This window comes from Rhizobium sp. 01N447_2 (assembly GCF_056399245.1).
The window spans coordinates 1-51,120 of sequence record NZ_JBFTQY010000045.1; the positions used below are offsets into that span (position 1 = coordinate 1).

The 51,120-nt window shown below is 60.5% G+C and carries 50 protein-coding genes and 2 pseudogenes; 28 read left to right on the forward strand and 24 right to left on the reverse strand.

All coding sequences use genetic code 11. The annotated features are described in order from the left end of the window. The 10 genes from AC1ECN_RS25305 to AC1ECN_RS25350 form a co-directional block, all read left to right on the forward strand. Positions 1-888 (forward strand): intradiol ring-cleavage dioxygenase (locus tag AC1ECN_RS25305; protein WP_477954434.1); only part of this gene is annotated, 888 nt, incomplete at its 5' end. A 2-nt stretch (positions 889-890) separates the two neighbouring features. Next, a complete protein-coding gene (locus tag AC1ECN_RS25310; RefSeq protein WP_165406688.1) occupies positions 891-1,682 on the forward strand; it encodes an SDR family NAD(P)-dependent oxidoreductase in 792 nt (263 codons plus the stop codon). A 40-nt stretch (positions 1,683-1,722) separates the two neighbouring features. Beyond that, a complete protein-coding gene (locus AC1ECN_RS25315; protein WP_130674044.1) occupies positions 1,723-2,520 on the forward strand; it encodes an SDR family NAD(P)-dependent oxidoreductase in 798 nt (265 codons plus the stop codon). A gap of 121 nt (positions 2,521-2,641) precedes the next feature. Next, entirely contained in the window at positions 2,642-3,526 is an 885-nt protein-coding gene (locus AC1ECN_RS25320) for a sugar phosphate isomerase/epimerase family protein (protein WP_130674043.1), read from the forward strand. A 14-nt stretch (positions 3,527-3,540) separates the two neighbouring features. Then, positions 3,541-4,413, forward strand: coding sequence for a sugar phosphate isomerase/epimerase family protein (locus AC1ECN_RS25325; protein ID WP_130674042.1), 873 nt, complete (start codon positions 3,541-3,543; stop codon positions 4,411-4,413). Positions 4,414-4,588: 175 nt separating this feature from the next. Then, positions 4,589-5,071 carry an alcohol dehydrogenase catalytic domain-containing protein gene (locus tag AC1ECN_RS25330; RefSeq protein WP_245489812.1) on the forward strand — a complete coding sequence of 161 codons (483 nt, stop codon included), beginning with the start codon at positions 4,589-4,591 and terminating at the stop codon, positions 5,069-5,071. Positions 5,072-5,112: 41 nt separating this feature from the next. Next, positions 5,113-5,835, forward strand: coding sequence for an SDR family NAD(P)-dependent oxidoreductase (locus tag AC1ECN_RS25335; protein WP_477954437.1), 723 nt, complete (start codon positions 5,113-5,115; stop codon positions 5,833-5,835). Between the two features lie 541 nt (positions 5,836-6,376). Next, entirely contained in the window at positions 6,377-7,303 is a 927-nt protein-coding gene (locus AC1ECN_RS25340) for a sugar ABC transporter substrate-binding protein (protein WP_477954439.1), read from the forward strand. A gap of 28 nt (positions 7,304-7,331) precedes the next feature. Next, the gene (locus tag AC1ECN_RS25345) at positions 7,332-8,861 is read left to right on the forward strand and encodes a sugar ABC transporter ATP-binding protein (RefSeq protein WP_163856790.1); all 1,530 of its coding nucleotides are present in this window, start codon (positions 7,332-7,334) and stop codon (positions 8,859-8,861) included. Then, entirely contained in the window at positions 8,858-9,874 is a 1,017-nt protein-coding gene (locus tag AC1ECN_RS25350) for an ABC transporter permease (protein ID WP_075225870.1), read from the forward strand. The genes AC1ECN_RS25345 and AC1ECN_RS25350 overlap by 4 nt, the downstream gene beginning before the upstream one ends. A gap of 235 nt (positions 9,875-10,109) precedes the next feature. Here AC1ECN_RS25350 and AC1ECN_RS25355 read toward each other — a convergent pair. The 3 genes and pseudogenes from AC1ECN_RS25355 to AC1ECN_RS25365 form a co-directional block, all read right to left on the reverse strand. After that, positions 10,110-10,844 (reverse strand): annotated as a pseudogene (locus AC1ECN_RS25355) (CoA-transferase subunit beta); the annotation flags it as partial. A 139-nt stretch (positions 10,845-10,983) separates the two neighbouring features. Continuing rightward, entirely contained in the window at positions 10,984-12,042 is a 1,059-nt protein-coding gene (locus AC1ECN_RS25360) for a zinc-binding dehydrogenase (protein ID WP_477954459.1), read from the reverse strand. Positions 12,043-12,396: 354 nt separating this feature from the next. Then, on the reverse strand, positions 12,397-13,308 hold the full coding sequence (locus tag AC1ECN_RS25365) for a LysR family transcriptional regulator (protein WP_130674039.1): 912 nt from the start codon (positions 13,306-13,308) through the stop codon (positions 12,397-12,399). Positions 13,309-13,445: 137 nt separating this feature from the next. Between AC1ECN_RS25365 and AC1ECN_RS25370 the strand changes: the two genes are divergently transcribed. Continuing rightward, positions 13,446-14,360, forward strand: coding sequence for a LysR family transcriptional regulator (locus AC1ECN_RS25370; protein WP_130655455.1), 915 nt, complete (start codon positions 13,446-13,448; stop codon positions 14,358-14,360). A 33-nt stretch (positions 14,361-14,393) separates the two neighbouring features. On the opposite strand, the gene AC1ECN_RS25375 is transcribed toward AC1ECN_RS25370, so the two are convergent. After that, entirely contained in the window at positions 14,394-14,627 is a 234-nt protein-coding gene (locus AC1ECN_RS25375; protein WP_130674038.1) for a hypothetical protein, read from the reverse strand. 34 nt (positions 14,628-14,661) lie between these two features. Here AC1ECN_RS25375 and AC1ECN_RS25380 point away from each other — a divergent pair, with 34 nt between their 5' ends. Further along, a complete protein-coding gene (locus AC1ECN_RS25380) occupies positions 14,662-15,417 on the forward strand; it encodes a hypothetical protein (protein ID WP_130674037.1) in 756 nt (251 codons plus the stop codon). Positions 15,418-15,605: 188 nt separating this feature from the next. Then, on the forward strand, positions 15,606-16,181 hold the full coding sequence (locus AC1ECN_RS25385; protein ID WP_130655458.1) for a dual specificity protein phosphatase family protein: 576 nt from the start codon (positions 15,606-15,608) through the stop codon (positions 16,179-16,181). Between the two features lie 348 nt (positions 16,182-16,529). On the opposite strand, the gene AC1ECN_RS25390 is transcribed toward AC1ECN_RS25385, so the two are convergent. Together AC1ECN_RS25390 and AC1ECN_RS25395 are read right to left on the reverse strand one after the other, a co-directional pair. Next, on the reverse strand, positions 16,530-16,955 hold the full coding sequence (locus AC1ECN_RS25390) for an endonuclease/exonuclease/phosphatase family protein (protein WP_130674036.1): 426 nt from the start codon (positions 16,953-16,955) through the stop codon (positions 16,530-16,532). 122 nt (positions 16,956-17,077) lie between these two features. Next, positions 17,078-17,344, reverse strand: coding sequence for a hypothetical protein (locus AC1ECN_RS25395; RefSeq protein WP_130674035.1), 267 nt, complete (start codon positions 17,342-17,344; stop codon positions 17,078-17,080). 128 nt (positions 17,345-17,472) lie between these two features. Here AC1ECN_RS25395 and AC1ECN_RS25400 point away from each other — a divergent pair. Then, positions 17,473-17,577: pseudogene (locus AC1ECN_RS25400) on the forward strand (non-homologous end-joining DNA ligase); the annotation flags it as partial. A gap of 548 nt (positions 17,578-18,125) precedes the next feature. Here the strand turns inward: AC1ECN_RS25400 and AC1ECN_RS25405 are convergent. After that, complete coding sequence (locus AC1ECN_RS25405; RefSeq protein ID WP_024319975.1) at positions 18,126-18,392, reverse strand: DUF982 domain-containing protein; 267 nt, start codon at positions 18,390-18,392, stop codon at positions 18,126-18,128. Between the two features lie 398 nt (positions 18,393-18,790). On the opposite strand from AC1ECN_RS25405, the gene AC1ECN_RS25410 reads away from it, so the two are divergent. The 4 genes from AC1ECN_RS25410 (at position 18,791) to AC1ECN_RS25425 (ending at position 22,750) form a co-directional block, all read left to right on the forward strand. After that, positions 18,791-19,342, forward strand: coding sequence for a GrpB family protein (locus AC1ECN_RS25410; protein WP_075225879.1), 552 nt, complete (start codon positions 18,791-18,793; stop codon positions 19,340-19,342). A gap of 48 nt (positions 19,343-19,390) precedes the next feature. Next, positions 19,391-19,996: a nucleotidyltransferase family protein gene (locus tag AC1ECN_RS25415; RefSeq protein ID WP_130655463.1), complete on the forward strand. Its 606-nt coding sequence runs from the start codon at positions 19,391-19,393 to the stop codon at positions 19,994-19,996. A 1,264-nt stretch (positions 19,997-21,260) separates the two neighbouring features. Then, on the forward strand, positions 21,261-21,455 hold the full coding sequence (locus tag AC1ECN_RS25420; protein ID WP_003577126.1) for a hypothetical protein: 195 nt from the start codon (positions 21,261-21,263) through the stop codon (positions 21,453-21,455). Positions 21,456-22,189: 734 nt separating this feature from the next. Then, positions 22,190-22,750, forward strand: coding sequence for a hypothetical protein (locus AC1ECN_RS25425; protein ID WP_130674032.1), 561 nt, complete (start codon positions 22,190-22,192; stop codon positions 22,748-22,750). 48 nt (positions 22,751-22,798) lie between these two features. Here the strand turns inward: AC1ECN_RS25425 and AC1ECN_RS25430 are convergent, their stop codons facing one another. Continuing rightward, a complete protein-coding gene (locus tag AC1ECN_RS25430) occupies positions 22,799-23,296 on the reverse strand; it encodes a hypothetical protein (protein WP_130674031.1) in 498 nt (165 codons plus the stop codon). A gap of 115 nt (positions 23,297-23,411) precedes the next feature. Here AC1ECN_RS25430 and AC1ECN_RS25435 point away from each other — a divergent pair, with 115 nt between their 5' ends. The 8 genes from AC1ECN_RS25435 to pepT all read left to right on the forward strand — a co-directional run bounded on the left by AC1ECN_RS25435 (position 23,412) and on the right by pepT (position 31,693). Continuing rightward, positions 23,412-24,134, forward strand: a complete 723-nt coding sequence (locus AC1ECN_RS25435) for a FadR/GntR family transcriptional regulator (protein ID WP_130674030.1) — start codon at positions 23,412-23,414, stop codon at positions 24,132-24,134. Next, positions 24,131-25,303 carry a PLP-dependent transferase gene (locus tag AC1ECN_RS25440; protein WP_130674029.1) on the forward strand — a complete coding sequence of 391 codons (1,173 nt, stop codon included), beginning with the start codon at positions 24,131-24,133 and terminating at the stop codon, positions 25,301-25,303. Before AC1ECN_RS25435 ends, AC1ECN_RS25440 begins: the two co-directional genes overlap by 4 nt. Positions 25,304-25,338: 35 nt before the next feature. Next, positions 25,339-26,598 (forward strand): ABC transporter substrate-binding protein, encoded by a 1,260-nt coding sequence (locus AC1ECN_RS25445; RefSeq protein ID WP_477954446.1) that lies wholly within the window; start codon positions 25,339-25,341, stop codon positions 26,596-26,598. A 99-nt stretch (positions 26,599-26,697) separates the two neighbouring features. Further along, complete coding sequence (locus AC1ECN_RS25450; protein WP_024319982.1) at positions 26,698-27,633, forward strand: carbohydrate ABC transporter permease; 936 nt, start codon at positions 26,698-26,700, stop codon at positions 27,631-27,633. A gap of 4 nt (positions 27,634-27,637) precedes the next feature. After that, the gene (locus AC1ECN_RS25455; protein WP_075225505.1) at positions 27,638-28,468 is read left to right on the forward strand and encodes a carbohydrate ABC transporter permease; all 831 of its coding nucleotides are present in this window, start codon (positions 27,638-27,640) and stop codon (positions 28,466-28,468) included. Between the two features lie 4 nt (positions 28,469-28,472). Further along, entirely contained in the window at positions 28,473-29,531 is a 1,059-nt protein-coding gene (locus tag AC1ECN_RS25460) for an ABC transporter ATP-binding protein (protein WP_477954448.1), read from the forward strand. Between the two features lie 72 nt (positions 29,532-29,603). After that, positions 29,604-30,356 carry a metallophosphoesterase gene (locus AC1ECN_RS25465; protein ID WP_130674027.1) on the forward strand — a complete coding sequence of 251 codons (753 nt, stop codon included), beginning with the start codon at positions 29,604-29,606 and terminating at the stop codon, positions 30,354-30,356. A gap of 104 nt (positions 30,357-30,460) precedes the next feature. Beyond that, positions 30,461-31,693: a peptidase T gene (gene pepT / locus AC1ECN_RS25470; RefSeq protein ID WP_130674026.1), complete on the forward strand. Its 1,233-nt coding sequence runs from the start codon at positions 30,461-30,463 to the stop codon at positions 31,691-31,693. Between the two features lie 147 nt (positions 31,694-31,840). Here pepT and AC1ECN_RS25475 read toward each other — a convergent pair whose 3' ends face one another. From AC1ECN_RS25475 to AC1ECN_RS25495, 5 genes are all read right to left on the reverse strand, one after another. Then, a complete protein-coding gene (locus AC1ECN_RS25475) occupies positions 31,841-32,677 on the reverse strand; it encodes a cell wall hydrolase (protein WP_130674025.1) in 837 nt (278 codons plus the stop codon). A 266-nt stretch (positions 32,678-32,943) separates the two neighbouring features. Then, positions 32,944-33,984, reverse strand: coding sequence for a sulfate/molybdate ABC transporter ATP-binding protein (locus AC1ECN_RS25480; protein WP_024319985.1), 1,041 nt, complete (start codon positions 33,982-33,984; stop codon positions 32,944-32,946). A gap of 10 nt (positions 33,985-33,994) precedes the next feature. Beyond that, positions 33,995-34,867, reverse strand: coding sequence for a sulfate ABC transporter permease subunit CysW (cysW, locus tag AC1ECN_RS25485; RefSeq protein WP_024319986.1), 873 nt, complete (start codon positions 34,865-34,867; stop codon positions 33,995-33,997). Then, positions 34,857-35,714, reverse strand: a complete 858-nt coding sequence (gene cysT / locus AC1ECN_RS25490; protein ID WP_018071099.1) for a sulfate ABC transporter permease subunit CysT — start codon at positions 35,712-35,714, stop codon at positions 34,857-34,859. Before cysT ends, cysW begins: the two co-directional genes overlap by 11 nt. Before the next feature lie 8 nt (positions 35,715-35,722). Further along, positions 35,723-36,748, reverse strand: a complete 1,026-nt coding sequence (locus tag AC1ECN_RS25495; protein WP_477954451.1) for a sulfate ABC transporter substrate-binding protein — start codon at positions 36,746-36,748, stop codon at positions 35,723-35,725. A 365-nt stretch (positions 36,749-37,113) separates the two neighbouring features. Here AC1ECN_RS25495 and AC1ECN_RS25500 point away from each other — a divergent pair, with 365 nt between their 5' ends. Next, positions 37,114-38,130 carry a porin gene (locus AC1ECN_RS25500; protein ID WP_018071101.1) on the forward strand — a complete coding sequence of 339 codons (1,017 nt, stop codon included), beginning with the start codon at positions 37,114-37,116 and terminating at the stop codon, positions 38,128-38,130. Between the two features lie 68 nt (positions 38,131-38,198). On the opposite strand, the gene AC1ECN_RS25505 is transcribed toward AC1ECN_RS25500, so the two are convergent. The 8 genes from AC1ECN_RS25505 to kdpF all read right to left on the reverse strand — a co-directional run bounded on the left by AC1ECN_RS25505 (position 38,199) and on the right by kdpF (position 46,968). Then, the gene (locus tag AC1ECN_RS25505) at positions 38,199-38,654 is read right to left on the reverse strand and encodes a PTS sugar transporter subunit IIA (RefSeq protein ID WP_130705567.1); all 456 of its coding nucleotides are present in this window, start codon (positions 38,652-38,654) and stop codon (positions 38,199-38,201) included. Between the two features lie 56 nt (positions 38,655-38,710). Next, on the reverse strand, positions 38,711-39,403 hold the full coding sequence (locus AC1ECN_RS25510; RefSeq protein ID WP_130674023.1) for a response regulator transcription factor: 693 nt from the start codon (positions 39,401-39,403) through the stop codon (positions 38,711-38,713). Then, on the reverse strand, positions 39,400-42,108 hold the full coding sequence (locus AC1ECN_RS25515; protein ID WP_477954454.1) for a DUF4118 domain-containing protein: 2,709 nt from the start codon (positions 42,106-42,108) through the stop codon (positions 39,400-39,402). Before AC1ECN_RS25515 ends, AC1ECN_RS25510 begins: the two co-directional genes overlap by 4 nt. Before the next feature lie 81 nt (positions 42,109-42,189). Then, entirely contained in the window at positions 42,190-42,759 is a 570-nt protein-coding gene (kdpC, locus tag AC1ECN_RS25520) for a potassium-transporting ATPase subunit KdpC (protein ID WP_075225513.1), read from the reverse strand. 75 nt (positions 42,760-42,834) lie between these two features. Further along, positions 42,835-44,895 (reverse strand): potassium-transporting ATPase subunit KdpB, encoded by a 2,061-nt coding sequence (gene kdpB / locus AC1ECN_RS25525; RefSeq protein ID WP_130663472.1) that lies wholly within the window; start codon positions 44,893-44,895, stop codon positions 42,835-42,837. A 44-nt stretch (positions 44,896-44,939) separates the two neighbouring features. Beyond that, entirely contained in the window at positions 44,940-45,095 is a 156-nt protein-coding gene (locus AC1ECN_RS25530) for a hypothetical protein (RefSeq protein ID WP_018071107.1), read from the reverse strand. Between the two features lie 9 nt (positions 45,096-45,104). Further along, the gene (gene kdpA / locus AC1ECN_RS25535; protein ID WP_075225514.1) at positions 45,105-46,808 is read right to left on the reverse strand and encodes a potassium-transporting ATPase subunit KdpA; all 1,704 of its coding nucleotides are present in this window, start codon (positions 46,806-46,808) and stop codon (positions 45,105-45,107) included. 70 nt (positions 46,809-46,878) lie between these two features. Further along, positions 46,879-46,968: a K(+)-transporting ATPase subunit F gene (gene kdpF / locus AC1ECN_RS25540; RefSeq protein ID WP_020923123.1), complete on the reverse strand. Its 90-nt coding sequence runs from the start codon at positions 46,966-46,968 to the stop codon at positions 46,879-46,881. 490 nt (positions 46,969-47,458) lie between these two features. Between kdpF and AC1ECN_RS25545 the strand changes: the two genes are divergently transcribed. Next, the gene (locus AC1ECN_RS25545) at positions 47,459-48,502 is read left to right on the forward strand and encodes an NAD(P)-dependent alcohol dehydrogenase (RefSeq protein ID WP_075225515.1); all 1,044 of its coding nucleotides are present in this window, start codon (positions 47,459-47,461) and stop codon (positions 48,500-48,502) included. A gap of 12 nt (positions 48,503-48,514) precedes the next feature. Here AC1ECN_RS25545 and AC1ECN_RS25550 read toward each other — a convergent pair whose 3' ends face one another. From AC1ECN_RS25550 to AC1ECN_RS25560, 3 genes are read right to left on the reverse strand one after another with little or no spacing between them, the layout of a single operon-like run. After that, on the reverse strand, positions 48,515-49,084 hold the full coding sequence (locus AC1ECN_RS25550; RefSeq protein ID WP_075225516.1) for a DedA family protein: 570 nt from the start codon (positions 49,082-49,084) through the stop codon (positions 48,515-48,517). Between the two features lie 43 nt (positions 49,085-49,127). Beyond that, entirely contained in the window at positions 49,128-50,489 is a 1,362-nt protein-coding gene (locus AC1ECN_RS25555; RefSeq protein ID WP_130657383.1) for an FAD-containing oxidoreductase, read from the reverse strand. Beyond that, on the reverse strand, positions 50,486-50,944 hold the full coding sequence (locus AC1ECN_RS25560) for a DUF4126 domain-containing protein (protein WP_130663473.1): 459 nt from the start codon (positions 50,942-50,944) through the stop codon (positions 50,486-50,488). Before AC1ECN_RS25560 ends, AC1ECN_RS25555 begins: the two co-directional genes overlap by 4 nt. Positions 50,945-51,120 lie beyond the last annotated feature (176 nt).

Here is a 51,120-nt window from a genome sequence, read left to right on the forward strand (position 1 = left end):
AAGTATCCCTATTTCGAGGAAGAGACTTCGGTCGACGTCGTCAACGCGAGAATGGGGCCGGCCGTCGATCCACGCCTGCGCGAGGTCATGTCCGTTCTGGTGAAGCACCTCCACGCGGCGATCAAGGAGATCGAGCCCACGCACGAGGAATGGCTCCAGGGGATCAAATTCCTCACCGAGGTCGGGCAGATCTGCTCGGATTGGCGTCAGGAGTTCATCCTGCTTTCCGACACCCTCGGCGTCTCGATGCTGGTCGACTCCATCAACCATCGCCGCCCCAACGGTGCGACGGAGAACACGATCCTCGGGCCGTTCTATGTTCCAGCGGCTCCGCGCTACGCCAACGGGACCAACATCTGCCTGGACGGCAAGGGCGAGCCGATGGTCGTGTGCGGACATGTCGTCGACACCGATGGCAAGCCGATCGCCGGCGCTCTCGTCGACGTCTGGCAAACCAATGACGACGGCTTCTATGACGTGCAGCAAAAGGACGTGCAACCCGACTGGAACCTCCGCGGCGTGTTCACCACGGAAAGCGACGGCTCTTACTGGTACCGGGCGGTCAAACCCCGCTACTACCCAATCCCCGACGATGGTCCGGTGGGCAAACTGCTGGGTCACCTGGGCAGACATCCCAACCGAGCCGCGCATATCCACTTCATCGTGAGCGCGCCGAGCTATGACCCGGTCATCACCCACATCTTCACGCCGGACTGCCAGTTCCTCGCGGAGGACTCGGTTTTTGGCGTCAAGGACTCTCTCATAGCGGACTTCCAAAAGGTGACCGATCCGGCACGGGCGTACGAACTCGGATTCGAAAGCCCCTTCTGGTCGGTCGACTGGGATTTCGTCCTCGCCGCGAAAAAAGACACCGCGAAAGAGAAATGACGATGCCGCAACTCACCTTCGAACTTCCCGACACGGTCGTAGTGACCGGAGCGTCGTCCGGCCTTGGCCATGAACTTTGCAGTCTTCTCGTTGAGGCGGGAGTGGCCACGGTCGGCGTCGATCTTGCAGCCGCTCAGGACGACCTCGCCGCGCTCGCGGGATACCATCACGTCGCGGGGGATGTCGCCGGAGAGGCGACCTGGGAGAAGGTCGTCGCCCGCCTGAGGTCTTCGGGCGCGAAACGCATCGGCCTCGTGACGTCTGCAGCCATCCTCGACGTCGGTACAATCTTGGAGGCCACACCTGTGATCATGTCCCGGGCGCTCAACGTCAACATCGTGGGCACTGCGCTGGCGATCAAATTTCTGCTGCCCCTGATGATCGAAGCCCATGACGGGACAATCGTGGCGGTGGCGAGCGTGAACGCCACCTTGGCGGAACAGCAACTCGGCATCTACAACGCCACGAAAGCGGCGGTGCGACAGTTAGCCCGGACGGTCGCGCTCGATCACTCGCGCAGCGGCGTCCGCGTCAACGTCCTCAGCCCCGGGCCTATGTTGGCCGGCCTCTTCAAACGCCACCTCGAATCCGCCACCGACAGCGACAAGTTCCTGGCGACCCGGTCGGCGCGCCAGCCGGGCGGCCGCATCCTAGAGGCCCGCGAAGTCGCGCAGGCGGCGATGTTCCTGTTGTCGAGCGGTTCGACGGCGGTTCTAGGCGCGGACCTCGTCGCCGACGGCGGGCTGACCGCGAGCTTTGATTTCCGAACCGGGGAGGAAGGCGCTTCGATCTGACGCGCCCCCGATATTCAAACAATCCCAAGGGACTAGAGAAATGGAAACTGGACTGAAGGGTAAGATCGTGTTCATCACGGGTGCCGCCAACGGCATCGGCCGCGCGACCGCCGTGGCGTTCGCGCGCGAAGGCGCTACGTTGGGCCTCGTGGACATCGACGAGAAAGCCATGGTCGAGGTCAAGACCGAAGTCGCCGCCGCGGGCGGAACGGCCCACACCGCAAAGGCGGACCTGTCCACCGGAACTGGCCTATCGGCGGGCCTGGACGAGTTGCTCAAGGCGACGGGCGGCGCGGTCGACGTGCTCGTGAACAATGTCGGCTCGGGCGCGATCCGCACCTTCGACCAGCTGACCGACGAGGAATGGGAGAAAACCTTCTCCCTCAATTTCATGAGCTATGTCCGGGCTACGCGGAAGCTGCTTCCGATCCTCCGCGAGCGGAAGGGTGTAATCGTCAACAACGGTTCCGATCTCGCCCGTCAGCCCGAGCCCGTGCCGATCGACTACTCGGCGTCGAAGGCCGCCGTGCTCGCCCTGACCAAGGGCCTCGCGCGCGCCGAGGGCAAGGCGGTGCGGGTCAACGCGGTCGCTCCGGGACCCATCTGGACCCCGTTCTGGACCAAGCCGGGTGGCTTCGCCGAGACGATGGGCGCGTTCCACAAGATGGAGCCGCAGGCGGCTGTCGAGCACGAAATGAAGCTGCGGCAGCTTCCCCTCGAACGCCTTGGGACGCCGGAGGAGGTCGCCAACGTGGTGGTCTTCCTCTCGTCCGACCTTGCCAGCTTCGTCACGTCGGCTGTTTGGGGCGTGGACGGCGGCAGCATCCGATCGATCTGACCCCATCATTGTATATCTATAGGATACAATGTTGATCTCCGGCGCGCAATTTATCGCGCCGGAGCTCCAGTATATAAAGGCAATTCAAACGCATGCGGCGCGTGGCCGCGGGAGTATGGCAATGACTGGGAAAAACGGCATCGAGTTGCTGGCAGCGTTCTTCACTCTCGGAGGCGACGTCTATCCGTTCGGTCCGACCGAAATCAGTCCGATCCCCTTCAAGGATCGCGTCGAGGCGGCCGCCAAGGTCGGCTACAAGGGCATGGGCCTGATCCACGCAGACGTTCAGGCGACGGCCGCCCAGATCGGTCTCAAGGAAATGAAGCGGATCATCGACGACAACGACATCAAATACCTCGAGTACGAGTTCCTCTCCGGCTGGTATCTCGACGGCGAGCGCCGGGCGAAGTCGGACGTCATGCGGACGGAGATGCTTGAGGTGGCGCAGCGTCTCGGAGTCCGAAATCTCAAGATTGCTCCCGGCCTCGGAAGCGATCTCTACGCGCCGACCGAAGCGGAAATGACGCCCGACGTCGACCGCATGCGCGAGGCATTCGCCGGAGTGTGCCGCGATGCGGCCGAATACGGCGTCAGGGTGGTCATGGAGATCATGCCGTTCTCCAACGTCAGGACGCTGGAAGTGGCGCGCGCGATCGTGGAAGGGGCGGATCAGCCCAATGGCGGCTTGCTCATCGACATCTGGCACATGGCGCGCGGCGGCATCCCCTACAAGGACATCGAGAAGATCCCGTCCAGGTTCATCGGGTCGATCGAGCTGGACGACGCCGACGCCGACGTGAAGGGCCTCCTTTGGGAAGACACCATCTACCATCGCCGCCTGCCCGGCGAAGGTGTGCTGAAACCCAAGGAGTTCATCCAAGCCGTCAAGAACGCCGGTTACGAAGGCCCGTGGGGCGTCGAGATCATCAGCGAGACCTACCGGAAGCTTCCGCTGGCCGAACAGGCCAAGCGTTCCTTCGAAACCACCATGGCCCAGTTTAAGTAAAGAAGGAAGACAAGATGAAATACCCCACCGAAAAGCGGATGCTATGGTTGTCCCAAGTCCGCAGCGTCCCTTATCGGCAGCGCGTGGAGCTTGCGGCAAAGAATGGCTTCGGTTGGCTTAGCACTTCTCCGATGGATTACAAGAACACGCGCGCGGGCGGGCTGTCGGACAAGGACATCCGTTCGATCGCCGCCGACAACGACGTCCGGCTGAGCTACCTTGACCCGCTCACGAGCTGGGTCCCCGACGGCTTGACCCCTGGCGAAGACCCCGACATCACGCCCTACCTCGACACGACGCCGGACGACTTCTTCCGGATCGCCGAGGCCTTGCAGGTCGACCGCATCCACCTGATCGGCAGCTTTCCGGAGGGTCGTTACACCCTCGACGAGCTCACTGGCTACTACGCGGCGCTGTGCGACCGCGCCGCCGAGAACGGACTCAAGTGCCTTATCGAGGCAATGCCGCTCTGGGGCCTGAAGACCGTGGACGAAGTCTGGACGATCGTCAGGGACGCCGGCCGGAAAAACAGCGGGATCATCTTCGACACCTGGCACTATGTCCGCGGCGGCCGCAACGATGCGCTTCTCAAGGAAATCCCGGTCGGAACGTTTGACACCGTACAGATCGCCGATGGTCCCCTTGTCTGCCCGCCGGGGCGCTCGATGAAGCGGGACTGCCTCTCCTACCGGGTGCCGATCGGTCAGGGAGAAATCCCCAACCTTGAAATTCTCAAAATCCTCAAGGACGCCGGGCATATCGAAAGCGTAGGCCCCGAAATCTTCTCCGACGCGCTCGACAAGCTCGAAGGCGACGAGATCATGTCGCGCCTGATGCCGGGTTTCGAAGCCCTTCTCGAAGAACTCGCCAGGCATGAACCATTGTAGCCGGCGGCAGGATGTCCGGCCGCGTGTTCACGGAGGTCGCCTGCGATTTTTGCAGACTCCGGGAAAGTGTTTTCCGCGCCACCCTCTTCCGATCGTTCGCGTGATTGCTACTGTCCGGGCTGGAGCGGTCTCGGCATCGTCTGCTCGATCGGCCGCCGACGTCGGCGGCCGCGGAATGTCGCTTGTGCATCTGGAGGAACACCGTTTGCGAGCGCTAAGATTCCACAAAGCCAAAGACCTTCGAATTGAAGACTTCGCCGCGCCTGGCGCACCTGGCCCCAAAGACGTAGTATTGAAAGTCACGTATTGCGGCATCTGCGGAACCGACCTTCACGAATACACCTCCGGCCCGATCATTTTGCCCGTTGAGCCGCACCCGTTCACGGGCGCGTCGGTGCCGATCATCCTCGGACACGAATTCTCGTCCGTCGAGAAGGGCGTCCGCCTGATCGGATGCTGGGGCAACGACATCACGATCGGACCGCGGCTGGCGGGCTTGATCGCCAGCGGGAAATTCCCGGTCGAAAAGATCGTGACGGGCCGCGTGACGCTCGACGCCGCGGTAACCGAAGGATTCGAAGAACTCACCAAGAAGGGAAACGACCACCTGAAAATTCTGATCAGGATGGCCGACGTTTCCCCCGCCGACCAGACATAGCAGTCGGGCGCTCAAACTACACATCACCGAGGAGGAAGAATATGGGTAGGCTTCAAGGCAAGGTGGCAATCGTCACCGGTGCGGCTCAAGGCATCGGGCGCGCCGTCGCCGAGCTGTTCGCGGCGGAAGGCGCGCAGGTTATCGCTGGAGACGTCAAGCAGCAGCCAGTGGCTCTCGCAGGCATCGTGAACCAAGACCTGGATGTCTCCGACGAAGCCAATTGGAAGGCCGTCGTCGACTTCACTCTCCAGGCTCATGGCCGGATCGACGTTCTCGTGAACAACGCGGGAATCGTCTTCAACTATGGGCAGATACTCGACACTAGCCTTGCTGATTGGAACAAGGTAATCGGCGTCAACCTGACCGGATCGTTCCTGGGCATGCAGGCCGTGCTGCCCGCGATGCGCAAGGCCCGCTCGGGGTCGATCGTCAATTTCTCCTCGATCTGGGGGAATGTGGGTGTTCCCGGTGCTGCCGCCTACAACGCCGCGAAGGGCGGCGTCCGCAACATGACTAAGAACGCCGCGGTGTCCTATGCGCCAGACAACGTTCGCGTGAATTCCGTCCATCCCGGGCTCATCCGCACTCCGCTGGTCACGGACCAGTCCGAGGAGATGAACAACGGCATCATCAGCAACACGCCGATGGGTCGCATGGGAACGCCAGAAGAAGTGGCTCAATGCTGCCTGTTCCTGGCGAGCGACGACTCCTCGTTCGTCACAGGAAGCGAGCTGGTCGTCGACGGCGGCTATCTCGCTCAGTAGTTTCGCGAACCCGAGGACACGGAAATGGTGAACAGCCAGATCGAACCAACGATCTAGTGCGGTGGCAGCTGCAAGACTTCATGGTCCCCAAGGAGTCGATGCCGGCTCTTGCATTCGCGGCGAGTTTCCATTCCTTCCCCGCGCTTCTATCGGTAGGCGTGGTTCACCAAGAACCACGCTCGATGAATTTGCCGAACGCGCCCAAGTGGGCCGCGATGACATCTCGGGTCCTTGATTTGTAAGCATGAAATACGAGCTGAGACCTGAGCATTTAAGCGCGATCGCCTTCGAATGCTCTTGATTTGTGGCTGCCCACTTAGCCGTTTCGCGTGGCGCACCAGAACGACCGTACGGCGGACGCCTTTTTCCCACGGAACGCAAAACTGTTTCCCCCAAGCGCGTCTTTATCCCACTTCGCGACACTAGCATAACCATGGCCGAGGGAAGAGGAGGAAAATATGTTCAATACCTTAGACTAGCTTTCGCCGCCAGCATTTCCATTTCTGCCGTTATGATCGGAAGCGCCAGCTACGCCGAAACGATGAAGCTTGGTCTCTCGATGCCGACGCTCAATACACCGTTTTTCACGGTATTGGTGAACGCGGCGACCGAACAGGCCAAGTCGTCCGGCGGGGATGTGGTTCAGACGACCAACGCCAACCGCGACGCAAGCCAGCAGGTCACTGACTTCCGTAATCTGATTAACGCAGGTTCCAACGTCATCCTGGCCGGCGTGGTCGATCGTGCCGCTATCAAGCCCGCTCTGGACTACGCGAAAAGCAAGAATGTTCCCGTCGTCATCGTCGACGACAAGCCAGCTGCCGGTGACGTCTACGCAGTGGTGCGGGCCGACAATCTTGCCATGGGCGCGCGTGCCGCGGAAGCACTCGCGGCCGCGATGGTCGACAAGAACGCGACGGTTCTCAACATCACTGGCGGACTGACAACGACCAACGGCCGAGACCGCAAGAATGGTTTCGACGAGGCCTTCAAGAAAATCTCGACCGCAACGGTGATCGAGCAGACGGCCAACTGGGATGGCCCGCAGGCCGCCAATGTCGCCTCGACGGTGATGAGCGGCAATTCGGAAATCGCTGGCATCTATCTGGCGACGGACACACTCTACTATGATCCGGTTGCCGCCGCGTTGAAGTCTCGTGGCCGCCTCGCAAAGGTCGGCGAGGTTGGTCACATTGCAGTCGTCGCAATCGACGGCGGTGCGAGCGCTCTCAAAGCCATCCGCGACGGCTATCTGGATGCGACGGTTTCGCAGCCGGTCACCGATTATGCCAAATACGGCGTCATGTATCTCCAGGACGCTCTGGACGGCAAGGAAATGAAGGAAGGTCCGACCGATCACAACAGCACCGTGGTCAAGGACGGCAAGTACTTCGTGGACAATCTGCAGTCTCCCGTCGTGACGAAGCAGAATGTCGACGACAAGGGCCTCTGGGGCAACGCCAAATAGTCACAACATTTGTCCTGGAGTGCTGAATATGCTGGAAAGCCCGTCGGAACAACTTGTCGCAATCGACAGCGCCGTAAAGCGTTTCGGAGGGACCGTTGCTCTGAACGGGCTTTCCATATCGATAAAAAAGGGGGAATCTCACGCCCTGATCGGTAGGAACGGTGCTGGCAAATCTACCCTGGTATCAATCCTGACCGGGCTGCGAGCGATCGATTCAGGGTCCTTTCTCCTGAATGGTGCCGCTCCCCCCGCGTTGAACGATCGAAACGCTTGGCGCGAGGCGGTGGCGTGCGTCTACCAGCACCGAACTCTCGTGCCGGATTTGACCGTGGCCGAGAATCTCTATCTCGGACGGTATCAGGGCAAACAGATGATCTCGTGGCGCGGCCTCAACCGCCAAGCGGCGGCCGCGCTCGAAAGCTGGGATATTCCGATCCTGCCTACCACTCCGGTCCGCGAATTGGGGGTGGGAGAGGCCCAGATGGTGGAAATCGCCCGCGCCCTTAGCCAGGGCTCAAGGTTCGTCATCCTGGACGAGCCGACCGCGCAGCTGATTTCCAGCGAGATCGACCATCTGATCGAGCGGGTGAACGAACTGCGCGCCAAGGGGATCACCTTCCTTTTCATCTCACACCACCTCGACGAGGTCCCGAAGGTTTGCGACGCGGTCACCGTGCTGCGAAACGGGCGCGACGTATTGCATGGCAACGCGAGCAAACTTACGACAGCCGAAATCGTTTCCGCGATGGTGGGCGACGAGGGGGCCGGCAAAGCGCTCACCTCCAGTGAGAAAGTGTGCCGCCCAGCCTTGCCCACGAGCACGCCGGTGGTACTCGAAGCGAACCTGCGGCTTGATGCATGCGAGGACCCTCTCGGTCTCGCGTTGCGGGCGGGCGAGGTCGTGGGTTTCGCCGGACACTCGGGGTCAGGCACCCGTCAAATCGCGCTTGCCCTCGCTGGCCACTATTCAAAATGGTCGGGTGCGATCAAATTGAACGGAAGGGAAATTCCGAAGCCCTGGAAACCGCCAACGGCGGTGAAAAATGGGGTCGCACTTCTACCGGAGGACCGGATAAAGACGGGCCTGGTCGGCGAAATGTCGATCGAAGACAATTTGACTCTACCGAGCCTGAAGGCATTCACCAACCGCGTACTTTTGAACGGTAAGGCGCGTCGGAAGTTCGCGGAGGACAATCGGTCCGAGCTCGGCGTTGTCTGTCATTCCGTCAGACAAAATGTCGGTGAGCTGAGTGGCGGCAATCAGCAGAAGGTACTTCTGGGGTCCGCATTGAGCACGAACCCCAGCGTACTAATTCTCCTGCACCCGACCGCGGGCGTCGACATCGCGTCAAAGGCAACCATTCTCGACATCGTTGAGCAACGACGACGTCGAGGACTTGCAGTCATTCTCGTCAGTGACGAGCCAGAAGAACTCGCGTTCTGCGACCGAGTACAGGTCTGGGTTCGCGGCAAGAAAGTCGTCGAGAAAAGCGGCATGAACGAGGAAGAGCTCGTGTCCGCCATGGAAGGCTTTCACATATCTCGGGAGGAAAAATGACCCACACTCAAACAACGGGTGTCACCGGAACGGACCTCCGTTCCCGCCGGCTCCTCAGCGATCTGTTCCAACCTGAATGGGCGATCGTGCCGGTTCTGGTTGTCGTCATGATCGTAGGCACGCTTCTCAACAACGCGTTCCTCTCGTACGACAACTTTTACGGCGTAGTGCAGCAGGCCAGCGAACTCGGCGTGCTCACGATGGGACTTACCCTGGTTCTGATCGCCGGGAAGTTCGACTTGTCACTCGAGTCGACTTTCGGCCTTGCTCCGATGGTGGGGGTGTACTGCCTCCTCGAAGCAGGTGGCTCGGGCCTCAATCTTGCGAATTCGCCGCTTCTGGCGCTCCTGGTGATCTTCGCTGTGGGTGCCATTATTGGCGCGTTCAATGGTTTGCTGGTGATCTACCTTCGGTTCAACGCCTTCATCGCAACCTTGGCGACGCTGATCCTCCTGCGCGGCATCAGCCTCGGATTGACTCGCGGCGAGACACTCTCCGACCTGCCTGTGCTCCTCACATTCCCAGGAGACTCCACGTTCCTGGGTGTGCCTGTCTCTTTCCTGCTTGCCTTAACCTTGCTCGCCGTCCTTACGGTCTTCCTGTCGCGGCACCGGGTTGGAAGAATGCTTTATGCCGTCGGTGGAAACCAGCAAGCAGCTCGGGTCGCCGGCATCCCGGTGGAGCGTGTCTTGATGGGAGTCTTCATCGTTGCGGGCATCCTTGCTGCGCTGGCGGGGTTGCTGCAGGCGGGCCGGATCGCGTCCATTCCTTCTTCGCTCGGGCAAAACCTGATCTTCAACGCATTTGCGGCCGCGGTCCTCGGTGGAGTCAGTCTCAACGGAGGGCGAGGCACGATCGCTGGTGCGTGTGGCGGTGTGCTGCTGCTTGTCCTCATTCAGGATGTTTTGGTTCTCTCCCAAGTACCCGCTTATTGGATCAACGCGACAACAGGCGGCATCATCCTGATCGCTCTATACATCAGTAAAATTAGTGGGGCGGATAAAGGCAACTGAATAACTCCGCTGGCTCATTCAAGCTTGAAATGGCGGCCGATTGGCCGCCGTTCTATTTCACACCCTCCGCTGGTCGGAAGATGTGACCGTCCCTTCAATTATCGCGAGACGAGGTCGACGGTCCCAATACACTCTGCAGCAGCTATCGTATGATCAGCGTCGTCACGCCTTCAACTTCTTCGATGGCGGAGCGACTGCTCAGCTCTCGTCGCTGTGCTGTGGTAGGTGGCGGTGCTGCAGCGATGCTGGACTCGCCCTTGTGGGCAGCGTCGGTTCTGGCTTTGAGATCGCGCAGGGTCTTCAACTCCAGTTCGCTCGGAGCCGGCGTGACATCCAGGTCCGCCGCGAACTGACCTTCCACCGCAGGTCTCTGGTCACACCGGGATGAAGCGACATGACGGTGAATTCCTTGGTCACCAGGTCGGGCCTCCAGATCGCTAGGTCTTTAATCAGCAGGGTGGATCCTTTGGTCGCGATGCCGAGGCGTTCGCGGTGATCGCCACCTTCGCGGTGTCCGAAGGAGGTGACGAAGTCGATTTTATCGACCATGCCGCGGGTCGACTGAGCCATGGTGATGTAGATTTCGTCGCACGAGCTTGCGATCTCGGGCGCTCCGGCGCCGGGCAGCCGGGTCTTCGGTTTTTCGTAGCCGCCGATGACGGTCGTGTTGATGTTGCCGAACTTATCGAAGCGCCGCACGAGGAAGCCAATCGTGATGCGGCCGCCCTGGAGCCAATAGCGAAACATCTCGGGGACCGAGACCGCCGTCACCGACGTCTCGCAAAGGTCGCCGTCGCCGATGGAGAGAAGCAGAACGGTGGGAGCCGTCCCGGATCGTACCGGATTCATAAATGAGCGTGATGTCGGGAGCGTGGGTCAGCCGGGCGACGTTGCATGCCGCGGAAGATGCTCCGATCCCGACGAAGCAGACGTCGGAATTGGACTGCGCCCTGGCCGCCGTGACGGTCATGGTCTCGTTTGATTGAATGGCCGGTTCATTTGGACGGACCTCAGATGCGCGATGCGTCGTTCGAAGTCTTCGCGCGTCGCCGACAGGACTTCGCCCTTGATTGCGCGATACCGCGGTGGCGCCTGCGATCGGCTCAGTTTCATTCCATCGACACCAGTATCTTCATCTTTCCGCCGCTTGGGTCGAGGAGTTCGCGGARGCCCTTTTGCACGACGTCTTCCATCGCGATTTCGGCGTCGACGATCTTCTCGGCCGGATAAAGTCCCGTCCTCATCATCTCGAAGATTCTAGGCCAGATGGTCAGCGGGTAGTTCAGCGAGCCCCGCAGCGTGATGTCTCGCATCGTCAGGTCGAACGGGCTGATCTCAGCGGGGCCGCCCATCAAGCCTACCTGGACGACGGTGCCCTGTGCGCGCACCGCCTGGAGGCAGGCGTGCAGCGCGCGGGGATGGCCAGCGCATTCGATGGCGGCGTCAACCCCGACACCCTCTTCGGTGCCGTCCTTGATCGTAGATAGGAATTCCGAGGAACCAGGATCGAGGATTGTGACATCGTTCGAGAGCGCCGCGATACGCGCCCGTCGGTTGGCGTTCGGCTCGCTCACAAAAATCCGGGTGACACCTGCGGCAATAGCGGCGAGAACCACCAGCGCCCCGATCGGGCCTGCGCCCGTGATAAGGAGCGTGCCGCCAGGCTTCAAACCTGACCGATCAACGGCATGCACCGCGACCGCTGCGGGTTCGACAAGCGCGCCTTGCTGGTCGGTCACGTCGTCGGGCATGCGGATCGCATTGTATTCGTGGACGATGGCGCGTTTCGCCATGCCACCCCATGGCCAATTAAGGCCGACGACTGAGGCCCTTGGCCCCAGGAAGGAGAGATTGCGGCTGCCGAAATAGTCTACTCTTGGGCCGATCTGCGGCTGGATCGACACGCGGTCTCCAGGCTTCAGCGTCTCGACGCCGGGGCCGACCGAGGTCACACGTCCCGCGAACTCATGCCCCAGGATTTGGGGCAGGATTGCCCCGCTATAGGCATTCGGCGTTCTTGGCGTGAAGATTGGACCGGACTCATATTCATGCAGGTCGGTGCCGCAGATGCCGCAGAGTGTCGGCTCGACGATGACCTGACCGTGCTGCGGTGTCTGGGGCTCCGGCGCGTCCTCGACGCGGACGTCATGCCTTCCGTAATAGCGCACTGCCTTCAAAGCGATCTCCTGTCGATTGCGACAGCCGCATGGCTTCGCGATCGTGACCTTCCTCGGCCGTCCTTTGCAGAAGGACAGCGACGTCGGGGCGTTATTCCTGGAGGGGATCGTTCTTTCGCGAAAAAGGCAGATAACCCACCTGGTCGAACCTCCCTCCGGCTCCCACTCCGGCGTTGGGCGAGATAATAGCTTTGCCGCAGGCGGCAAAAAGGGATCAAAGCGGAAAACACTTTCCCGCTCGCCGCAAAAGTCGACGCGCTAAGTCGGCTTGCCGCGGACTATCCGTCTTGTCCATTTCCAGCCAACTGGCTGGATCGCAGAAACCTTCGATATAGGGGGCAATGTCTAGTCGAGTTCTCCCTGCCGCCCCTTTTCCGCGAGGAAGTCCACGACCGTCCTGACGCGTGGCAGCAGGTGTCGGGTTACGGGCCAGACGGCATAGACAGACACTGGGACATCTGCGATCTCATCGAGGACCGAGACCAACGCGCCTGTCTCTAGGTGAGCTCTCACGAGCGAACGAGGCATCTGGCACATCCCCAAACCCGCCAACGTCGCCGCTACGATAGCCTCTCCGTCTCCGAACTGGTGCGACACGGGTGGCAAGTAGCGGATCGGGGCACCGTTGGAGTCCTTGATGCGCCAGCTCGCGGAGTTGTCTCGCCCAAATCCGCAAATGCAGTCGTGACGCTGGAGGTCCGCCACGCTCTGAGGGGTTCCTCGTGTTTCCAGGTACGATGGCGCGGCGACCACAACGGATGGCTGCTCGGTGAGCTTCTTCGAAATCAGTCCGGTGCAGTCGCGTGTTTCGCCGAACCGAACCGTGAGATCGACACCCTCTTCGACGGGATCGACGATCTTGTCGGTGAACGAGAGCGACAGTGTCAAGCCCGAGTAGCGTCGCGAAAAGTCCAGCAGTAAGGGCATGAGAATCTGGCGACCGAACGCTGCGGGGGCGTCGATCCTCAACCTTCCGGATATGGCTTGGCTTTTCGACAGCAAGTTGGTCTCCGCCGCCTCGATCTCGCCAAGCGCATGTCGAAGGCTCGCGAAATAGGCCTCTCCGTCCGGAGTGAGGCTCAAGCTCCTGGTGCTTCGATGGAGAAGCTTGATCCCGAGTCGCTCTTCCAGTTTCGTGACGCTTTTGCCGACTGCGGACTTCGTGATGCCCAGTTTGGCGGCGGCTGCCGTGAAGCTGAGAGCTTCAGCCGAATGCACGAATGCGATGACTCCGTTCAACTGGTCGACCTGAGTCATTGTAAACCTTTGTTCCACACACTGGAGAGATATGAAGCCTTCTGTTCCCTGAGGGTTACATTATTCTACAGCGCACGCGCAAGCAAACCCCGAACATCGACAATCGCTTTCGCGCCAAACGCAAGATTGTGTGGGTCATGGATCGCCTAACCGAGATCGAAGTGTTCATTCAGATAGCGGAGCACGGCAGCATCACCAAGGCTGCCGATGCGCTCGACATGTCGGTGTCGGCCACAAGCAGAAACCTGCAATCCCTCGAGGAGCGCCTCAATGCCAGGCTGGTGCAGCGCACGACCCGGCAACTCAGCCTGACAAGCGAAGGGGAGCACTTCTACCAGCGGGGCAAGGAGCTCATCACCGGAATGCTCGACGCCGAAGCGAGCGTCAGCGCGGGAGCGATGAGCCCGAGCGGGCTGCTCCGCATCAGCGCCTCGCTATCATTTTGCCTTCTGCATCTCAGTCCTCTGATCCCTTCGTTTACTCAGCGATATCCGAAGGTGAGGGTCGAGGTCGTCGTCTCGAACCGCTACTACGATCTCATTGAAAACGGCGTCGACCTCGCGATCCGCACCCGCCGCGTGGAGGCGGACTCATCGATCACTATCCGTCGGCTCGCGGAGACACGGCGGTTGCTCGCGGCGTCGCCCGACTATCTGGCACGGCGCGGAGTGCCGACCAATCCAGGCGACCTCGCAAACCATGACCTCCTGCTCTATACGCTCGCCGACAACTGGAACCACCTGACCTTCCGGAAGAACGGTGAGGCTGTCACGATTTCGGTGGCTGGCCTCCTGAACTCCAATGACGGACAGATAATAAGAAAGGCCGCCTTGGACGGCCTCGGAATTTTGGCGCAGCCGACATACATCATCAACGAGGACCTCCAGTCCGGTCGACTTGTCCGAATCATGGATGATTGGGATTTGCCGCGCCTGACGATGAATATCGCATATCCGACGCGGCATCATCTCCCAGCAAAGACCCGCCTCTTCATCGATTACCTCGTCAAAGAATTCAAGGACAAGGACTACGAGGCGCTGTGGACCGCGTAGTCGCTTGGAAGCCCATTTTTTGATATCGAAAGTTCAGCGAGCCGCATCAGTGTTTTCCGCGAGATTTCGCAATATTCGCAGCGCCTTGCCATAGCCAGCATTAGAGAGGCGATACCGTCGAATACCTTTCGAGGGATCAAATTCTATCTCGTATGCCCAGGCGATTTCGCGAGGTTGCACATGTCCTTGGACGACGTTGTCAACAACATCCTGAGCTACTTCTTCGACCCAAACGATGAGAATTTCAAGTTCCGGAAATTCGGACAAACTCGACACCAACAATGTGAGAAGGAACGCCGGCTTGGCCCAAAAGCCGCGAAAGCAACCGGCTCGCCAACAGAACGGCGGCGGCCATCGAGACAAAGCTGACGGAAAACTCCTTCGATACCTCAGTTGCAAAAGCACGAAACTGGGCCTCGCCAAGAGAACCGCATTTTTCGCCACCCGGCTGCTTATTTCCGTGCCGTCACAGGGTTCCTACGACATCGAGATCAGGGATTTCACCGGGAAAGTACTGCAATCCATTGGACCAAACTCCGTTGTCCATTCACAGAGCAATCCAACCCCAGGCGCAATTGCCTTCTGGTCGAACCGCTTACCTGCGGCTATTTTGAAGGTCCGCGTCGACGGTCTGAGCGAGAATCAAGACGTTAAGCTTTTAGAATATGAAGCAAAGCCTGCAGGAGCCACGGCCCCTTTCTACTCGGTTAAAGGCAACGAACCTTATTGGTTTGACGCGTACAGCAGTTCGTTCGATGACACCATCAAAGCCGAAGCCGATTCGGTGGGGATGTTGGTGACATCGGAGGGAAGCTCCTATAGCGGCTTCCGGAATTGGTGCTGCTCAGGTTCGATTGTTTCAACAAAGCCTAGATTACTCTTCATGACCAATTTCCACTGTGGAGGAACGGCCGGGGCAGTGGAAGACTACTGGAGTGATGACGTGTGCCATCACACGATCGTCGACTTTTCTTGGGATGGCGATACAATGATTACCGGTGTTCGGATTGCAAGCTTCCAGCAGCAGAAAAGGGCTCGGATTGGGACAAATTGTTAAGTCACTGCCCTGAAGCCGACGATCTGCTCAAGGTTATGATGAGCGCTTAGCAGCGTGCTGACGGCGCTCGTGGCCTGGTCCCCGCCGCCAAACGCCTTTACCGCTCGCGCGGATGCGACATGCCAGTTAGGCTGAAAGTTCGCGCAAGTCGCCGTTCGGCATGAACTCACACAACGTTGGAAGTCACGATGAACCATTTCAGGCAGAACTTGCTATTTACAGCGCTTACTCTCGGGCTTTTGTTTCCGCTGACCGCCGCCGGATTTGCGAAGGAAACGGTGCGAAACGGTGATTGGGCGATGTCGGTTGTGCCGTCGGTGAATCTATATCGCATAACTCCAACCTTTTTTCGCAGCGCGCAGATCCGCAAGAATGATGTGAGAGCCATTCGCTCGCTTGGCATTAAGACGATCGTCAGTCTTCGCGCATTTCATTCCGATCGTAACTTGCCAGGACTTGACAAAATCAAGCTTGTCGGCGTCCCGATGAACACTTGGCATATCGAGGATGAGGACATTATCGCGGCGCTACGCGCCATCAGAAACGCCGAGAAACTCGGTCCCGTACTTTTGCATTGCCAACACGGGGCCGATCGCACTGGAGTCGTCACGGCAATGTACAGGATAGTTTTCCAGAAATGGAGCAAGGAAAAAGCTTTGGACGAACTCCAGAGCGGTGGTTTCGGCTACCACGCAATTTGGGCGAACATCCCACGGTACCTACGCACGGTCGATGTAGATAAGATCAGACATGCAGTGAACTGATTCCTTCAAGGGATGATCTCGCGAAAGCGGGCAAAGCCTCGATTTAAGGCGGGTGGCGGGTCTCGCAGATCCGCGGATTAGGCGACCCAATGCTAAGGCATTGCCGGCATGACAAAGCCGGCTTTGGGGAAGGACGCGCGGCAAGCGGGAGGGTGAAAGCCCCTCAGCGGACTGAAATGACTTGCCTCGGTGAAGGTCTAGGAAATGCGGGTTAATTTCTGCCGTGGGCTTTCCATCTCGGCAATACACCCGGTCCCTTGAAATGCGTGAGCGTCCAGGTGGGGCCAACACTGTTGATGCTCTTCGTAGCGACGAAAGACACATTCCCTCAGCTGTTTCTTCGACCGGTCATTTGAACGTAATTTCGCGAGGGCAATGATCTGACAGACGTGTCTTGTCTGCCGGCCCCGATGCGATCGGCATTCCGTCGGGTCGCTTTAGTTCTGTAAACAACACTTTCCTGATTTTGTTGAGGGCATCTGACGGCTCCATTCCCGGGGACAGAACGAAGTAATCAATCGCTATCCGTTCCTGAGGCGGTTGATCTGACCAACACGCTTTGCCAGTCGCCGTCGTCTCCCCCGGCGGCAGATGGGTTAGTGCGATGTCGTCACCGGCTTTCGCGGTCTCGGAGCCTGTCACGATGGGCCACAGGTCTGGCGATTTGTTATCCAGTAACTCGAGGTCGAGGCGTCTGTTGAGGTCGCCTGCAATGATGAAGTCCTCTCCGGCCGCCGCACAGAAGAGAGGAGAAAAGGCCAATGCCTTGACCAAAGCCTGATCAGAAAACCATACTCAGAAGTGGCTCACTTCTCGGTGGAAAAACCGGCTCAGTTCCGCGTGGAAACCAACATGGAAAGCCCAGCACCAATCGAGACGAACACTGCGAGAGGTCGTTACTCGCGAACTTCGAGACTGTCTCCGTATTTCAGGGCGAGCCGTCTGCAATCTTCGCAATCAAGCTCGATGCCGTCCAGTGTGACTTTCGCAGCCGCCGTGCTGCAAACAGACTGATCCAACCTGGCGACACGAAGAATGGCGTTGCCAAGCAGCATATCACATGGAGCATGTTCTACTTCAGGGCCGCCGGCGCTATGCGTGACAATACCCCGCACCGTGGCAAGCCATTTTCGCATTCGTATGATATTTCTGTCCTCGACCATGAGCGTGCCTCTACCGGAAACCCGGTTAGCTCACCTCGACCTGACCGAGTCACTGCTAGGAAAACCCGTTTAAGAAATCCTTGTTCCGGGGGGGCAACCACTCTCGATCAGCTCGATTGAACCATTGCATCGCCGAGATTGAGTACCGCGCCTGGGCACACGATGGGAACCTGCGACACGCCTCGTACAAGGGCTTGCGCGAGCGCCAGGACAGGCCGCCGTTTACACGATTGACTGAAGATCGCCGCGACTTGGAACACGGCCCGACGAGAAGTCGCCGGGCTGTGTTCGTTGATATCGAAATTGGGGGTCGGGGCAGGGATTCGAACCCCGCGTCACAGCTCGAAGGCTGGAAGCAACCTCGGATACCCGAGGGATCGGGAGAGCGCCGCGCTCCGATTACGCTTACGCCCGACTGAACCATTAACTCGTGGCCCTTGCAATTGTTCCAGATAGGCGGCCAACCCACGAGCCCAGCATTGGCCACCGAGCTTTCCCAGGCTACGTCGCCGAACTTTTGTTTTTTGGAGCAGAGGCGTCAAGGTCGGCGGTCAACATCAATGGATGGTCTGGTCACTGATTGCGCTCGGGTTCCGGGGAGTTATCCTATCGCGTGATCTTGACACCTGTGCATCGGCTGAGCGTGGTGAACCATCCGCTCTCGGGTGCACCCATAAGCGGATTTCGCAGGCCTACCATTGAGAATGCCGAGGCGCACCAGAGCGACGTTGAGCGTGCCATAGGCATCAATTGGGGCCGCACCCGCTTCTTTTACTCGTTGTCATCGCTGAACGACAGTCAGCGCGGCGATACCTGCCTCATCGGCCGCACGCAGAAACGCGTCCCAAAATTGCTCCGGAGCGATCTGACCACTGATCACGTCGACGCAAGCCTTCACCGCAGTGACATATTCTTCGCCGTCATCGGAAGGCCAGTCCTTGAGCAGCATATATGCGGCGTCGCGGAGGGTGCGTACGATCCGATGAGCTGGCTGACCGCGCAGAGCCAGCCCAACGGGTGTGAATGCAGACGTTGCGTCCCAGTCCATTGTCGTCGACCTCAGGTCAGGGATCGCTATCCCCGAGGGGTAATATACGCGTGTATTCCAAAATCGTAATTGACGATTGGTTACCCGGAGTGACGGGGTGTGAAGGTATGCCGCTGAAAAGGAGTGGGCGCTCTACGACGTCGAATCGGAGCGCGCCTCGCTGCATCGGGCTCGTCTCAATCTTGGGTGACAGCAAGGCTTGCGTCCGGATGGTTGATGGATCATCGTTGATGCTGCGAGAGACATTCCGATGTCGAGGAAGGAACTGCGGACCGCTGCCTATGTGGCCGCAGCTTGGTCGATCTCGCGTCGCGACCGTCCGCCTCTTTGAACCCGAGCCAACAAAGTTTTTGGCACGACCATTGGTTAGCCGTTCTATTGTATCGTTGGAGCAGCCAGTGAAATCGAATGAGCCGATCGAGATATGTGACTGGTCTGCCGAATGGGCGGAGAAATTCCGCGTGATGGCGGCCGTGATCCGCACCGCGCTCGGTGCTCGCGCGAAGCGCATAGATCATATCGGATCGACTGCCATTAACGGCCTCGCGGCCAAGCCGATCATCGACATTCAAGTATCGGTCGTTGACTTTGACCCTTTGGACAGCCTGGTCGAACCCTTGAAAGCCATTGGTTATGTTTGGCGATCTTCCAATCCGGAGCTGGCAAAGCGATATTTTCGGGAGAGCCCAGGCCAGGAACGGACACATATTCATGTCCGGCGTCTAGGGAGTTGGCACGAGCAGTGGCCGTTGCTGTTTCGAGACTATATGCGCATCCATGTCGAGGAGCACGAACCATACGTCGACCTGAAGCGCAGACTGGCTGCGCGGTTCCAAAACGACCGGGTGGCTTACACTACAGGCAAAGAGGATCACCTTTGGCAGATTATTCGCCGTGCGGACCGTTGGGCGGCTGCGACCGGGTGGATGTCGCGTGTTTCCGACGCCTAGTCGAGAGAACTTGATTTCCTGAAGCCTTGGCAATCTTCGAGAGATGATATGGAAGAACATCTTCGTTACGCAGATATTGATGACAAACAGCAACGCTCTCGTTTGGCCTCCCTGATATTGCAGGTTCCAGAACTGGTGAAGGTTCTCCGGCACCTGGAGGCGATGAGACTGCCGGACTACCTTGTTGGGGGAGGCGCAATCTACCAGACGGTTTGGAACGCGCTGACAGGACGGCCCCGCTGGTATGGCGTCAAGGATATCGATGTCATCTATTTCGACGATAGCGACCTGTCCTACGAGGCCGAAGACCGTGTTATCCGTGCGGTACTCCCTGTCGCAAGGGACTTGCCGATCCCGATTCAGATCAGAAACCAGGCGCGTGTCCACCTCTGGTTCGAGGAGCGATTTGGTTTTTCGGTGGAGCCACTAACGTGTTCGAAAGACGCTCTCCTTCGATACTCGACAAAGACGCATTCTGTCGCCGTGCGATTGGCGGACGACGACCAATTGCACATCGAAGCCCCCTTCGGTCTAAATGACATGTTTTCATTCCGGGTCGTGCCAAACTATGCATTGGATAACCGAAACGCTCACGAGGAGAAGGCTGCGAGGGCAAAAACACTGTGGCCGGAGGTAAGCGTCCATCACTGGTGAAGAGACTGAACGATTTCAGCTTGTATTTGAGTCGAGTGATCGTAAGCCTCCGTTGGGGCCGCAGGTTCGGCCGCTTGATCGTTGAGCCTAGTGCGGCTGCCAATTCCACGGAATAATCCACCGGCGGCGGAAGTACATTTGTCGAATGACGGTGGGTTCTCAAGAGGGTTTTCAACCCGGTCGTTATCTCCATCCGATGGAGGCGCGTGAACGAATCTACCCTTTCTCGCGTAAGTGATAACCTTCAGCTAAATTCGAGACGATCAGAATTTCGCTAGAATGCGGACGTATTCGCGCTATGATGAGTCGGTTGGTATTTGGGTGCCAGCTTGGGAGATGTTTACGCTCTCTGCCTCTGTCTGCGGGGGTGGGAATTGGGCCTGCTTTCTGATTTCGCGATTGACATTGACGATCTCGAATTCCTCCAGGAGATACTCGTCGACGCATGCAATGAGCTGAAGATTCCTCCAGACCATCAGGGCTTCGTGGCACGGGTTGTAGACCTGCGCTTCCAAGGTCACTCCCGGGAGGAAATCCTTCGAAGCCTTAGGGTGGAGTTCGCGAGTCTCCCTGACCGTGGGCAGAAAACATGCCGCCATTAATCCATGAGGACCTTGACGGCGGCGGACCAAGACGCTTCGCGAACTGATCCCAGAGTGCGAGTGGCCGGAGCCGATCATCTAAGGAGGCTGCGCGCAGGGTCTTTGACACTCACAGGGCTCAAGTTGCCCGCCCGTGTCATCGCCAGATAGCTCTTCGACCATGAGGATCGTGGTCTATCTGCGAACCGGTGACGGCAGGTGCGGTCGTCGCGCTCTTACACTCTTCTGGACGAAGTTCAGTGTGACTATGCCTGCCTCATCGGCCGTCCGGACCGTATGCTCTCCGTCGTCGCCTTGGCCTTCGACTATGGGGTCGGACGAACGTACATCATTTATTACTTCGCACCTGCGGTAATTGTCATACGATTCAAAACGCTAAATAATAACAAAAATCAGTTGCTTACTCGAACTTTCTCGACTACGTTTTTTAAAGAAGAGTTCCGAAATAACCGGCCCTCGCCGGCGATACTCAGTGGTCGTTTGACTCGCTTGAGGGAGGATGATGACTTTGTTTGTCGGACTTCGTTTCTTCGCAATGGTGCAGCGAGTGCGTGATCTCGTCTCGATCCGATACCGACCTACGACGGCAATCTGACGCGTCGTAAACCCTTTGTTCCACTTTTCTAAGATGGTGCTCCCGTGTGGCGCGCCCGAGGTTTGTTATGCAAAAGCAAGCTGTCGTATTCAACGGTCAGGAAGTCGGGATCGCGGTCCCTGTCGAAAACCGCCTCAAATTCATCGCTGTCCGCTTCAATGTCATCGACTTGGACAACAGGCTCTTCGACACGGTTACCGAAATCCGGCGCGCCATTACCGAGCATCTCGCGTCCAGCGGTCGTGCGATCACCTCGCACTGACTGTCAGGAGATATTCTTCAACGCCACGGCAGAACTGGGATTGCAGGCTCGTTTATGAAACCCTGCAAAGCTGCCGCTTCACAACGCTGCGCGTTTGCGAGAACTCAAAGGTGAATATCGCGCTTGCCCCACCACCCACTGCATCCTGATGCTTAGCGCGATGCGGGTTATCGTGCCGTGACGCGATTGTCGTCGAAGTGGAAAGAAGCTCGACCACAATCCCGATCGAGCTTGTGACGTGCCGAGGACCGATATCGGCCCGTTTGGCGTGACTGCGCGGACGGGTTACCGTGGCGGACGCTTCCCAGAGAGCAGTTCCCAAGCACGACGTATCTTCTCGAGCCTGGAGGAAATCCGCTCCTTTGCGGGAGGAATCAACATGCCGTTGCGGAAGTCGGCCAGGGCTTGGGCTTCCAACCTGGTCCTATCGCTTGCCCCCTCACGGTMAGCGATCTGCTTGCCGGTCTGGCGATCCATGACCGACCACATCCCGTTATCAAGTGCTTGTATTTCGAAGCGCTGCATATTGAAGCCCTGGTGTAAGCGTCCACGTCAGCCTGAAATCCCTTTGAAATCAACTGGGGCGGCGGATTGCTTCACACATATTTCGGTGAGATGGTGAACCGCGGGTTACCCGTGGACAAGCCTGGAATGAATCTCCATACCCGTGTCCGCGACGGTGCCAAGGAGGTGTGCTAGGTCCGTGGCGGCAGCTTCTTTCTCAGGAGAATGACATGATCACTCGACGCTCCGCCCTGATAATATTTGCGAGCGCTGTGTTCTCCGGCGGCGTATACGCACAGGATCAGGTTACCGACGGCCGGTCTCCAGGGTCGCTTGCCTTCAAGATCACCCAGCTGCCCGTTAAATCGGACACCGATGACCTCGCCTTGATGGCGTCGTATGGTGATGGCGACTACCAAACGAAATTCGCTATCGAACTGCAGAGCGAATCGCGTGGTAGGTTTCTCCATGTTGCAGGCGGCGCGCGACCCACGCATTTCATTTCCGAACTGGGCAAAGCCCTGGAAGCGAGCGATCTTCGCCTTTCAAACGCCAAACAGGACACGCTAGCATTCGATATAGCATTTCTCGGACCACCGACCGTCCGCTCCTCGGGAGGCGGTTTCGGCGGCGGCCCCGGAGACTGGTACACTACCAAGATTTTCTTCGGGGAAGATCAAGCCGAGGTCTACCTTAACTTCAATCTCGTGTCCGGTGAGGCGGAGTTCAGCATCAAGGACGAGAGCTATGGCAACGCTGTCCTCTCCGAACTGTCCAAGGTGATCTGGTAGGGGCAATGCCGATTCAGCGGTTTGCGAGGCCAATGCCGGATCCACCACCTAGACGCGGGCTGATGGCATATCGGGAATGGCGGGGGTCAAACCTTCCGCCACCGTGGACAGCAGCCGGGAGACATCGTGGAGTTTGCTGCCGCTCTGCTGCCATCTGGCCACAGTCTTGGCAACTTCTTCCGCACGCTCCATTCGCTCAGACAGAAGCGACAGATCGAGTGTGCCATACTCACCATAAACAATCTGATCCGCCTCAGCCTGTGACTTTGCTCGCATTATCTCGTGAGACGCTTTGTGCATCCGCAGCCTCATCTTGATCGAAAGTTCGCGGAATCGTTCTGAGCGATTGTCTGGCCTGCCATGTTTCATCGCGTGGTTTCCTCGTTTCACAGACAATGCTCCACGAGCTTGCAAGAGACGAAACGGCAAAATCCTCACAACGCTCCCGCTGAATTCAACCCGTCCAATCGCCCTTTCAAGGTGCCGAAAACCCTCTTGGCCACGCCAGACCTCCTTTTGGGACACCAACCCCGCGGTCTGGGCCATGCGAGAGTTCCTTAGACCACCAACAAAGGCGACTTGACGTCTGTCGCTCTTTGAGAAATGCTAAGATGTCAGACCAATTTCGGGGCCTGACTGCCTGATAAGAAAATGGGGAACCATGAAGGCAAATCGTAGCGACAGGCCGGTGATCCGGCCGCTTCCGGTCATGGACCGCGCGCGTCAGGTGACCGATGCACTGGCGGATTATGTGGAGGAAGCGCGGTTGAAGGCGGGCGATCGGCTGCCGGCCGAGCGCGAGCTGATGGCAGCCCTTGGCGTCGGCCGCTCGACCATCCGCGAGGCGATCCGCCACTTCCAGGCGCTCGGCGTCATCGAAACCCGCAAGGGCAGCGGCACCTATCTGCTGAAACCGGTTTCCAGAGCGACGATCCACATGCCGCTGTCTTTCGACACGGTCCATTTGCGCGACGCGCTGCTGCAGACGCTAGAGGTTCGCCGCGGCATCGAATGCGAGGCGGGCATGGTTGCGGCCCGGCGGCGCACGAGCACGGATCTCGTCGTCATCGAGGAAAAGCTGGACGCGATGGAACGGGTACACTTGGAGAAGGGCACCTCCGGACCGGAGGATCTGGCCTTCCACCTCGCCGTCTACGACGCCACCCACAATCCGCTGTTTCGCCAGCTTCTCGAGCAGATGCGCGAGACCTTCGAACGCTTCTGGGAACATCCGTTCGACCGGCAGGATTTCGCGCGCCGGTCCTTTCCCTTTCACCGCACGCTTTTCAACGCGATCGCTGCCGGGGATCCCGAGGCGGCGCGCGCCGAAACATTAAAAATTCTCGATATCGTCGAGGAAGACATCAAGGAAATGTCCAAATGAGCAACGGCTCTGAACCGTTCGAACTTGCTTCCCTCATCACGGCGCATGACGAAGGCAACTTCGCAGACGCCGTCGTGCCGCCGATTTTCCAGACCTCGCTTTTCACCTTTTCCGATTACGACGACATGATCGCCTCTTATCGCGGCGAGAAGGTGCGGCCGATCTATACGCGCGGCCTGAACCCCACAGTGCGTGCCTTCGAAGAAATGCTCGCCAAGCTCGAAGGGGCGGAGGATGCGTTGGGTTTTGCAAGCGGCATGGCGGCGATCTCGTCGGCGGTCTTAAGCTTCGTCGAGCCGGGTGACCGCATCGTCGCCGTCAAGCACGTCTATCCCGATGCCTTTCGACTGTTCGGCACCATCCTGAAGCGGATGAAGATCGAGGTGACCTATGTCGACGGGCGCGACGAGGAAGCGGTCGCCAAGGCGCTGCCCGGCGCCAAGCTCTTCTACATGGAAAGCCCGACGAGCTGGGTGATGGAGGCTCATGACGTCGGTGCGCTCGCAGCACTCGCCAGGCAACACGGCATCGTCTCGATGATCGACAACAGCTGGGCGAGCCCGTTCTTCCAGCGGCCACTGACGCTCGGCGTCGATCTCGTCATCCATTCGGCCTCGAAATATCTCGGCGGCCACAGCGATGTGGTGGCGGGCGTCATCGCCGGCTCGAAGGCGATGATCGCGCGCGTCAAGGCCGAGGCCTATCCCTATCTCGGCGGCAAGCTTTCGCCGTTCGACGCCTGGCTCCTGATCCGCGGGTTGCGCACGCTGCCGCTACGCATGCGGGCCCACGAGACATCGGCGCTTGAAATCGCCAGGCGCCTGCAGAAGCTCGACGTGGTGGAGAAGGTCTGCCATCCGGGGCTTACCAACCGCCTGCCCGCCGGCCTCAACGGCACCTCGGGCCTGTTTTCCTTCATATTCCGCGAAGGCGTCGATATCCGCACCTTCGCCGATCACCTCAGGCTCTTCAAACTGGGCGTAAGCTGGGGTGGACATGAAAGCCTGATCGTACCGGGCGAGGTGGTGCTCCAGCAGAAAGCACAGCCAAATTCCGCACATGCCTTCGGCATCCATGCGCGATCCGTACGTCTCCATGTCGGCCTCGAAGGAACCGAGGCTCTGTGGGGAGACATCGAGGAGGCGCTCGCCGCCGCCTCACAATCCTGAAACCCGAGAGAAACCTAACAAGGGGGAACTGAGCCATGAAAAAACTAATAATCTCGACGCTCTTTGCTTCGATGATGGCGGGTACGGCCTTCGCCGATACCACGCTCAAGCTTGTCGAAGTCATCACCAGCCCGGAGCGCACCGAAACGCTGAAATCGATCGTCGGCAAATTCGAAGCCGCCAATCCCGGCACCAAGGTCGACATCATCTCGCTGCCCTGGAACGAAGCGTTCCAGAAGTTCGCGACCATGGTGTCCGCCGGCGACGTTCCCGATGTGATGGAGATGCCCGATACCTGGCTGTCGCTCTATGCCAATAACGGCATGCTCGAGAGCCTGGAGCCCTACCTCGAAAAGTGGGAGCATACCAAGGAGCTGACGCCGCGCGCGCTCGAGCTCGGCCGCGACGTCAAGAACACCGCCTATATGCTGCCCTACGGCTTCTATCTCAGGGCGATGTTTTACAACAAGAAGCTGCTTTCGGAAGCCGGCGTCGCCGCGCCGCCGAAGACGTTGGAAGAATTTACCGCCGCTTCGGAGAAGGTTTCCAAACTGTCCGGCAAATACGGCTACTGCATGCGTGGCGGCCCGGGCGGCCTCAATGGCTGGATGATCTTTGCCGCCTCGATGGCCGGCTCGAACAAGTATTTCAACGATGACGGCACCTCGACGATGAACAGCCCCGGCTGGGCCAAGGGCATCGAATGGATGGTCGATCTCTACAAGAAGGGCTATGCGCCAAAGGACAGCGTCAACTGGGGCTTCAACGAAGTCGTCGCCGGCTTCTATTCCRGCACCTGCGCTTTCCTCGACCAGGATCCCGATGCGCTGATCGCCATCGCCGAACGCATGAACAAGGACGATTTCGGCGTCATGCCGCTGCCGAAGGGCCCTGACGGCAAGTCCTTCCCGACGATCGGCTATGGCGGTTGGTCGATGTTCACGACAAGCGGCAACAAGGATCTCTCCTGGAAGCTGATTGCCACCCTCGAAGGGCCGGAAGGCAATATCGAGTGGAACAAGCGCATCGGCGCCCTGCCGGCCTATACGGCGGCCGAGAAGGATCCCTTCTATGCCGGTGACCAGTTCAAGGGTTGGTTCGAGGAACTGGCGGACCCGAACACGGTACCAACCGTCATGCCGACCTACCTCGAGGAATTCGCCTTCTTCAAGGATTCGCTGGCGATCAAGACCTCGCAGCAGGCATTGCTCGGCGATATCTCGGCAAAGGATCTGGCCGACCAGTGGGCGGACTACCTCACCAAGGCACAGCAGAAGTTCCTCGCCAAGAAATAAGCAACGGACTGACGGCGGCGGCTCTTCGAGACGGGGCCGCCGTCGCTTCTTGGATGACACAGACGGCGCATGAACGCCGCGAATGGGAACTTCTGGCCGATGACCATTTCCGCCGATACGCTCGACATGCGTCGCGACCGCAGGCCATGGCTGCGTCGCGTTGCCGATGCTTCGGAGCCCTACCTCTATAGCGCGCCGTCGCTGATCCTGATCATTGCGGTCATGCTGGTGCCGCTGACGGTCGGCATTTCCTACGCCTTCCGCGATATCCAACTGCTCAATCCGTTTTCCGGCGGCTTCATCGGACTCGACCATTTCCGCGAGCTTGCCGGCGATGCCGCCTTCTATGGCGCGCTGAGGAACACGCTCTGGTGGACAGGCGCCTCCGTCGTCCTGCAGTTCGTCTTCGGGCTGATCCTGGCGCTGCTGCTCGACAAGCCGTTTAAAGGCAGAGCAATCGCGCAGGCGCTGGTCTTCCTGCCCTGGGCCGTGCCGTCTTTTCTCGCCGGCCTCAACTGGGCCTGGCTGTTCAATCCCGTCATCGGCCCGATCCCGCACTGGCTCTTTGCGCTCGGGCTGATGCACGAGCCGGGCAATATCCTTTCTGATCCCAACTATGCGATGTGGGGGCCGATCGTCGCCAATGTCTGGTGGGGCATTCCGTTTTTCGCGATTACGCTGCTGGCCGCCTTGCAGGCGATCCCGCGCGATCTATATGAGGCGGCATCGATCGACGGCGCCGGCTGGTTCCAGCGTTTCCGCTCGATCACCCTGCCGTTTCTGGCGCCAACGATCGCCATCACCGTGCTGCTGCGCACCGTGTGGATTTCCAATTTCGCCGATCTCATCGTCGTCATGACCAGTGGCGGGCCGGCCGACCGCACGCAGATCGTCGCCAGCTATATCTTCACGACAGCCTTCAGGCGGCTCGATTTCGGCTACGCCTCGGCGATCGCGCTGGTGCTGCTCGTGCTGCTGCTTGCCTATTCGATGCTGATCATCCTGCTCCGGCAGACGCTGCTGAACAAGGATTGAGATCATGAGACGATCCGTCATTCCCACCGTCGCACACCGCCTGGCGATCCTCTGCTATATCGCCTTCGCRCTCTTTCCACTGTTCTGGCTGCTCAAGGTCTCGGTGACGCCGAACGACCTGCTCTATAGCGAGGGCGTGCGCATGTGGCCGTCGCGCACGACATGGGATCACTATGCCTTCGTGCTGCGCCACAGCGCCTTTCCGACCTTCTTCAAGAACAGCCTGATCGTCTCGGCCTCGACGGCAGTGACTGTAACGGTCTGCGCTTCGCTGTCGGGATATGCGCTGTCGCGTTTCAACTTCCGGGCAAAATACTGGATCGTCGCCCTGATGCTGCTGACCCAGATGTTCCCGCTGGTCATGCTGGTGGCGCCGATCTTCAAGATCCTCTCGCCTCTGCATCTGACCAACAGCCTGACCGGGCTCGTCATCGTCTACACCGCCTTCAACGTGCCTTTCGCCACCTTCCTGATGCAGTCCTTCTTCGACGGCATTCCGAGGGATCTCGAAGAGGCGGCGAAGATCGACGGGGCGACGCAGTTCACGGCGTTTCGCCAGATCATCCTGCCGCTGACGCTGCCGGGGATCGCCGCTACGCTCGGCTTCGTTTTCACGGCCGCCTGGAGCGAGCTGCTCTTCGCGCTGATGCTGATCAACGGCAATGACGCGGCGACCTTCCCGGTCGGCCTTCTCACTTTCGTTTCGAAATTCTCGGTGGATTTCGGGCAGATGATGGCGGCGGGCGTCATGGCCCTCATTCCGGCCGGCCTCTTCTTCCTGCTCATCCAGCGCTATCTCGTCCAGGGCCTGACGGCCGGCGCGGTCAAGGGTTAAACAAATGGCATCGATCGATATCCGGAATATCCGCAAAGCCTATGGCCATGTGCAGGTGCTGCACGGCGTCGACCTCGAAATCCGGGACGGCGAATTCGTCGTGCTCGTTGGCCCGTCCGGCTGCGGCAAGTCCAYGCTGCTGCGCATGATCGCCGGGCTGGAGGAGGTCACATCAGGTGAGATCCGCATCGCCGGCAATAGGGTGAACGAACTGCATCCCAAGGACCGCGATATCGCCATGGTGTTCCAGTCCTATGCGCTTTACCCGCATATGAACGTCGCCGGCAATATGAGCTACAGCCTCAGGCTCCGGAAGGTGGCGAAGGAGAAGATTGCAAGCGCGGTGGCAGCAGCCGCTGCCAAGCTCGGCCTCGATCCTTTGCTCGAACGAAGGCCGAAGGCGCTTTCTGGCGGCCAGCGCCAGCGCGTCGCCATGGGTCGCGCCATCGTGCGCCAGCCGAAGGCCTTCCTGTTCGACGAACCACTGTCCAACCTCGATGCGCGCCTGCGCGAACAGATGCGCGCCGAAATCAAGAAACTGCATGGCGACCTGAAGGCGACCTCGATCTACGTGACCCATGACCAGATCGAGGCAATGACGCTGGCGGACCGGATCGTTGCCATGCATGGCGGGGTGGTCCAGCAGGTCGGCAGTCCCCTGGAACTCTACGACCGCCCCGCCAATCTCTTTGTAGCCGGCTTTATCGGCTCGCCGGGGAYGAATTTCCTCGAGGCCAGCTATGATGCCGGCGGCGTGAAGCTGAAGGACGGCACGATCGTGCCGCTTGCAAAGCCTTTGCCGCTTTCAGACGGCGCAAAGGTGACGCTCGGCATCCGGCCGGAGCATGTGCTGATGAGCGAAGGCGGGGCGGGGCTTGCGGCGGATGTGGAACTCGTCGAACCGACAGGCTTCGGCATCATCCTGCACCTTGCCCTGCATGGCCTGCCATTCAAGATCTTCACGCTGAACCGCGACGCGCTGAAAGCGGGGCCGAAGGTCAATGTGGCCTTCCCGGCCCAGTATCTGCATGTGTTCGACGCCGAGGGAAAACGCGTCGACTGAATGGTCGGAGGCCGGTAGCCTGACGCTATCGGTTTCGGCATATTGTCTCCAGCAGAGGCGAGGAGGCAGAATATGCTCGTTGCGCAGATATCCGATATCCATGCAGGGCCAGACCTTTCGTCGCTGCGGACGCTGGAGCGGGCGATAGCGTGGCTGAAGACGTTCCGCCCGGATGTGCTTGTTGTCACCGGAGATCTGGTGGACGACGGATGGCGGCACGGCTATCGCCTTGTCGCCGAAAGCCTGCGGTCGCTGGGCTGCCCTGTCCACCTGTTGCCGGGCAATGGTGACGATGTGCAATTGATGCGTTCCGAACTTGCCGCCGTCGGCCCATCGATCAATGCGACGGGACCGATGCATTTCCGGACAGCCGTCGATGGGCTGACCCTCTTCGGTGTCGATGTAACCGTCGCCGGTCAGAGCTACGGCGACGTCCTGCCGCATCTGCCGTGGCTGATGAGCGCGCTTGCCGACGTGACGACGCCTGCTCTTCTGTTCATGCATCAGCCGCCATTCAAGATCGGCATCGAGACGCTGGACCAGATCGGATGCAGGAACGGCAGTGCGCTTCTCGGCACCCTGGAGACGATGCACAGGCTGCCGCTGGCGATTCTCTGCGGCCATGTCCACCGACCTGCATTCGGTCGGTTGGGATTGATCCCTGTCCAGACCTGCGGCTCCCTCTGCCCGCCCAATCCGCTTCTGCTGGAAGGCCGTGCGGATCTTTCGGTGATCGATGCTCCGTCCTTCCTCGTGCATGAGGTCAGCGATGGCAGGCTTGTTTCACATGTGGTCTCTGTTCCGGTATCCGACAGAGGTGCATGAAAAGGATTGAACGGTCATTCCTCACGTGCTGCGAGCGGAAAAATCTTTTGCCGCATCGCCCATGAGGGCTATATCGTCCGTGTGATCTTGCTGGACTGGATGCCATGACCGACACTGTTCTTGACCGCTTTCTCCGTTATGTCGTTATCGACACGCAATCCGACCCTGCCTCGTCGACGCAGCCGACCACCGGCAAGCAGAAGGATCTCGGACGGGTTCTGGTCGATGAGCTGGTGAAGATCGGTCTTGCCGACGCGCATCTCGATGAGCACGGCTATGTCTACGCGACCATTCCGGCCAATAGCGACAAGGCGGTGCCGGTCATCTGTTTCTGCTCGCACATGGATACGGCGCCCGATTTCAGCGGCACTGATGTCAAGCCGCAGATCGTCAGGAACTATGCCGGCGGTGACATCAACCTTCCCGGCGACACGGGCCGGGTGATCCGCGTCAGCGATCATCCCGAGCTGCAGAACCAGATCGGCAACGACATCGTCACGACCGATGGGACGACATTGCTCGGCGCCGACGACAAGGCGGGACTGGCCGAAATCATGGCCGCGGCTGCGATGCTCGTCGGCAATCCTGATATCAGGCACGGGACGATCAAGATCCTGTTCACGCCCGACGAGGAAGTCGGGCGCGGCGTCAACAAGGTCGACCTGAAGAAACTCGGTGCCGACTTTGCCTATACGATGGACGGCGAGACGGCCGGCCATATCGAGGATGAGACGTTTTCGGCCGACGGCGTCGAGATCAGCATATCAGGTGTGGCGATCCATCCCGGCTTTGCCAAGGACCGCATGGAAAACGCCATCAAGATCGCCGGCGCCATCATCGACCGGCTGCCGAGGGATATTGCCCCCGAGACCACGGAAGGCCAGCAGGGCTTCATCCATCCCACCGGCGTCACCGGTTCGATGGAGAAGGCGTCGCTGAGCTTGATCATCCGTGACTTCACCGACAAGGGTCTCACGGAGAAGGAAACGATGCTCGAAGCCATCGTCAAGGAGGTGATGGCTGTCTATCCCGGCTCGACCTATCGTTTTGAGGTGAAGGAGCAGTATCGCAACATGAAGGTGGTGCTCGATCGTCACCCGGAGATCGTCGACAACGCTATCGAAGCGGTGCGCCGGGCCGGCATGACGCCGGTGCGCGGCAGCATCCGCGGCGGCACGGATGGCTCGCGCCTTTCCTTCATGGGATTGCCCTGCCCGAACATTTTCGCCGGCGGTCATGCCTTCCACTCACCGCTGGAATGGGTGAGCCGCCAGGACATGGAAAAGGCGGTCAAGACGATCGTGGAACTGGCGAGGGTCTGGGAAGAGCGCGCCTAAAGCGCGTCGCGGCAATCCGGATTCATGCGACGCGCTTCAGGTCATTGATTCATGCATGTCGTTATCCCGAAACCGCTTCGCACTTTTCGCGTCCGATATTGCGCGGAAACTAAAACATGCTTCCACCACATAACCAGGAAGGGCGGTTTAACCGCCGTTCGTCGGAAGGCTTTCACGCAGCATCACGCTGTCATAGGCGGGGCGTGGAATCGGGATCGCAATGGGCATTCCCGGCTCGGGCTCGACCGATGTTACCGGTGATGTTTCCGGCGCGGTCACCGGCGCCATTATCCGCATCTGCCCCGTGCTCGCCGTCGCCATGGGGTCTGGAGCCGGCAGAGGAACGGGAACCGCCGAGGGTATCAGTGCCTCGAATTGCGGTGGCAGCATGCTTTCGCCGGGCACATAGTTCATCGCCACCTCGTAGGAAGGCAGCGGCGGCGGCGTTTCAAGCATGCCGTTGGAGTCGCGCTTCTCGTAGAAGGCGTTGCCGCCGGCAACCGTCACATAGTGCATGTTGTCGTAAGGGAATTTCAGCCCATCCGTGTGGAAGAACATCGCGTCCTTCACCGCAGGATGGCGTGCGCCTTTAACAAGGATTGCATCGGCAGCGGTGGCAAGCTCAGTTTCCGCCTGCGGCTTGACTTCGCGCGTCATCACGCCGGGCGCGAACTGCCTTTTCTGGGCCACGACGCCGCAGATCGATGTGGGATAGGCGCCGGAGGTGAGCCTGTTCATGACGACGGTCCCGACAGCCATGTAGCCGTCTTCGTCCGAATGCTGCGATTCAAAATACATCGCGCGCTGCAGGCACTCGCGGTCTTTGGCCGTATAATTGAACGTGACTTTCGCCGCTTGGCCCTGCTTCGTCTTGGTGTTCGCCGCCGTTCCCGCCGGTTTCGATGTCGTTGTGCAGCTTGCTGCTGCCAGTCCTACGAACAAAATCCCGATCAGGGATTTTCCAAAGGAAATCTCCGCCCTCAACGCCAGGTGCCTCCTATGGGATTAGTCCAGCCCTTAATGATTAAGCGAAAACGTTTTACTCGTCATATGACTGAAATACAAACAACCTTAGATAACAAAAACCTTAAGAGACTCTCGCCAAATACGATTCCGGCGGCGAGCCATTGCAAAATTCTTGAGATCGGAATCGATCCAAGGATAAAAGTATCCCAGCAATTCAAAGTGTTACAGCGTCTTTTGCGGCTCTCAAAAAGTCGCGGCGCTGTGGGCGGGAGGCCCAATCTCCATCAGCTGCGGAACAGTTTCCAGCGGGTTGGCTTGAAGGCTACCCGGTTGCGGTCAAGCCTTTCAGCTTCGCTCGGCGGCAATTCGATCTCGATATGCGGGCGGTCGTTGCCGATATCCAATTCGATATGGCGGGTGCCTGCCACGCGGCGGCTTGAGACCGGCTGGCCGGCGATACAGTTTTCGGCTGATTCGCAGAGCCTGACATCGTGCGGGCGGAAGTAGAGCTGCGCCGTGCCATCCGGTTCGCCCTCGGCATTGAGGCCGAGCGAGCGGCCTTCGAATCGAATGTCGCCGTCTGATATCTCGACCTGCAGGCAGTTCGACTGGCCGATGAAGCCGAAGACGAAGGGAGAATTCGGATTGTCGTAGACTTGGTCCGGTGTGCCGACCTGTTCGATCGCGCCCTGGCTCATGACCACGACGCGGTCGGCAAGCTCCAGCGCCTCATCCTGGTCGTGGGTGACGAAGACGGTGGTGTGTCCGGTACGGTCGTGGATATCGCGCAGCCATTTGCGCAGATCCTTGCGCACCTGGGCGTCGAGCGCGCCGAAAGGCTCGTCGAGCAGCAGCACGTTCGGCTCCACGGCCATGGCGCGGGCGAGCGCCACGCGCTGGCGCTGGCCGCCGGAAAGCTGGGCTGGGTAGCGTTTTTCGAGACCGGAAAGCTGGACGAGGTCGAGCAGTTCGAGCGCCCGCCTGCGGATATCGGCCTTCGGCGGCCGCCGCGCGCTGTTTCTGACCTTGAGGCCGAAGGAGACGTTTTCGAGCACCGTCATGTAGCGGAAAAGTGCATAGTGCTGGAAGACGAAGCCGATATTGCGCTGCTGCACAGTCTTCTTCGAGGCATCCTCGTCGCCGAAGAAGATCAGCCCCTCCGTCGGGCTTTCGAGGCCGGCGATCAGCCGCAGCAATGTCGTTTTGCCGGAGCCCGAAGGGCCGAGCAGTGCGATCAGCTCGCCGGAGCGGATGTCGAGCGAGACATCGTGCAGCGCCGGAAAACGATCGAATTCCTTGCGAATGTTTTGAACGCGTACTTCCATTCCAATTCCTTCAGTGCCGCCGGCTGGCGGCGATTTCCGCGCTATAGCGCATTTCCAGCAGCGTCTTCAAAACAAGAGTCACGAGCGCGAGCAAGGCCAAAAGTGTCGCGACGGCAAAAGCGCCGGTGAAATTATACTCGTTGTAGAGAATTTCCACCTGCAGCGGCATGGTGTTCGTCTGGCCGCGGATGTGGCCCGACACCACCGAGACGGCGCCGAATTCGCCCATGGCGCGGGCGTTGCAGAGAAGCACGCCATAGAGCAGGCCCCATTTGATATTCGGCAGCGTCACGTGCCAGAAGGTCTGCCAGCCGCTGGCGCCGAGCGAAAGGGCGGCCTCCTCGTCGGCCGTTCCCTGTTCCTGCATCAGCGGGATCAGCTCGCGGGCGACGAAGGGGAAGGTGACGAACATGGTGGCGAGGATCAACCCCGGGACGGCAAACAGGATCTTGATGTCGTGAGCGCTGAACCACTGGCCGAGCCAGGTATTGGCGCCGAACAGCAGAACGAAGACCAGGCCCGAAATGACAGGTGAGACCGAGAAGGGCAGGTCGATCAGCGTCGTCAGGAAGGCCTTGCCCTTGAACTCGAATTTGGCGATCGCCCAGGCGGCGACGACCCCGAAGACGAGGTTAAGAGGCACGCTGACGCCGGCAACGATCAGCGTCAGGCGGATCGCCGAGAAGGTCTCGGCGTCTGCGAGCGCTTCGAAGAAAGGGCCGGCTCCCTTGCGGAAGGCCTCGACGAAGACGGCGGCGAGCGGCAGAAGCAGGATCAGCAGCAGGAAGACCAGCGAGAGGATGATCAGGGTGAAGCGCGCGATCCTGTTTTCGGTGGTCACCGACCGCAGCTTCGCCGGTTGAGCGGTCGCATCAAGCGCCATAGCCGTACCTCCGCCTGCTCCAGCTCTGGATGAGATTGATGACCAGCAGCAGGGCGAACGAGAGGACCAGCATGATCGCCGCAATGCCCGTCGCTGCCGCGTAATTATACTCTTCGAGTTTGATGATGATCAGCAGCGGCGCGATCTCCGATTTGAACGGCAGGTTGCCGGCGATGAAGATGACCGAGCCGTATTCGCCAACGCCGCGGGCAAAGGCGAGCGCGAAGCCGGTGAGCACGGCGGGCGCCAGCCCCGGCAGCAGCACGCGGAAAATCGTCTGGAAGCGGTTGGCGCCGAGCGTTGCCGCGGCCTCCTCCACTTCCTTGTCGATTTCCTCCATGACGGGCTGCACGGTGCGCACCACGAAGGGCAGGCCGACGAAGATCAGCGCCACGACGATACCGGCAGGCGTGAAGGCGATCTTGATGCCGAGCGGTGTCAGGAACTGGCCGATCCAGCCGTTCGGCGCGTAGAGCGTCGCCAGTGCGATGCCGGCMACGGCGGTCGGCAGSGCGAAGGGCAGGTCGACCATGGCATCGATGATGCGCTTGCCGGGGAAACGGTAACGGACCAGCACCCAGGCGAGGACGATGCCAAACACGGCATTGACGATCGCGGCGATGAAGGCGCTGCCGAAGCTGATGCGCAGTGCGTTCAGCGTGCGCTGATCGAGCGCGATCGACCAGAATTTCTCCCAGCCGAGCGCGCTCGACCGGACGGCAAGGCCCGAGAGCGGGATGAGGATCAGAAGGGTGAGCCAGGTCAAGGTAAGGCCGAGCGCCATTCCGAAACCAGGAATGACGCTCGGCCGTTTGAACCGCCACCGCGTGGGGCTATGTGCTTTCATGAAGTCTATTATTGGGCCGGCTTGTAGATTTGGTCAAATACGCCGCCGTCGCCGAAGAATTTGGGCTGTGCGCTCTTCCAGCCGCCGAAGTCGTCGATGGTCGCCAGTGTCAGCTTCGGGAAGCGGGCGATGTCAGCCGGATCGGCAGCTTCCGGCTTGATCGGCCGATAGTAGTGCTTGGCGGCAATCTTCTGGCCTTCGTCCGAATAAAGGTAGTTGAGATAGGCTTCGKCGACCTTGCGCGTGCCCTTCTTGTCCACATTGCCGTCGACGATGGCCACCGGCGGGTCGGCGCGGATGGAGAAAGCCGGGGTCACGATCTCGAACTGGTCGGGACCGAGCTCTTTGAGCGAAAGATAGGCTTCGTTTTCCCAGGCGAGCAGCACATCGCCGAGGCCGCGCTGGACGAAGGTGGTCGTGGCGCCGCGAGCGCCGGTGTCGAGAACCGGGACGTGCTGAAGCAGCTTGGAAACGTAATCCTGCGCCTTGGCTTCGTCGCCGCCATTTGCCTGCTTGGCCCAGGCCCAGGCGGCAAGGAAGTTCCAGCGGGCGCCGCCCGATGTCTTCGGGTTCGGGGTGATGACCTGCACGTCGTCCTTGACCAGGTCGCCCCAATCCTTGATGCCCTTCGGGTTGCCCTTGCGGACGAGGAAGACGATCGTCGACGTATAAGGCGTCGAATTGTTGGGGAACTTGGTCTTCCAGTCGGCCGGGATCTTGCCGGTCGCCTTGGCGATGGCGTCGATATCGCCTTCGAGGGCAAGCGTCACGACGTCGGCGTCGAGGCCGTCGATGACGGAGCGGGCCTGGGCGCCGGAACCGCCATGCGAAGCCTGGATCGTCACCGTCTCACCGCTGTCCTTTTGCCACTTGGCGGCAAAGGCGGCATTGAAATCCTTATACAATTCGCGGGTCGGATCGTAGGAAACGTTAAGCAGCGTCTGATCCGCGAATGCCGGAGCAATGCTTCCGATCGCGAAGCTGCCTGCCATGACCGCCGCCGCGAGGAGCCGGGTGAGCCGTTGTGTCTGCATGGGGAACCCTCCTGTTTTCTGTCTTAACTCTATCAAGTCAGTCGTATAATGAAACAAAGGTTCTTCCGGTTCCGGCATGGCTGTTAGAATGCCATTCCATTTAACAGCCCATTTGGAAATGGACGTGCCGAAGTTGGCCGCGGCCAATTGGCCGCCAGCCGTACTGCCGCAGGGTAGGTCGTGTTTTTTTGGCCACAGTTCCTCCACGAAAACGACATGGTGCTGCTGATTTTTGCCAAGATTTTGCCGCGATGGCACTTGCGGATTCCTATATGGCCTCCGTTGCGGTCGTATTCGCCGACCGCAACGCGGGGGCAACCCTTGAAGTGCGCCTCGCATTCCAAACCTGTTAAGGGCCATTCAAAATGAATATCAGGACTATCCTTTTTGCCTCCGTTGCCGCCCTTGCCGCGGCCTCCGGAGCCCGCGCAGCCGACGCCATCGTGGCGGCGGAACCCGAGCCCGTGGAATATGTTCGCGTTTGCGACGCCTACGGTACCGGCTATTTTTATATTCCGGGGACGGAAACATGCCTTTCGATCGGCGGTTACATCCGTACCGAAGTGCGTTTCGGTGACCATATTTCCGGCGACTCCGACGTAGACTTCTGGACTCGCGGTCAGGTCACCTTCCAGGCCAAGAACGACACCGAGTACGGCACGCTCACCGGCGTCATCACGTTGCGTTACAATGTCGACGATGCCTCCGACCAGGAAGCATTGCTCGATGAGGGCTACATCGATATCGCCGGTTTCCGCGTCGGTATGCTGTATAGCTGGTGGGACGACGACATGAGCGGCGAGACCGATACGCTCGCCAGCAACGAGACGAACCACAACTCGATCCGTTATCAGTACGAGAATGGCGCTTTCGCAGCCGGCATCTCGGTCGACGAACTGGAAGAAGACTACGCCACCAAGCCGGGCGACGGCCCGAACAACTATGGTGTCGCAGGCCAGGTCTCCTACAAGGCCGGCGCCATCAGCGCTTACCTGCTTGCCGGTTATGACACCGACACCAGCGAAGTCGCTGTCCGCGGTATCGTCTATGCCGACATCGGCCCGGGCACGCTCGGCATTGCCGGCGTATGGGCAAGCGGCGCCAACTACTACTACGAAGAGTCCGAATGGACGATCGCAGCAGAGTATGCCTTGAAGATCAACGACAAGTGGAAGGTCACTCCCGGCTTCCAGTACTTCGAAAACATCGCTCTCGAGGCTGACGGCAACGGCTTCACCGGCGGCAGCGCCTATACCACCGGTGTCACCATCGACTACCAGATCGTCGACGATCTGCGTACGAAGCTCAGCGTGCAATATCACGATGAGGACGAAGGCGACGACGACGTGTTCGGCTTCCTGCGCTTCCAGCGCGATTTTTAAGACAGTCTGATTGCAGACGAGAGGGCGCGACCTTCGGGCCGCGCCTTTTTTAATTTAGAACAATGCCGTCACCCCCATGAATCGGCGATGAAATCGGAATAGAATTCGTCGACCGTCTTTGCCTTTCGCATGGCGGCAAGCACACCATCCGATTGCAGCCGCCTGGCGATGGCGGAAAGCACGTTCAGATATTCGCCGCGATTGTTTTCTGCGAAGAGCAGCACGAAGGCGATGTCGGTCGGGATATCGTCGATCGCCTCGAAATCCAGCGGCTGGGCGAAGCGGAGGAGAAGGCCGCGCGGGCTGGTCATGTTGTCGATTGCCGCATGCGGGATGGCGATACCGTTGCCGATGCCGGTGGAGCCGAGCTTCTCACGCGCTTCGAGCGCCTTCAGGATGGTCTGGCCGTCGACGGAGAAAGCCTTGGCGGCCTTGTCGGCGATGGTCTGCAGCGCGCGCCATTTGGTCGGCGCCGACACGCCGATGAAGGTGTGTTCCGGCCGGATGATGTTGGGAAGGTTCATGTCATTCTCGATGCTGTTCGGCTCGATATTGTTCGGGCAGCGGGAGGGAAGGGAGGTCAGTCCGGTTCCCTGAGTCGGTAGCCGACGCCGGTCTCGGTGGTGATATAGTGCGGCTGGTCCGGAAGCTGCTCGACCTTTTGCCGCAGCTGCCTGATATAGACGCGCAGATACTGCACATCCGCAGCCGGCCCCCATACCTGCTTTAGAAGAAACTGGTGTGTCAGCACCTTGCCGGCATGCTGGGCGAGCACGCGCAGGATGTCGTATTCCTTCGGCGACAGCTTTATTTCCTGGCCGTCGATCTTGACGATGCGCTTGACAAGATCGATCGACAGTCCGCCGGTCTGGAAGATCGCCTTTTCGCCCTGCTGCTGCAGGCGGTGGCGCAGCGCCACGCGGATGCGGGCGCCGAGCTCGTTGATGCCGAAGGGCTTGGTGACGTAATCGTCGGCGCCGCTTTCCAGCGCCTTGACGATGCCGGCCTCGTCGGTGCGGCTGGACAGAATGACGACGGGCATGGAAAGCCCTTCCTCGCGCCACGCCTGTAAGAGGTCATGCCCGGGCGTGTCGGGCAGGCCGAGGTCAAGCACGATGAGATCGGGTATGTCGTCGGCGACCGACTGGCGGGCAGCGCTGGCGTTTGGCGCCTCGCGCACCTCGTAGCCCTGCGCGGTCAGGCCGACGCGGAGCAGCTTGCGGATCGGAGGCTCGTCGTCGACGACGAGGATTTTGACGGCTGAACCGGTCATCTGAGTTCATCCAGTTTCGGAATGTCGTTGGGTTTCGGCAGGCGGATTGTGAAGACGGCGCCCGGGCGGCCCGTTCGGTTGCCGGCGGTGATCGTGCCGCCCATCGCCTCGATGAAGCCGCGGCAGATGGAAAGGCCAAGCCCTGTGCCGGCGCGCACCTGATCGCCCTTGCGCACGCGGTAGAAGGTATCGAAGACGCGGTTAAGATCGGCCGGCGGAATACCCGGGCCTTCGTCCGAGACCTGCACGACGACGTTGTCGGCATCGGCCCAGCCCTCGATGTGGATGACCGATCCCTCGGGCGCGTATTTCGCCGCATTGTCGAGCAGGTTGAAGATCACCTGCTCGAAGAGAACAGGATCGACGCGCACCATCGGCAGGTCGGCGGGAATGCTCATCTCGGTCTTATGGCCGTCGAGGATCTTTGCGGCACGGCGAAGCGCGCTGCCGACGATATCGCCGGCATAATGCAGCGCGGAGTTCGGCTCCATCGCGCCGGATTCGATCTTGGTCATGTCGAGCAGGTTGGCGATGAAGCGGTTGAGGCGCTCCGATTCGTCGACGACGGTCGACAGCAGATCGCTGCGATCCTCCTCCGGCATCGAGGCGAAATAATCGCGTAGCGTGCCGGCGGCGCCGAGGATGCCGGCAAGCGGTGTCTTCAGATCGTGCGAAATCGACGTGAGCAGCGCCGAGCGCAGCCGGTCGGCTTCGGCCCCAAGCCTTGCCCGGTCGACATCGGCGACAAGCTGGATGCGTTCGATGGCAAGGGCCGCCTGGTCGGCGAGCGCATCGAGCAGCCGCTGTTGCTCCGGCGTCAGCAGCGGCCCGTCGCGGCGGTCGCTGTCGAGGCCGATGACGCCGACGGCGGTGCGCCCGGTTCTGAGCGGCACGTAGAGGCGCTTGGCGCCGGGCAGGGTGTCGGCGCCGCGGCCGGCGGCGTGATTGTGTTCCCAGGCCCAGCGGGCGGCGGCGATATCGGCATCGTCGAGCGTGTCGTCGGGCGGATAACCGGCCTTGACCGCAATGGTGCCTTCTTCCGGCAGCAGCAGCACGACGCGGACCTTCAGCATCGAGGCGAGCTGGAAGGCGGTCGCCCAGAGCACGTCGTCGAGCGTGCCGGTGCCGGCGAGCTTTTTCGAGAAGAGATAGAGGTCTTCGGTCGTGCGCGCCCGCTGGCGGGCGGCGGCGGCCTGGCGCTGCACGGTTGCGGTCAGGTTGCTGGCGATGATGGCGACGCCCAGGAAGAAGAAGAGCGCCAGCACGCTTTCCGGATCGCTGATCGTCAGCGTGTAGCGCGGCGGCAGGAAGAAGAAGTTGAAGGACAGCGCACTGAGGATGCAGCTGTAAAGGGCCGGCCGCAGGCCGTGGACGACGGCCGAGGTCAAGACCGCCATCAGGAAGACGAGGGCGAGGTTGCGCACGTCGAGCACCTGGTCGAGCACGACGCTGACGCCGAGCGCGATGGCGACATAGCCGGTCGCCAGCAGGTAGGCTCTGAAATCCAGTGGCGGCGCGGTGACGGCGGCCTTGACGCCGCGCGTGGTGGTGCCGTCCTTCTCGTTGCCTGAAATGACGTGGACGCTGATCTCTCCGGCCCTGCGGATCAACTCGTCGGTGGTCGAGCGGCTCCACCAGTCGCGCCATGTCGGCTTCTTCGGGGCGCCGATGACGATGTGGGTGACGTTATTGGCGGTGGCATGACGAACGAGCTCTTCGGCCACTTCGCGGCCGGGAAGGGTGATCGCCTCGCCGCCGAGCTGCTCGGCAAGGCGCAGCGTCGAGGCGACCGTGTCACGCTCGGCCTCGCTCAGATTGATCGAGCGGTTGGTCTCGATATAGACGGCAGCCCAAGGCGCGCGCAGGCGCGAGGCCATGCGGGCGGCGTAGCGCACCAGTGACGCTGAGCGCGGATGGTGGTCGACCGAGACGAGAACGCGCTCGCTCGCCGCCCAGGGGCCTGATATGGCATGGGCCTGCATGTGGGTGAGCAACTGATCGTCGACGCGCTGGGCAGTTTTGCGCAGTGCGAGTTCCCTCAGCGCCGTCAGGTTGCCAGGGGTGAAGTAGTTGGTGAGCGCCCGCTCGGCCGTGCGCGCCATATAGACCTTGCCGTCATGCAGCCGCTTGATCAGATCATCCGGCGTCAGATCGATGATCTCGACGTCGTCGGCAAGGTCGATGATCGAGTCCGGCACCGTCTCGCGCACACGGATGCGGGTGATCTGTGAAACGACGTCGTTCAGGCTTTCGACGTGCTGGATGTTCAGCGTCGTATAGACGTCGATGCCGCGATCGAGCAATTCCTTGACGTCGAGATAGCGCTTCGGATGGCGGCTGCCCTCTGCATTGGTGTGGGCGAGTTCGTCGACCAGCACGAGATCCGGCCTGCGGGCGAGGATGCCGTCGAGGTCCATTTCCTCGAGCGGCCGGCCCTTGTAGCTGATTTCGACGCGGGGGATGATCTCGAAGCCGGCGACGAGCGCCTCGGTCTCCTTGCGGCCGTGGGTTTCGACGACGCCGATGACGACGTCGAGACCGTCGGCGATCTTGGCGCGGCCGGAGACGAGCATCTCATAGGTCTTGCCGACACCGGGGGCGGCACCCAGAAAGATCTTCAGACGGCCGCGCGTTTCAGCCCGGGCTTTTTCGAGAAGCGCATCGGGCGAGGGCCTGCCGGCCTGGTCGCGATTGTCGTCTGGCATGCGTATGGTCTTTCTGCAAATGCCTGCCGGGACGGGCGCTACCGCGGATGGGAAGGAACGGGTGCGCCCAGCCTGGCAGGGTCACTGAGTCATAGAAGCATCAAGGGTCTGGTTCAACGCCAGAACATTGACCGTAGGTTCGCCGAGAATGCCGAGCTCGCGGGCTTGAACGGCGCCGTCGACCAGTGCCTTGACCTTTGCTTCATCCATGCTGCGTGCCTTGGCGACGCGCGGTACCTGGAAATAGGCCGCTTCCGGCGAGATATGGGGGTCGAGGCCGCTGCCCGAAGCGGTGACGAGGTCGGCGGGGACTTCGGCCGTCGGGTTCGCCGCCTTGGCTGCCTCGTAATCACCCTTGACGCGGTCGATCAGCTTCTGGCTGGTCGGGCCGAGGTTAGAGCCGCTGGAGGCGGCCGCATTGTAGCCGTCGCCGGCGGCCGAAGGGCGGCCGTGGAAATACTTGTCGCTGGTGAAGGCCTGGCCGATCAGCGTCGAGCCGATCACCTGGCCGTTGTTCTCGATCAGGCTGCCGTTCGCCTGGGTCGGGAAGAGGGCCTGGGCAGCACCCGTCATGGCGAGCGGATAGAGAAGGCCGGTTATGGCGGTGGTGGCAACGATCATGACGACCGCCGGACGAAGTTCTTTCAACATTGTCTTACTCCTTGGAGTGTTCTTTTGCGAAGAGCTCCGGTTCCGATCCTCTCGGAACCGGGATGGCTCCAGGCCTTAGGCGAGGCCGAGGGCTGCGACAGCCATGTCGATCGCCTTGATGCCGATGAAGGGGACGATGATGCCGCCGGCACCATAAATCAGTAGGTTGCGCGACAGCAGCGCGCCGGCGCCGATCGGACGGTAGCGGACACCCTTCAACGACAGCGGGATCAGCGCGATGATGATCAGCGCATTGAAGATGATCGCCGAGAGGATGGCGCTTTGCGGCGTCGACAATCCCATGATGTTGAGCACGCCGAGCTGCGGGTACAAGGTCAGGAACATCGCCGGGATGATGGCGAAGTACTTGGCAATGTCGTTGGCGATCGAAAACGTCGTCAGCGCGCCGCGCGTCATCAGGAGCTGCTTGCCGATCTCGACGATCTCGATGAGCTTCGTCGGATCGCTATCGAGATCGACCATGTTGCCGGCCTCGCGGGCGGCGACGGTGCCGGTGTTCATGGCGACGCCGACATCGGCCTGGGCAAGTGCGGGCGCATCGTTGGTGCCGTCGCCGCACATGGCGACAAGCTTGCCCTTCGACTGTTCTTCGCGCATCAGCGCCAGCTTCATCTCCGGCGTTGCCTGGGCGAGGAAGTCGTCGACGCCGGCTTCGGCTGCGATGGCGGCTGCCGTCAGCGGGTTATCGCCTGTGATCATCACCGTGCGGATGCCCATGCGACGCAGCTCGGTGAAGCGCTCGCGGATGCCGCCCTTGACGATATCCTTCAGCTGGATGACGCCGAGCAGCCTGCCGTCGCGGGCAACGGCCAGCGGCGTGCCGCCTGATTTGGCGACTTCGTCGGCGATCGACTGCAGTTCGCGCACGACCTCGCTGCCGTTTTTCGAGGACGCGTCGCCGTTGACATAGGTCAGCACGGCATCGACCGCACCCTTGCGGATCGAGGCTCCTTCGAGATCGACGCCGCTCATGCGGGTCTGGGCGGTGAAGGGCACGAAGCTTGCTTTCAGACTTGCCATGTCGCGGCCGCGGATCGCGTATTTCTCCTTGGCGAGCACGACGATGGAACGACCTTCCGGCGTTTCGTCGGCAAGCGAGGCGAGTTGGGCGGCATCGGCGAGATCCTGTTCGGAAACGCCGCGGACCGGACGAAAGCTCGTCGCCTGGCGATTGCCGAGCGTGATCGTGCCCGTCTTGTCGAGCAGCAGTGTGTCGACGTCGCCGGCGGCTTCGACCGCGCGGCCGGACATGGCGAGCACGTTGAAGCGGACGAGGCGGTCCATGCCGGCGATGCCGATTGCCGACAGCAGCGCGCCGATCGTCGTCGGGATCAGGGTGACGAAGAGGGCGACGAGCACGATGATCGGGATCGAGCCGCCGGCATAGATGGCAAAGCTCGGGATCGTCGCGGTGGCGAGCACGAAGATCAGCGTCATGCCGGCGAGCAGGATGTTGAGCGCGATCTCGTTCGGCGTCTTCTGGCGTTCCGCACCTTCGACGAGCGCAATCATCCGGTCGATGAAGGTCGAGCCGGCAGCCGCGGTGATGCGGACACGGATCCAGTCGGACAGCACCTGCGTGCCGCCGGTAACGGCCGAGCGGTCGCCGCCGGATTCGCGGATGACAGGGGCGGATTCGCCTGTTATCGCCGCTTCGTTGACGGAGGCCACACCTTCGATCACCTCGCCGTCCGAGGGGATGATGTCACCGGCCTCGACGAGCACGAGATCGCCGACCTTGAGGCTGGTGCCCGGCACCATGCGGTAGCCGCTGCCATTGTTGGCGGTGAGCAGCTTCGCCTGGGTTTCGGTGCGCGCCTTGCGCAGCGAATCCGCCTGCGCCTTGCCGCGGCCTTCGGCGACGGCTTCGGCGAAATTGGCAAAGAGCACGGTAAACCAGAGCCAGAGATTGATCTGGAACGAGAAGCCGAGATTACCGTTGCCTGCTACGAGATCGCGCAGGAAGAGGACGGTGGTCAGCACCGAGACCGTGGCCACGACGAACATGACCGGGTTTCTGGCAAGCGCGCGGGGGTTCAGCTTCTTGAAAGCGGCGCCCACGGCCGGAATGAGGATGCGACTATCCATGATACTCGCGGATTTTGCCTGGCTCATAAGAGACTCCAGCTTTGAAACGAGGGTGGCGAACCGGCGGCCGGTCAGCCCTGTAAGATCTTGAATGCGGCGACGATGACGAGGAGGCCTGCCATCATCACCAGGATGATGTCGGAGGCGCGGGCCGTCGGGCCATTCCCTCGTCCCGGCGCACCGGGACGAGGGTGGAAGGCGTTGCGAAGCCTGTGACGGAGGATCATGGCATCACCTCAGAAGGTCTGGCCGGCGATCATGACCAGGTGCTCGACGACAGGGCCGAGCGCGAGTGCCGGGAAGAAGGTCAGACCGCCGACGATCAGGATCGTGCCGACGAGAAGGCCGACGAAGAGCGGACCGTCCGTCGGGAAGGTGCCCGCCGAGGCTGGGACCGTCTTCTTGGCGATCAGCGAGCCGGCGATTGCAAGCGCCGGGATGATGACCAGGAAGCGGCCAGCGAGCATGCCGATGCCGAGAGTGATGTTGTACCAGGGCGTATTGCCGGTCAGGCCGCCGAATGCCGAGCCGTTGTTGGCCGCAGCCGACGTATAGGCATAGAGAATCTCGGAGAAACCGTGCGGGCCGGCGGTGCCGACGGAGGCGACGGCGGAAGGCAGCACGGTGGCGATCGCGGTGAAGACCAGCATGGCGAGCGGCAGGCAGAGGATGGCGAGAACGGCCATTTTCATTTCCTTCGCCTCGATCTTCTTGCCGAGATATTCCGGCGTGCGGCCGACCATCAGGCCGGCGACGAAGACGGCGACGATGATGAAGAGCAGGATGCCGTAGAAGCCCGCGCCGACACCGCCGACGATGATCTCGCCGAGCTGCATGTTGATCAGCGGGATCAGGCCGCCAAGCGCGGTAAAGCTGCCATGCATGGCATTGACCGCGCCGCAGGAGGCGGCCGTGGTAATGACCGCAAACAGCGATGACAGGGCGACGCCGAAGCGGACTTCCTTGCCTTCCATATTGCCGCCGCCAAGACCGAAGGCATGCATCAGCGGGTTGCCGGCAGCTTCAGCCCAATAGGTGACGATGACGCCGGCGACGAACAGCACGCCCATCGTGGCAAGGATCGCCCAGCCCTGGCGCTGGTTGCCGACCATGCGGCCGAAGACGTTGGTCAAAGCCGCGCCGATCGCGAAGATCGAGACCATCTGGATGAGATTGGAGATCGCGTCGGGATTTTCGAACGGATGGGCCGAATTGGCGTTGAAGAAGCCGCCGCCGTTGGTGCCGAGCATCTTAATCGCAAGCTGCGAGGCGACGGGGCCGACGGCAATCGTCTGCTGCGCGCCTTCGAGCGTGGTCGCATTGACATAGGCGCCAAGCGTCTGCGGCACGCCGAGATAGACGTAGACGATGGTCAGCACGATGCAGATCGGCAGCAGGATGTAGAACGTGCCGCGGATCATATCGACCCAGAAATTGCCGATCGCCTTGCCCGACGCCCGTGCGAAGGCACGGATGAAGGCGACAGCGATTGCCATGCCGGTCGCRGCCGACAGGAAGTTCTGCACCGTGAAGCCGGCCATTTGGGTGAGGTACGACATGGTGCTCTCGCCCCCGTAATTCTGCCAGTTGGTGTTTGTGGGAAAGCTGACGGCGGTGTTGAACGAAAGCTCCGGCGGGACGGCGGCCATGCCGGCCGGATTATAGGGCAAGACGTCCTGCAGGCGCAGGAGCGCGTAGAGGACGAGGACGCCGAGCAGGTTGAACATCAGCATCGCGAAGGCATAGGAGGTCCAATGCTGCTCCTCGCGCTCGCTGGTGCCGGCAATGGCGTAAAGCCCCCGTTCGATCGGAACGAGGACCGGGGACAGGAATGTGCGCTCGCCATTGTAGACACGCGTCATGTAACCGCCGAGCGGTTTGACGAGCACGAGGACGATCCCGCAGTAAAGCAGGATCTGAAGCCATCCGTTGAGGGTCATTTGGGGTAACTTTCAATTCCCGGCTGCTTCTCGCTCGCGCATGCGCGACCTGTAGAAGCGCCAGTTCTCTTCAAAAGCGTTCTGGGCGAAGGAGAGCATAGGTGAGGTAAAGGGTGAGAAACACGGTCACGGCACCGCTCAAGACATAATCGAGGGTCATCGTCGTTTCTCCGGTCAAAGCCTGTCGCAGGCTCGGGTGTAGGCAAAGCACAGCGCAAAGAATATGATCGCCGTGCCAAGTAGAATGATATCCATCATGATCGTGACTCCTGTTGTTCTTCTTGGAGTCAGACAAGACAAAGGGCGCTGGGGGGCCGCCTTTCATGCTTTCTGGCGTGGAGATGATCTTTCGATCTCTCGGCCATCAATATGGAGCCGAAGCGCATAAAGGTTCGAGACGGACGACAGGCCATCTATATAAAAATCTTATAAATGCCCTTACGAGGCCGCTCGCCGTTGGACCAGGCTGGCGCAGTTACCCGATGGGCCGCCGCCAGCACTGAGCCTCGGCAGGTCCGAGTGAGCATTTTATCATTTGTTGAGCAAAAGCCTTCGCAATCTGGTTGAATTGGAAAGGCTTCGGGCTTTATAGTCAGCTTCAACGCTGCCCGATGGAGTCATGGGCAAGCCACTAGGGAAGGAAACCGACGATGACCAAAGTCCGCGCGCTTGTCCTCGAGCGCCAGCATGAGCTTGCGCTCCGCGATATCGATCTGCCGCTCGAAACCGGCCCCGGCGAGGTGAAGATCAGGATCCACACGGTCGGCGTCTGCGGTTCGGACGTGCATTATTACACGCACGGCAAGATCGGCCCTTTCGTCGTCAACGCGCCGATGGTGCTCGGCCATGAGGCGGCGGGCACGGTGGTCGAGGTCGGCGCCGGCGTCACCCATCTGAAAGTCGGCGACCGCGTCTGCATGGAGCCTGGCATTCCCGATCCGAATTCCAAGGCAAGCCGGCTCGGCATGTACAATATCGACCCGGCCGTCACCTTCTGGGCGACCCCGCCAATCCACGGCGTGCTGACGCCGGAGGTCGTGCATCCCGCCAATTACACCTTCAAGCTGCCCGACAATGTCAGCTTTGCCGAAGGCGCCATGGTCGAGCCCTTTGCCGTCGGCATGCAGGCGGCGAGCAAGGCGAAAATTGTGCCGGGCGACACTGCCGTCGTCCTCGGCGCCGGGCCGATCGGCACGATGGTGGCGATCGCGGCCCTTGCCGGCGGCTGCTCCCGCGCGATTGTCGCTGATCTCGCCCAGCCGAAGCTCGATATCGCCGCACAGTACCAGGGTGTCATTCCGGTCAATATCCGCGAGAAGAACCTGGTCGAAGAGGTCGGCCGGCTGACCGACGGCTGGGGCGCCGATGTCGTCTTCGAATGCTCCGGTTCGCCGAAGGCCTGGGAGACGATCATGGCGCTGCCGCGCCCGGGCGGCGTCATCGTCGTCGTCGGCCTGCCGGTCAACCCGATCGGCTTCGACGTCTCGACGGCATCCACCAAGGAAATCCGCATCGAGACGGTGTTCCGCTATGCGCACCAGTATGAGCGCTCTATCGCGCTGCTCGGCTCGGGACGCGTCGATCTGAAGCCGCTGATATCAGAGACCTTCAAATTCGAGGACTCGATCACGGCGTTTGATCGCGCCGTCGAGGCGCGGCCGAGCGACGTAAAGCTGCAGATCGTGATGGACTAGGACGCCATACCGCTACGAGTGCTTGGCGCTCAGTTTCATCTTGCGAAAGGCAAGAGCCGCGGCTGCGACGACAGCCGCGGCTCCGACTGCGATCAACAGGTGGCGGTGAAGCGGAAGGTGGCCCAAGGTCTGTTCGATGCCGTGCCCGAACACATAACCGAGCGCCGTGAACAACTGCCCCCACACCAGCGCGGCCACGGCATTCAGGATGATGAATTTACCGGTCGCAATTCGCGTTGTCCCGATGACGATCGGGCTGATCGTCCGCAACCCCACCAGGAAACGAAACGCAAGGATGAAGCCTGTGGGATAACTTTCCAGGAGCCGGGTTGCGCGCGCCAGCGCCGGTGTTTCCATCAGCCGGCGGACGAGACCCCATCGAGCCGCATAACGGCCGGCGAAGAACCAGAACTGATCGCCGGCGAAGGATCCTGCCGTTGCCGCAAGCGACGCCGACCAATAGGTCAGCAGCCCGCGGTGGGAAATGACGCCGCCAAGGAAGGCGGCTGTTTCGCCTTCGAAGGCTGCACCCAGAAAAATCGCCAACAGGCCGTAATGCTCGATCAGCAGTTCGATAGACACTCAGCCCGCCTCCAGCTGTCGATTTCGAAGCATCAATTCATCGCTAAACCGGCTTCAAATCCCCAAGCAGCGTCGGGATCAGCTCCGACACCGTCGGATGGATCGGCACCGACCATTGCAATGCGGGATACGTCGTTCCCGCATTCATCGCGTCTACGATGCCGTGGATCACCTCGTCGCCTTCGATGCCGAGGATCGCCGCACCGAGGATTTTTTTAGTCTCGGCGTCGGCGATCACTTTCATGAAGCCCTTGGTCTCGCCGCGCTCGTTGGCGCGGCCGACGCGGCTCATCGGCCGGGTCGAGATCATGATCTTGCGTCCGGAGGCGCGCGCCTGCTTTTCCGTCATGCCGACGCGGCCAAGCGGCGGGTCGATATAAAGCGCATAGGCCAGGATGCGGCTCGAGACCTTGCGGTCGTCGCCGTCGAGCAGATTGGCGGCGGCGATCTCGAAATCATTGTAGGAGGTGTGGGTGAAGGCGCCGTGGCCATTGCAGTCGCCGAGCGCCCAGATGCCGTCAACATTGGTGGCAAGCCTGTCGTCGACGGTGATATAGCCATGCTTGTCGGTGACGACGCCGGCGGCATCGAGGCCGAGATCGTCGGTGTTCGGCTTGCGGCCGGTGGCGATCAGCACATGGCTCGCATCGATCCTCGCTGAATCGGTGGCGACCGTTATTCCGTCGCTGTTCCTGGAAAAGGCGATGTCGCTGACGCCGGTATGAATATCGATGCCCTCCGAGCGCAGGACATCGGCGATCGCGTCTGAAATATCCTCATCCTCACGCGATGCGAGCTTCGGGCCATGCTCGATGACGCTGACTTCGGCGCCGAAGCGGCGATACATCTGCGCGAATTCCAGCCCGATATAACTGCCGCCGATGACGGCCAGATGCCGTGGCAGCGTGTCGAGATGGATGATCGAGGTGCTGGTGAGATAGTCGATATCGTTGACGCCGGGCAGGTCGGGGATGACGGGGCGTGCCCCGACATTGAGGAAGATGCGCGGTGCGGTCAGCGTCTCGCCGTTGACGCTGACGGTCTTCGGGTCCTCGAAACGGGCGTGGCCGTAGATTACGGTCATGCCGTCCATGCCGGCGAACCAGCCGATCAGGCCGTTGCGGGCGTTCATGGTCACGGTTTCGGCACGGGCCCTGACCACCTTCATGTCGATGGCGATCTCGCCTGGGATATTGACGCCGTAAACGGCGCCGCTTCTTGCGACATGGGCGGCGCGGGCGCTGGCGACCAGCGTCTTCGTCGGCATGCAGCCGGCATTGACGCAGGTGCCGCCGAGGAACTTGCGCTCGATCAGCGCCACCTTCATGCCCTTTTCGACCATGCGGGCGGCGAGGAAGGGGCCGGCCTGTCCGCCCCCGATAACGATGGCGTCGAAGCTCTTCATGACACGGCCACGATCAGCAGCGCGCCGATGACGGCGACGGCATCTTCGATGAGAGCGGCCGGCAGATCCTTGCCGAAGGACGCCGCAAGCCTGCTGCGGACGGCGGCGCCACCATATGTGCCGATGACGGCGCCGATCACGCCGGCAATCAGCCCGCCGAAGAGCAGGCTGCTGGCGGCGCCGATCGTGGCGCCGGCCAGCGCACCCATGACGATGCGGGCGCCGAACTGCACCGGGACCTTGCGCGACGGCGTCGATGGTAGCTGGTCGGTGATCAGTTCGACGACGGCGAGAAGCGTGAAGATCCACGGCGTCCATTGGTAACCCATGAACGCAAGCGGCGTCTGCGAGACATCGAACGAGCCAAGTGCGGCGCCCCAGGCGACGGCGGCCGGCGCCGTCATGGCGCGAAGCCCGGCAATGACACCAATCAGCAATGCAAGAAGCAGAAACATRCATGATCCCCCTTTTTGCCGGCTCTTGCCGCCGTCAGGGAAGGTTGCACATTGTCAGGCGCGTGGCAATTCGTCCTTTCGCGCCAAGAGGCTAGTTCGCAAAGGCGGCAATGCCAGTGATCGCCCGGCCGATGATCAGCGCGTGGATGTCGTGTGTGCCCTCATAGGTGTTGACC

Excerpts from the sequence above, each read along its gene's own strand:
- AC1ECN_RS25500 (WP_018071101.1), top strand. The coding sequence starts at position 37,114 with ATGAATATCAGGACTATCCTTTTTGCCTCCGTTGCCGCCCTTGCCGCG.
- AC1ECN_RS25530 (WP_018071107.1), bottom strand. The coding sequence starts at position 45,095 with ATGATCCTCCGTCACAGGCTTCGCAACGCCTTCCACCCTCGTCCCGGT.
- AC1ECN_RS25555 (WP_130657383.1), bottom strand. The coding sequence starts at position 50,489 with ATGAAGAGCTTCGACGCCATCGTTATCGGGGGCGGACAGGCCGGCCCC.
- AC1ECN_RS25340 (WP_477954439.1), top strand. The coding sequence starts at position 6,377 with ATGAAGCTTGGTCTCTCGATGCCGACGCTCAATACACCGTTTTTCACG.
- kdpF (WP_020923123.1), bottom strand. The coding sequence starts at position 46,968 with ATGACCCTCGATTATGTCTTGAGCGGTGCCGTGACCGTGTTTCTCACC.
- kdpC (WP_075225513.1), bottom strand. The coding sequence starts at position 42,759 with ATGTTGAAAGAACTTCGTCCGGCGGTCGTCATGATCGTTGCCACCACC.
- AC1ECN_RS25545 (WP_075225515.1), top strand. The coding sequence starts at position 47,459 with ATGACCAAAGTCCGCGCGCTTGTCCTCGAGCGCCAGCATGAGCTTGCG.
- AC1ECN_RS25515 (WP_477954454.1), bottom strand. The coding sequence starts at position 42,108 with ATGCCAGACGACAATCGCGACCAGGCCGGCAGGCCCTCGCCCGATGCG.
- AC1ECN_RS25405 (WP_024319975.1), bottom strand. The coding sequence starts at position 18,392 with ATGGACTGGGACGCAACGTCTGCATTCACACCCGTTGGGCTGGCTCTG.
- kdpB (WP_130663472.1), bottom strand. The coding sequence starts at position 44,895 with ATGAGCCAGGCAAAATCCGCGAGTATCATGGATAGTCGCATCCTCATT.
- AC1ECN_RS25425 (WP_130674032.1), top strand. The coding sequence starts at position 22,190 with ATGATCACTCGACGCTCCGCCCTGATAATATTTGCGAGCGCTGTGTTC.
- AC1ECN_RS25330 (WP_245489812.1), top strand. The coding sequence starts at position 4,589 with ATGTCGCTTGTGCATCTGGAGGAACACCGTTTGCGAGCGCTAAGATTC.
- AC1ECN_RS25415 (WP_130655463.1), top strand. The coding sequence starts at position 19,391 with ATGGAAGAACATCTTCGTTACGCAGATATTGATGACAAACAGCAACGC.
- AC1ECN_RS25505 (WP_130705567.1), bottom strand. The coding sequence starts at position 38,654 with ATGAACCTTCCCAACATCATCCGGCCGGAACACACCTTCATCGGCGTG.
- AC1ECN_RS25480 (WP_024319985.1), bottom strand. The coding sequence starts at position 33,984 with ATGGAAGTACGCGTTCAAAACATTCGCAAGGAATTCGATCGTTTTCCG.
- AC1ECN_RS25435 (WP_130674030.1), top strand. The coding sequence starts at position 23,412 with ATGAAGGCAAATCGTAGCGACAGGCCGGTGATCCGGCCGCTTCCGGTC.
- AC1ECN_RS25395 (WP_130674035.1), bottom strand. The coding sequence starts at position 17,344 with ATGGTCGAGGACAGAAATATCATACGAATGCGAAAATGGCTTGCCACG.
- AC1ECN_RS25440 (WP_130674029.1), top strand. The coding sequence starts at position 24,131 with ATGAGCAACGGCTCTGAACCGTTCGAACTTGCTTCCCTCATCACGGCG.
- AC1ECN_RS25365 (WP_130674039.1), bottom strand. The coding sequence starts at position 13,308 with ATGACTCAGGTCGACCAGTTGAACGGAGTCATCGCATTCGTGCATTCG.
- pepT (WP_130674026.1), top strand. The coding sequence starts at position 30,461 with ATGACCGACACTGTTCTTGACCGCTTTCTCCGTTATGTCGTTATCGAC.
- AC1ECN_RS25325 (WP_130674042.1), top strand. The coding sequence starts at position 3,541 with ATGAAATACCCCACCGAAAAGCGGATGCTATGGTTGTCCCAAGTCCGC.
- AC1ECN_RS25385 (WP_130655458.1), top strand. The coding sequence starts at position 15,606 with ATGAACCATTTCAGGCAGAACTTGCTATTTACAGCGCTTACTCTCGGG.
- AC1ECN_RS25370 (WP_130655455.1), top strand. The coding sequence starts at position 13,446 with ATGGATCGCCTAACCGAGATCGAAGTGTTCATTCAGATAGCGGAGCAC.
- AC1ECN_RS25420 (WP_003577126.1), top strand. The coding sequence starts at position 21,261 with ATGCAAAAGCAAGCTGTCGTATTCAACGGTCAGGAAGTCGGGATCGCG.
- AC1ECN_RS25510 (WP_130674023.1), bottom strand. The coding sequence starts at position 39,403 with ATGACCGGTTCAGCCGTCAAAATCCTCGTCGTCGACGACGAGCCTCCG.
- AC1ECN_RS25315 (WP_130674044.1), top strand. The coding sequence starts at position 1,723 with ATGGAAACTGGACTGAAGGGTAAGATCGTGTTCATCACGGGTGCCGCC.
- AC1ECN_RS25310 (WP_165406688.1), top strand. The coding sequence starts at position 891 with ATGCCGCAACTCACCTTCGAACTTCCCGACACGGTCGTAGTGACCGGA.
- AC1ECN_RS25465 (WP_130674027.1), top strand. The coding sequence starts at position 29,604 with ATGCTCGTTGCGCAGATATCCGATATCCATGCAGGGCCAGACCTTTCG.
- AC1ECN_RS25560 (WP_130663473.1), bottom strand. The coding sequence starts at position 50,944 with ATGTTTCTGCTTCTTGCATTGCTGATTGGTGTCATTGCCGGGCTTCGC.
- AC1ECN_RS25350 (WP_075225870.1), top strand. The coding sequence starts at position 8,858 with ATGACCCACACTCAAACAACGGGTGTCACCGGAACGGACCTCCGTTCC.
- AC1ECN_RS25450 (WP_024319982.1), top strand. The coding sequence starts at position 26,698 with ATGACCATTTCCGCCGATACGCTCGACATGCGTCGCGACCGCAGGCCA.
- AC1ECN_RS25345 (WP_163856790.1), top strand. The coding sequence starts at position 7,332 with ATGCTGGAAAGCCCGTCGGAACAACTTGTCGCAATCGACAGCGCCGTA.
- AC1ECN_RS25430 (WP_130674031.1), bottom strand. The coding sequence starts at position 23,296 with ATGGCCCAGACCGCGGGGTTGGTGTCCCAAAAGGAGGTCTGGCGTGGC.
- AC1ECN_RS25335 (WP_477954437.1), top strand. The coding sequence starts at position 5,113 with ATGGGTAGGCTTCAAGGCAAGGTGGCAATCGTCACCGGTGCGGCTCAA.
- cysW (WP_024319986.1), bottom strand. The coding sequence starts at position 34,867 with ATGGCGCTTGATGCGACCGCTCAACCGGCGAAGCTGCGGTCGGTGACC.
- AC1ECN_RS25320 (WP_130674043.1), top strand. The coding sequence starts at position 2,642 with ATGACTGGGAAAAACGGCATCGAGTTGCTGGCAGCGTTCTTCACTCTC.